Raw genomic sequence first — 46,753 nt, forward strand, 5'->3', positions numbered from 1 at the left:
GTTCGAGAACACCGGAAACTCCACCGGAAAGCCACCCGCCTCCGAGATGCCGCGCTTCACGTGCTCGGCAATCTTGCGGAAGTGGGCGTTGCACGGCGTGAGCTCCGACCAGGTGTTGCAGATGCCGACGATCGGGCGTCCATCGAACTCGTGGTCGGGGATGCCCTGGTTCTTCATCCAGCTGCGGTACATGAAGCCGTTCTTGTCGGCGGAGCCGAACCATTCGGTCGAGCGCAATTTCTTTGTTGTCATGAAAGTCTCAGTGGCGCGGGGCGCGCGAGGTGAAGAAGCGCTGCAGCAGGCAGAACACGAACAGGAGTGCGCCCACGACGATGCGCGTCCACCACGAGCTCAGGGTGCCGTCGAAGGAGATCAGCGTCTGGATGATCCCGAGCATCAGCACGCCGAACAGCGTGCCCGCGACATAGCCCACGCCGCCGGTCAGCAGCGTGCCGCCGATCACCACGGCGGCGATGGCGTCGAGCTCGAGCCCCATCGCATGCAGGCCGTAGCCCGACTGCATGTAGAAAGTGAAGATCACGCCCGCGAGCGCCGAGCACAGGCCCGACAGCGTGTACACGCCCACCAGCGTTCGGCGCACCGGCAGGCCCATCAGCATGGCCGAATGCGCGCTGCCGCCGATGGCGTACACCGCGCGGCCGAAGGGCGTGCAGTGCGCGATGAACACGGCGGCCAGCAGCACTGCGATGGCGATCACCGCGCTGATCGACAGCGAGGCCTCGCCCCAGACCGGAATGCGGATCTGCGACACCTCCGAATAGAACGCGTGCGTGATGCTGATCGAGTCGATGCTGATCAGGTAACACAGTCCCCGCGCGAGGAACATGCCCGCCAGCGTGACGATGAAGGGCTGCAGCCGATAGCGCTCGATCAGCAGGCCCATGAACGCGCCGAAGGCCGTTCCCATCGCGAGCACCAGCGGAATGACGACCGCGGGGCTCCAGCCGTGCTTCTCGACCAGCGCGGCCGACACCATGGTCGTGAGCGCGATCACCGAACCGACCGACAGGTCGATGCCGCCGGAGAGGATCACGAAGGTCATGCCGACCGCCACCACGATCAGGAAGGCGTTGTCGATCAGCAGGTTCAGGAACACCTGCGCCGAGAAGAAGCCGTCGTAGAACACCGAGCCCAGCGTGGCCATCAGCATGAAGAGCGAGATGGTCGCCGTCAACGGCAGGTACTTCGGATTGAGCCCGCGCTTGCCCCCTCTCCCGCGCGCGGGAGAGGGTTGGGGTGAGGGTGCAGCGCTCGTCTCGATCACCGCGCTCATGCCCTGCTCCCGTCATGCACCGGCCGCTGCACGAGCGTGCGGACCTCCGCCCTGAACTCCGGCGACTGCAGCAGCATCACCGCGAACACCACCGCCGCCTTGACTACGAGGTTGATCTCCGGCGGCACGCCCATCGAGTAGATCGCATAGGTCAGCGTCTGGATGATCAGCGCGCCGATCACGCTGCCCACGAGGCTGAAGCGCCCGCCCGTGAGCGCCGTGCCGCCGAGCGTCACCGCGAGGATCGCGTCGAGCTCGAGCAGCTGGCCCGCGTTGTTGCCGTCGGCGCTCTTGACGTTGGAGCTGATCAACAGGCCCGCGATGCCTGCGCAGACACCGCAGAACGCATAGGCGCCGATCACCAGCCGCTTCGCCTGCACCCCCGCCACGCGCGCAGCCGTGGGGTTGATGCCCACGGCCTGGATGAACAGGCCGAGCGCGGTGCGCGTGATCGCAAGGTAGAGCAGCGCGAACACCGCCGCCACGATGAACACCGCGAACGGCAGGCCCAGGAGATGGCCGCTGCCGAGAAAGAAGAAGGGCTTGTAGTAGATGGTGATGATCTGCCCGTCGGTGATGAGCTGCGCGATGCCGCGCCCCGCCACCATGAGGATCAGCGTCGCGATGATCGGCTGCATGCCGACCTTGGCGACCAGCAGCCCGTTCCACAGGCCGCACAGCAGCGCGACGGCGATCGCCGCCAGGATCGCGAGCCACATCGGGAACCGGCTCACGTCGCTCGCCACCGAGCCGCCGATCATCCAGGCGGCCACGGCCGCCGCGATCGCCACCGTCGCACCCACCGAGATGTCGATGCCGCGCGTGGCGATCACGAGCGTCATGCCGAGCGACACCAGCACCAGCGGCGCCGCGCGGTTCACGATGTCGATCAGGCTGCCGTAGAGATGGCCGTCGCGCCACTCGAGGTGCAGGAAGCTGGCGTTGAACGCGGTGTTGACGGCGAGCAGCAGCAACAGCGTGATGAGGGGCCAGGCGAGACGGTGATGCATGAGGGCGGAGAGGCGGTTCATGGGGTTGGCTGCCTTGCTCCTTCCCCCTTTGGGGGAAGGTTGGGATGGGGGCACGCGGCCTCGCGCGGGTTCATACCGAGGCAATCATTTCGTAGACCTCGTCCTCGGTCGATCCGCCCGGGAGCTCGCCCACCTTCTGCCGGTCGCGCAGCACCACGATGCGGTGCGCCACGCGCACCACCTCGCTCATCTCCGACGAGATGAAGACCACCGCCATGCCCGCGCGCGCGAGCCGCAGGATCTCCTCCATGATCTCCTGCTTGGCCGCCACGTCGATGCCGCGCGTGGGCTCGTCGAGGATCAGGAGGCGCGGCTCGGTGGCAAGCCAGCGCGCGATCATCGCCTTCTGCTGGTTGCCGCCCGACAGCAGACCGATCGGTGTCTCGACACTCGCGGTCTTGATGCCCAGCGACGCCACGAAGCGCTCGGCCAGCGCGGTCTGCTCGGCCTGCGAGAGGAAGCGCCGGGCGCCGAGCCGGGCCTGCAGCGCGAGCGCGATGTTCTCGCGCACCGACAGCTCGGCGACGATGCCGTCGGTCTTGCGCTCTTCGGGGCAGAGCGCAAAGCCCTGGCGGATCGCATCGGCCGGGCTCGAAAAGCGCATCGCGCGCCCGTCGACCTTGAGCACGCCGCGGTCCGGTGCCTCCAGGCCGAACAGCAGCCGCGCCAGCTCGGTGCGGCCCGCGCCCAGCAGGCCCGCGATGCCCACCACTTCGCCCGCGCGCACGCGCAGATCGACCGGCTGCAGCTGCCCCGCCTGCGCGAGCCCCTCGGCGTGCAGCAGCGCGGGCGCGGCTTCGTCCAGCGCCGGCAGCGCGGCCGGGTGCGCCGACTGCGCCGCCAGCTCGCGCCCGAGCATGGCCGCGATCAGCGCCTGCGGGCCGAGCTCGGCGGTGTGCCATTCGCCCACCCACGCGCCGTTGCGCAGCACCGTGATGCGGTCCGACACCGCATACACCTGGTTGAAGAAATGCGTCACGAAGACGATCGCGAGCCCTTCGCCGCGCAGTCGCCGCAGCACCGCGAACAGCTTCTCCACCTCGTCGTCGTCGAGGCTCGAGGTCGGTTCATCGAGGATCAGCACCTTCGACGACACGCCGAGCGCGCGCGCAATGGCCACCATCTGCTGCACCGCCACCGAGTAGCTCGACAACAGGCGCGTCACGTCGATCTCGAGCCCGATGCGCGCCAGCAGCTCGGCGGCGCGCCGGTTCACCGCCGCCCAGTCGATGCGAAAGCCCTGAGCCGCGCCGCGGCGCGGGTAGCGGCCCGCGAAGATGTTCTCGGCCACCGAGAGGTTCGGGCACAGGTTGACCTCCTGGTAGACGGTGCTGATGCCGAGCTTCTGCGCCTCGAGCGGCGAGCCCGGCCGGATCGGCCGGCCATCGAGCCGCATCTCGCCGCCCTCCGAGGCGAGCACGCCCGTGAGCACCTTGATCAGCGTCGACTTGCCCGCGCCGTTCTGTCCCATGAGCGCATGGATCTCGCCCGCGCGCAGGCTCAGCTGCACGTCGCGCAGCACGGCAATGCCGCCGAACTGCTTGCCGATGCCGCGCAGTTCGAGCACGGGTGGAAGGCTGCTGCCGCTCATGCCTGCCTGTTCTTGTTGTAGACGTCGATGAACACGGCCGCGAGCAGCACCAGCCCCTTGATCACCTGCTGGTAGTCGATGCCGATTCCCATGATCGACATGCCGTTGTTCATCACGCCCATGATGAAGGCGCCGATCACCGCGCCCATGACCTTGCCCACGCCGCCCGAGGCCGAAGCGCCGCCGATGAAGCAGGCCGCGATCACGTCGAGCTCGAAGCCGAGGCCCGCCTTCGGCGTGGCGGTGTTGAGCCGGGCCGCGAACACCAGGCCCGCGAGCGCCGCGAGCGCGCCCATGTTCACGAAGGTCAGGAAGGCGAGCCACTGCGTCTTCACGCCCGACAGCCGCGCGGCCTTCTCGTTGCCGCCGAGCGCATAGATGCGCCGGCCGACCGTGGTGCGGTTGGTGACGAAGTCGTAGGCCACGATCAGCACCGCCATCACGATCAGCACGTTGGGCAGGCCCTTGTAGGTCGAGAGCAGGTAGCTGAAGAACAGGATGATCGCCGCGAAGAACACGTTCTTCACGAGGAAGAAGGCGTAGGGCTCGGTCTCCATGCCGTGCGCGGCGAGCCGGGCGCGTCCGCGCAGCTTGAAGAACACCAGCGCCGCCGCGGCCACCGCGCCCACCACCAGCGAGGTGACGCGCAGCGTCCCGCCCTCACCGCCCAGCGGGTCGGGGATGAAGCCCGAGCTGAGCCGCTGGAAGGTCTCGGGAAACGGCCCCACAGACTGTCCCGCGAGCAGTGCGAGCGTGAGCCCCTTGAACACCAGCATGCCCGCGAGCGTGACGATGAACGACGGGATCCTGCGGAACGCGACGAACCAGCCCTGCGCGGCGCCGATCAGGGCACCCGCCACGATGCCGAGCACGGCCGCCGGCACGAAATGCCATTCGTACTCGACCATCAGCACCGCTGCGAGCGCGCCGATGAAGCCGCAGACCGAGCCTACCGACAGGTCGATGTGCCCGGCCACGATCACCAGCAGCATGCCGAGCGCCATGATGACGATGTAGCTGTTCTGCAGCAGCAGGTTCGTGAGGTTCAGCGGGCGCAGCAAGGTGCCGTCGGTCAGCACCTGGAACAGCACCATGATCGCGACCAGCGAGATCAGCATGCCGTATTCGCGCAGGTTGTTCTTGAGGAACCCGGCATGCACCCCGCGCGGCGCGGCGGCAGCAGGCATGGCGGCGTTCACCGCTTCGGCGTCAGGCGGCGTCATGGACGGAACTCCCCGCGCTCACGATGGCGTGCATGATGCGCTCCTGCGAGGCCTCGGCGGCCGGAAACTCGGCCACGAAGCGGCCCTCGTTCATCACGTAGATGCGGTCGCACATGCCGAGCAGCTCCGGCAGTTCGGAAGAAATCATGAGAATGCCTTTGCCCTCGCTCGCGAGCTGGTCGATGATGGTGTAGATCTCGTACTTGGCGCCCACGTCGATGCCGCGCGTGGGTTCGTCGAGGATCAGCAGCTCGGGCTGCGTGAAGAGCCACTTGCTCAGCACCACCTTCTGCTGGTTGCCGCCCGACAGGTTGACCACGGCCTGCGACACGCCGGGCGAGCGGATGCGCAGCGCCTTGCGGTAGTCGTTGGCCACCGCGAACTCGCGCGTGTCGTCGATCACCATGGCTTTAGCCACCGCCGGCAGGTTCGCGAGGCTCACGTTCTTCTGAATGCTCTCGTCGAGCACCAGGCCCAGGCCCTTGCGGTCTTCGGTCACGTAGGCGATGCCGTGGTCGATGGCCTTGCGCACCGTGCCCACGTCCACCGGCTGGCCGTGCATCAGCACCGTGCCGCTGATGCGCTGGCCGTACGAGCGGCCGAACACGCTCATCGCGAACTCGGTGCGGCCCGCGCCCATGAGCCCCGCGATGCCGATGATCTCGCCGCGGCGCACCTGCAGGTTCACGCCCTTGATCTGCTCGCGCTCTGCGTGCAGCGCATGGTGCACGCGCCAGTCGCGCACCTCGAACACGGTCTCGCCGATGCGCGGCGTGCGCTCGGGATAGCGGTGCGCCATGTCGCGCCCGACCATGCCGCGGATGATGCGGTCCTCGCTGACCGGTCCGGCGCGGCAGTCGATCGTCTCGACCGTGGCGCCGTCGCGCAGCACGGTGATCGAATCGGCCACCTTGGCGATCTCGTTGAGCTTGTGCGAGATCAGGATCGACGCGATGCCCTGGCGCTTGAGTTCGAGCAGCAGCGCCAGCAGCGCGTCGCTGTCGTTCTCGTTCAGGCTCGCGGTCGGCTCGTCGAGGATCAGCAGCTTGACCTCTTTGGCCAGCGCCTTCGCGATCTCCACCAGTTGCTGCTTGCCCACGCCGAGATCGGTCACCAGCGTGGTCGGCAACTCCGCGAGGCCGACCCTGGCGAGCAGCGCGCGCGTCTTGGCGTAGGCCGCGAACCAGTCGATCACGCCGCCGCGCGCGATCTCGTTGCCGAGGAAGATGTTCTCGGCGATCGAGAGCAGCGGTACCAGCGCGAGCTCCTGGTGGATGATGATGATCCCGAGCTTCTCGCTGTCGGCGATGCCGCGGAAGCGGCGCAGCGCGCCCTCGAAGTGGATCTCGCCGGTGTACGAATCGCACGGGTACACGCCGCTCAGCACCTTCATGAGCGTCGACTTGCCCGCGCCGTTCTCGCCCACCACCGCATGGATCTCTCCGGCGCGCACCGCCAGGTTCACGTCGGCGAGCGCCTTCACGCCCGGGAAGGTCTTGGTGATGCCGCGCATCTCGAGGATGCGCGGCGCGCCGGCTGCCATGGCGGTGCTCACTTGACCTGGGTTTCCTTGTAGTAGCCGCTATCGACCAGCACCTGCTTCCAGTTGCCGCCGTCCACGCTCACCGGTTTCAGCAGGTACGAGGGCACCACCTTGATGCCGTTGTTGTAGGTCTGGGTGTCGTTGACCTCGGGCGTCTTTCCCGAGAGCATCGCGTCGACCATGGCCACGGTCACCTTGGCAAGCTCGCGCGTGTCCTTGAACACGGTCGATGTCTGCTCCTTGCGCAGGATCGACTTGACCGATGGGATCTCGGCGTCCTGGCCCGAGACCACCGGCATCGGCTGCGAGGCCGAGCCGTAGCCCACGCCCTTGAGCGACGAGATGATGCCGATCGAGAGCCCGTCGTACGGCGAGAGCACCGCGTCGACGCGGTTGGTGGAATAGAAGGCCGACAGCAGGTTGTCCATGCGCGACTGCGCCACCGCACCGTCCCAGCGCAAGGTGCCGACCTTGTCCATGCCCATCTGCTTGCTGCGCACCACGAGCTTGCCGCTCTTGATGTAGGGCTCCAGCACCGACATCGCGCCGTTGTAGAAGAAGAAGGCGTTGTTGTCGTCGGGCGAGCCGCCGAAGAGCTCGATGTTGAACGGCCCCTTGCCGCTCTTCAGGCCCAGCGCCGCCTCGATCGACTGCGCCTGCAGCACGCCGACCTGGAAGTTGTCGAAGGTCGCGTAGTAGTCGACGTTCTTCGAGCCCTTGATGAGCCGGTCGTAGGCAATGACCTTCACGCCCCTGTCGGCCGCCTTCTGCAGTACGTCCGACAGCGTGGTGCCGTCGATCGCCGCGATCACCAGCACCTTCGCGCCCTTGGTCACCATGTTCTCGATCTGCGCGAGCTGGTTCGGGATGTCGTCATCGGCGTACTGCAGGTCGGTCTTGTAGCCCTTCTCCTTGAAGTACTTGACCATGTTGGCGCCGTCGGCGATCCAGCGCGCCGACGACTTGGTGGGCATCGAGATGGCGATCGGGCCCTTGTCCTGCGCGTGGGCGAGCGGCGCGAGACCGGCGGCGGCCAGCGCCACGACGGCCAGGGAGGCCTTGAGGAAGTTGCTGCGTTTCATTGGATGTCCGTCCTCAGTACTTTCGATTCGGGAATTCTTTTGCGGCGACTTCCATCGGGAAGATGCCTTCCTCGGTCACGATGCGCTTGGGCAGCGTCTTGCCGGCCTTGATGTCCTTCACCGCGCTCATGAGCTGCGGCCCGAGCAGCGGGCTGCACTCCACCGACACGTTGAGCTTGCCGGCGATCATGGCCTCGAAGGCGCCCTTGACCGCGTCGATCGAGATGATCGTGATGTCCTTCGCGGGCTTCAGGCCCGCTTCCTCGATCGCCTGGATCGCGCCGATGGCCATGTCGTCGTTGTGCGCGTACAGCACGTTGATCTTCTTGCCCTCGGCCTTGAGGAAGGCTTCCATCACCTCCTTGCCCTTGGCGCGCGTGAAGTCGCCGGTCTGCGAGCGCAGGATCTTGAACTTGGGATCGGCCTTGACGATCTCCTCGAAGCCCTTCTTGCGGTCGATGGCCGGGGCCGAGCCCACGGTGCCCTGCAGTTCGACGATGTTGACCTCGCCCTTCTGGTCCTTCATCTTCTCGACCAGCCAGCGGCCGGCCTTGCGGCCTTCCTCGACGAAGTCCGAGCCCATGAAGGTGACGTAGAGCGAATCGTCCTTGGCGTTGACCGCGCGGTCGGTCAGCACCACCGGGATCTTCGCGGCCTTGGCCTCGCGCAGCACCGTCTCCCAACCCGACTCCACCACCGGCGAGAAGGCGATCACGTCGACCCTCTGCGCGATGAACGAGCGGATGGCCTTGATCTGGTTCTCCTGCTTCTGCTGCGCATCGGAGAACTTGAGCTCGATGCCGGCTTCCTTGGCCGAGGACTTGATCGACTCGGTGTTGGCGGTGCGCCATTCGCTTTCGGCGCCGACCTGGCTGAAGCCCAGCACGATCTTCTTCTGCGCCAGCGCGCTGGCGGGCAGCAGTCCGCCGAGCGAAGCGGCGGCCAATGCGATGTTGAGGGTGCGGCGATTGAGTGTCATGGGATGTCTCCTTCTTTCTTGCTGTGAGCCTGCTGGAAAGCCTTGGTGGTGGTGGTCAGGCCCGCATGTAGCCGGTCTTGACCGTCGTGTAGAACTCCGCGGCGTGGCGCCCTTGTTCGCGCGGCCCGTAGCCCGACCCCTTGCGGCCGCCGAAGGGCACGTGGAAGTCCACCCCCGCGGTCGGCAGATTGACCATCGTCATGCCCACTTCGGCATGGCGCCTGAAATGCATCGCGTGCTTGAGCGAGTTGGTGCAGATGCCCGCGCTCAAACCCGAGGGCGTGTCGTTGCACAGCGCCAGCGCCTCGTCGTAGTCGGCTGCGCGCAGCACGCAAGCCAGCGGGCCGAAGACCTCCTCGCGTGCGATGCGGTGGCCGGGTTGCGCAAGGAACAGCGCGGGGCTCATGTAGTGGCCCGCCGTGGCGCGCACGAGCGGCTCGCCGCCCCAGACATGCTCGGCGCCTTCTTCGCGCGCGATCCCGACCCAGGCCAGGCTGCGCGCGAGCCGCACCTCGTCGACCAGCGGGCCGACGTCGATGCCGCGCTCCAGCGCATGGCCGATGCGCAGTGCCTTGAGGCGCTCGCGCAGCCGCGCCACGAACACGTCGTGCACAGCAGCCTCGACGATGAGCCGGCTCGACGCGGTGCAGCGCTGGCCGTTGGAGAAGTAGGCGCCCTGCACCGCGCAGTCGACCGCATGGTCGATGTCGGCATCGGCCAGCACCACGAGCGCGTTCTTGCCGCCCATCTCGAGCTGCACCTTGGCGCGCCGCGCGGCCGCCGCCTGCAGGATGCGTTCGCCGTTGCGTGCCGCGCCCGTGAAGCTCAGCGCATCGACCAGCGGGCTGTCGACCAGGGCCTGGCCGGCCTCGCGCCCGCTGCCCATCACGAGGTTGAACACGCCCGCGGGCAACCCGGCGCGGCTGATGATCTCGGCCAGCGCCCAGCCGCAGGCCGGCACCAGCTCGGCCGGCTTGAACACCACGCTGTTGCCGTGCGCCAGCGCCGGTGCGATCTTGCCCGCGGGCACCGCGAGCGGCGCGTTCCAGGGCGTGATGAGCCCCGTCACGCCCACGGGTTCGCGCGTCACGTCGACCTGCACGCCCGCACGCAGCGAGGCCATGTTCTCGCCGCCGCCGCGCAGCGCCTCACCCGCGAAGAACTTGAAGATCTGCCCCGCACGCGCGGCCTCGGCCACCGCCTCGGGCAGGGTCTTGCCGATCTCGCGCGCCAGCAGCAGGCCCAACTCGTCGCGGCGCGCCAGCAGTTCGGTGCCGATGCGATCGAGCACGTCGGCGCGGCGCTGCGGCGCGCTGTGGCTCCAGTGGCCGAAGGCATCGGCCGCGGCACGGACCGCGAACTCCACCTGCCGCCGGTCGGCGCGCGCGTACTCGGCCACCACTTCGCTGGTGTCCGAGGGATTGGCGCTCACACCCGTGGTCGCGCTGGTCTCCCAGCGGCCATTGATGTACTGCCGCACGTTCTGGTGAAGCTCGCCGTGGATCACGGTGCGTTGACCTTTGTCTCTCGTTTTTGAAGTGGCGAGAGTCTATGAACGATATTGATATCGATCCAATCATTTTTTCGACAAAATGGATATCAATCGACGGATTCTGGAAAACCCGTCAGCCCAAAGTTCCAAGCCGCTAGGCAAGCAACCAAAAGCCATGAACAACTACAACCACTGGTTCATCCGCGCGCGCCTCAAGACGCGGCAACTGCTGCTGCTCGTGGCGCTGGCGGAGGAAGGCAACATCCACCGCGCGGCGCAGGTGCTGAACATGACGCAGCCTGCGGCCTCCAAGCTGCTGAAGGACCTGGAGGACGTGCTCGAGGTGCCGCTGTTCGAGCGCCTGCCGCGCGGCATGCGCCCGACCTGGTACGGCGAAACCATGATCCGCCATGCGCGCGTGGCGCTCGCGAGCCTGAACCAGGCGCACGACGAGCTCACCGCGCTCAAGGCCGGCCGCTTCGGCCAGGTGAACGTGGGCGCGATCACCGCGCCGGGCATCACGCTGATGCCGCCCGCCGTGGCGATCGTCAAGCGCGAGCAGCCCGACCTGCGCGTGTCGCTCGAGATCGAGACCAGCGCGGTGCTGATGGAGCGGCTCGCGCAGGGCAAGCTCGACATCCTGGTGGCGCGGCTCTTCGCCGAGCACGACAAGTCGCAACTGCGCTACGAGGCGCTGGCCGAGGAGCCGGTGTGCGCGCTGGTGCGCCCCGGCCATCCGCTGCTGGGCGTGAGCGGACTCACGCTGCGCGACGTGGTGGGCGCCGGCTGGATCGTGCCGCCCGCGGGCAGCGTGCTGCGCCACCGCTTCGAGCTGATGTTCCAGGAGGAAGGCCTGGCGCCGCCCGCCAACATCATCGAGAGCCCTGCCCTGCTTTTCATCACGCGCATGCTGCAGCAGAGCGATATGGTGGCGGTGCTCGCGAGCGACGTGGCGCGCTACTACGCGGCGCACGGCATCGTGTCGCTGCTACCGCTCGACATGCCCTGCCACATGGACGCGTTCGGCATCATCACGCGCACCGACCGGCTGCTGTCGCCGGCGGCGAAGGTGATGATGAAGGCTTTGAAGACGGCGAGCCTCAGCGTCTACGGACGCAAGCTCGAGATGGACTGATCAGGTCCAGCCGGCGTCCACCGTGAACTCCTGCGCCGTGCACATCTTCGCGTCGTCCGATGCGAGGAACAGCACCATGCGTGCGATGTCGTCGGGCATCAGCTTGTCGGGCAGACACTGGTTGCGGTGCAGCGCCTTCTCGCCCTCGTCGTCGAGCCAGAGGTTCACCTGGCGCTCGGTCATCACCCAGCCCGGCGACACCGTGTTGATGCGGATACGGTCGCGGCCCAGCTCCACCGCCAGCCCGCGCGTGAGGCCGTTGACCGACGACTTGGCGATCGCGTAGCAGGGGTAGCCCGAGCCCTTGGTCTGCCAGCCCGTCGAGCCCAGGTTGATGACCGCGCCGAAGCCCAGGCGCCGCATGCCCGGCACCACCGACTGGATCGCGAACAGCGCCGGCCGCTCGTTGATGGCCATGCGGTTGTCGTAGTAGTCGGGCGTGACCGATTCGAGCGTGTGGCGGTCGTCGCTCGCGACGTTGTTGACCAGCACCGCGAAGTCGCCGAGCTCGGCCGCCGCGTCGGCCATGGCCTGCTGCAGCGCGCCGATGTCGCGCACGTCGCAGCTGCGCCACCACGGCGCCGCATGGCCCGCTGCGGCGATGCGCTCGGCAAGTGCCGCGCTTGCGGCCTCGGCGATGTCGATGAACGCCACGCGGGCGCCCTGAGCGGCGAACGCCGCCACGATGGCCGCGCCGATGCCGCTGCCGCCGCCGGTCACGAACACGGTGCGCCCCGCCAGACTGGGGTGGATCGATGGCTTTTCCGGTGAATCAGTCGTCAAGGGAGGCATCTCCAAGCGGTTGGCAGTGACATTGCAAATTCAATATCTATCGATGCCATAAATCGCAATTTCTATTATCAATATGCCTTGATACGATCCGCCGCGTCAAGGCCGCGTGACAGACAACAACGAAGAAGGAGACAAGCACATGAACCACGACAACAGCGGCAGCGCGCTCACCGCACCGACCATCCTCGGCCAGCCCGAATGCCTGTGGCCCGCGGGCGCGACGCTCGGCGAGGGCACGCTGTGGTCGGTGCGCGAGCAGGCGCTGTACTGGGTCGACATCCTCGAGCACCGGCTCTACCGCCACGACCCGCGCGACGGCGGGCGCCGCAGCTGGCAGTTCGACGAGGAGATCACCGCACTGGCCGAGCGCGCCGAGGCGCCGGGGCTGATCGTCACGCTGCGCCGCGGCCTCGCGCTGTTCGACCCGGCCGCCGACGCCGCGCCGCGCTACCTGCACCAGCCCGAGACCGAGCGCACGGGCAACCGCTTCAACGACGGCAAGTGCGACCGGCAGGGCCGCTTCTGGGGCGGCAGCATGGACTTCGACTGCCAGGCGCCGACCGGTGCGCTCTATCGCTTCGATGCCGACGGCCGCTGCTCGCGGCACGACGACGGCTTTGCGGTCACCAACGGGCCGACCTGGTCGCTCGACGAACGCACGATGTACTTCAACGCCACGGTCGAAGGCTACATCTATGCCTACGACTTCGATGCCGCGGCCGGCACGGTGCGCAACAAGCGCGTGTGGCTGCGCTTCGGCGCGGGCGAAGGCCTGCCCGACGGCATGACCACCGACGCGGCCGGCCGACTGTGGATCGCGCGCTGGGGCGGCCATTGCGTGAGCTGCCACGACCCGGTGAGCGGCGCCGAGCTCGGCCGCATCACGCTGCCCGCAAGCAACGTGACCAACTGCGCCTTTGGCGATGCGGACCTGTGCACGCTCTACATCAGCACCGCGCGCAGCGGCCTCACGCCCGAGCAGCTGGAGGCCGAGCCGCTCGCGGGCGGCCTGTTCAAGGTGCGCATCGCAAGCCCGGGGTTGCCGGCCGCGCTGTTCGCGGGTTGAAGCGGCGGGCGCTGCCGATCGGTCAGAGCGGCGGCAGGCTCTCCGCCGCGAAATCCGCGAACAATTTCGCGCGCGCGAAACTGCCGCGCGCGGCAGGCCACACGGCGTGCACCGGCAGCGCGGCGCCTCGAACGCGGTGAGCACCAGTTCGACCTGGCCGCTCGCGACCAGATGCCGGATCTGCCACAGCGGCGTGAAGAACAGGCCCATGCCGCTGGTCGCCGCCGCGTAGAGCGCGGCGGTGCTGTCGGCGCGAAACCGGCCGGACACCTTCACGCGCTCGCGCCGGCCGTCAATCGAGAACGGCCAGTGCCCGTCGTTGCCGTGCGTGGTGCGCACCAGGCATTCGTGCGCCGCGAGGTCCTCGGGCCGCGCGGGTCTTCCGTGCCGCTCGAAGTACGACGGCGCACCGAACACCACCCGCCGCAGTGCGCCGAGCCGCCGCGCCGCGAGCTCCGAATCGGGCAGCTCGCCGATGCGGATCGCGAGGTCGAGGTCGCCTTCGATCAGGTCGACGAACCGGTCGGACGCCGTGAGGTCCACCGCCATGCCGGGGTAGCGCTGCATGAACGCGCCCGCCAGCGGCACCACGTACGACGCGGAGAACTCCACCGGTGCAGCGACGCGCAGCAGTCCGCTGGGCGCTTCGCGCTGGCTGTTCGCCTCGGCGCCCGCTGCGTCGAGTTCGGCCAGCGCGGCCTGCACGCGGCGGTAGTAGCTGCGCCCCACTTCGGTCGTCGACGAGCGCCGCGTGGTGCAGCGGAGCAGCTGCACGCCGAGGCTGCGCTCGAGCATGCCAAGCGAACGGCTGATCGACTGCACCGAGCGCCCCAGCTGGCGCGCGGCTGCGCTCTGGCTGCCGTGGTCGACGATGGCGACGAAGGCGCGGATGTCCTGAAGCTGGTCCATGCATCTTTCCGGTCTGGATGAAGGTTCTTGGCGCGGCGCGCGGATTCTCCGGTGCGCATGCCTTCCCTATCTTTGCGGTTCCGCGGCGATGGCCGCTTCGCAGGCAATCAAGAGAAAAAAGGAATCATCCATGGAACGACAAAAACCCACCGTGCTGGTGGTCGGAGCGACCGGCCGCGTCGCCGGCCTCGTGGTGCCGGCACTCGCCGCGCGCGGTGCCACCGTGCGCGCGCTGGTGCGCAGGCCGGACGACACCGCGACAGCCTTGCAGCGTGGCGCACATCAGGTGGCGGTGGCAGACCTGCGCGACGGCGCGAGCCTCGCGCGCGCGGCGGCGGGCTGCCAGGGCGTGTTCCACATCGGCCCGGCCTTCCAGCCCGACGAGGCCGACATGGGCTGCCGCATGGTGGCGGCGGCGCAGGCCGCGGGCGTGCGCAAGTTCGTTTTCTCTTCGGTGATCCAGCCCACGCACGCCACGCTCGCGAACCATGCGAGCAAGCTGCCGGTGGAAACGGCGCTGTTCGAATCGACGCTCGACTACACGCTGCTGCACCCGGCCAACTTCTTCCAGAACCTGCAGTCCGCCTGGACCGCCATCGCACGCGACGGCATTCTCGCCGAGCCCTACCCGGTCGGCACGCGCATCGCGCGCGTGGACTACCGCGACGTGGCCGAAGCAGCCGCCATCGCGCTGACCGAAGACCGCCTGGCGTACGGCAGCTTCGAACTGTGCGCACCAGGACGCTTCAACCGCGTCGAGATCGCGGCCCTGGCCGCCGAGGCACTCGGGCGGCCGGTGCGCGCGGCGGAACTGCCCTTCGACAAGTGGGTGGCCGTGGCGCGCCCGCCCTATGACGCGCAGCAGCTCGTCATGCTCTCGAAGGTGCATGCCCACTACGCGGCCCACGGCCTCGGCGGCAATGCGCTCACGCTCGAGGCCATTCTTGGCCGCCCGGCGCGCACGCTCGCCGACTACATCCGCGAACTGGCCGCAAGCCAGCCTTCCCGATGAGCGCGCGCAAGCTGCCCGCGCGCTGGGCCGGCGTCCTCATGCCGCTCCTGTTGTCGGTCTTCATGTCGTGCATCGTCGCGGGCATCGCGACGCTCAAGAGTGTCGGCTTCAACGACGGGCTGCTGCCGCAGTGGATGGCCGCGTGGGGCGTGTCATGGCTGGTCGCCTTTCCTGCGCTGCTCGGCCTGCTGCCGATCGTGCGGCGCCTGGTGGCGGCGATGGTGCAGGCGCCGCCGCCGCGCTGAAGCGGCGGGCCCGCTCAGCCGAGCAGGCCGAAGCGGTGCTCGGTCGCGCTCTCGAAGCGCTCGCCGGGCCGCAGCACGGTCGACGGAAATTCCGGCCGGTTCGGCGCGTCGGGGTGGCGCTGCGTCTCGAGGCACAGCCCGGCACCGCGCAGCAGCGGCTCGCCGTGGCTGCCGCGCAGGCTGCCGTCGAGAAAATTGCCCGAATAGAACTGCACGCCGGGCTCGGTGGTGTGCACTTCCATCACGCGCCCGGAGGGCGCATGCGCGACGCGGGCAGCCAGCGCCAAGCCGTTCGCACCCGCGCGATCCAGCACCCAGTTGTGATCGTAGCCGCCGGCCGCAAGCAGCTGCGCGTGCGGCTCGCCGATGCGCTCGCCGATGGTCCGCGGCGCGCGAAAGTCGAATGGCGTGCCGCCCACTGGCGCCTCGCCGAGCGGGATCAGGCCGGCGTCCACGGGGCAGTAGCGGCTCGCGGCGATCGTGAGCGTGTGGTCCAGCACCGTGCCTCTGCCGCCGGCGAGATTGAAGTAGTCGTGGTGCGTCAGGTTCAGGACCGTGGGCCGGTCGGTGGTCTCGGCGCGGTAGTCGATGCGCCAGGTGTTCTCGCGCGTGCTCAGCGCATAGCGCACCGCCACCTGCAGCGTGCCCGGATAGCCTTCCTCGCCATCGGCGCTCGTATAGCGCAGGTCGATCGCGACGGCATCCGGTGCCTCGTCGGCAGGCACGGGCTCGATCTGCCAGAAGCGCGTGCCGAAGCCACGCTGGCCGCCATGCAGTGAATGGTCACCGTCGTTGACCGACAACTGGTGCGGCTGGCCATCGAGCGTGAAGCGGCCGTGTGCAATGCGGTTCGCATGGCGACCGACGATGGTGCCGAGGTGCGGATGCGGCCCCAGGTAGTCGGCCAGCGTCGGCAGGCCGAGCACGATGTTGCCGCTCGCGCCGTGGCGGTCGGGCACATGCAAAGCGGTGACGATGCCGCCGAGGTTGATGGCGCTGAGGCGCAGGCCGAGGCCGTTGTCGAGCGTGTGTTCGGTGACCGCGCGCCTGTCGGGCAGGCGGCCGAATTCGCGCGAGGTGATGCCGCGGGGGATCGTCGGAGCCATGTCTTTCCTTCTTGTCGCTGAGCCTGCCGCTATTGAAACATCGCCTCGCGCGCGCAGCGCGACGCGGTGCGCAGCGCGATGCGGTCGGTGAGGTCGTGGTACTGCGGCGGCTCGGCCGCATGGGTCTTGATCTCCACGCGGTGGCCCGCCTTGGCGACCGCCTCGGCAAAGCGCTCCTGCAGGTCGAACGGCGTGTTCCGGTCGTCGCGGTTGCCGATCAGCACGATGCGCCGCAGCGGATCGGGCGCGATGCCGTCGACGTGCGCGAGCGGATCGTAGAACCGGGTGCTGCCCGTGGTGTCGCTGAGGCCGCCACGTGATTTGCCGAGCCGGCGCGCGCGCTCGAGCAGGCCGTAGGCGCCCGAGGTCAGCACCGCGCAGGCGATGCGCTGGCGGCCCAGCGTGAGCAGCGCCGCACCCGCGGTGGCGCCGCCGCTGTGGCCGACGATCACGATGCGCTGCAGCCGATGTCGCTGCATCAACGCATCGAGCGCCGCGTCGAGCGCATGGAACTCGGCCGCTTCGCGCCGCTTGCCGTGGTCGCCCGACGAACCGTAGGTGCCCGGCCGCGCCATGAAGACCCAGGGCACACCGGCGCGGTCGCGGCTGCGCTCGGCGTCGAGCGTGCGCAGCGCCCCGGTGTTGCCGGGGATCTGCGCGGGCGGCCGGTTCATGAGGCTGTCGCGGTCGCCCGAGAGCTGAACGATCGCCAGCCGCGCGCCATCGACGTCGCTGCTCGCGAAGTAGCGGACGCAGGCGGGGCCATCGGCGGGCTGCACCCAGAGGTGGCCGAAACGGTCGGGGCAGGTAGCGCGCACCGGCGGCTGATTCCATGCGAGCGGGGCGTCTTCGGCGATGCCCGCGGCGGCTCGGGGCGCGCGGCCGTCGAACTGCGCCCAGGCGGTCTGCGCCAGCGTCAGCGCCACGAGTGCCAGCATGCGCCCCGCCACCGCGGAATGCGATGGCCGACGCGTCGGCCATGCCGGCATCAGACGCACGCCGAAGGCCCTGTCGCGGCAGGCCGTGCCTCCGCGCGCCGGATCACCACCGCTGGCTGTTGTTGCTGCAGCGCCGTCATTGCCCGCACGAGTTCCCACAGCTGCATGCCGTTGGAGCCTTTCAGCAGCAGGAGGTCGCCGTCGGCGATGGCAGCAAGCAACAGCCGCTGAAGCGCTGCGAGCGTAGCGGGTGCGTGCACGATCGTCGTCGGCGGAAGCGCCGCCGCGATCCGATCTCGCAGCGCGTGCATCTGCGGTCCGCGCAGGAAGACGAGTGCGGGCTGGCATCGGACGATCGGCGCGATGAGCGCCTCGTGGTAGCGCGCGCCATCGGCTCCCAGTTCCAGCATGTCACCCAGCACGAGCAGCCTGCGCCCCTCGCGCACAGGCTCCTCGGCGACCATCGCAAGCGCCATCGCCATCGACAGCGGATTGGCGTTGTAGGTCTCGTCGATCGCCCGGAAGCGCCGCCCGTCGAGTGCGAAATCCAGCGTCTGCCCTCGCCCGGCCACGGCCGCGAAGGACGCGAGCTGCGCCGGCACCCGGGCGTCGTCGAGCGCCAGTGCGTGCGCCACCGCAAAACACACGAGGCTGTTGACCGCCATGTGCCGCCCCTTCGCGCCGAGCAGGTACGAGAAGCTTCGCTCGCCGTGGGTGACCGTGGCGCGGCCCGTTGCCGGATCGTGCGCGTCGAGCCGGATGTCCGCCGCTTCGGACATGCCGTACGTAACGACCTGCAGATGCCGCGCCTGCGCACGTCCCAGCAGGTACTCGAAGTGATCGCTGTCGGCGCACAGCACGGCCCAGGCACCGGGGCGCATGCCCTCGAAGATGTTGGCCTTGCGCCGCGCGATGTCCTCGACGGTCCGGCCCTCGTCCAGGTGCGAAGGGCCGATGTTGGTGATGATGGCCAGGTCGGGACGGACCAGCTTGATGTTCTGGTAGTCCGGCGCATTGATGCCGCTGACGGCAGCCTCGAGCACCACGAGGTCGGTGCGCGCCGGAACATTCGCGAGCATGGCCAGCATGCCCACGCGCGAGTTGTAGTTGTCGACGGTCGAGAACACGCGCAGCGAGGCCGAGAACGCATGGTCGAGCATCCGGCAGACCGAGGTCTTGCCAGCGCTGCCGGTGATGGCCACGACCCGGCCCTGCAAGCGCTGCCGCGCCGCAGCGCCCAGCTCGATGAGCGCCTGGATCGGATCGTCTACGTGCAGCACGGGCAGCGCCGGATCGAGCCCGGCCACCGGCTTGCTCAGCATCGCGCCGGCCAGGCGCGGCTGCAGCCGCACCACATGTTCGGACCAGTCCACGGCTCGCGCGCTCTGCGGCGCGGCATAGCGTTCGTGCAGGGCCCGCGTCTGCGCGTCCGAAGCAACGAACAGCGCCGGCGCCGGCAGCAGGCCCAGGAATTTTTCGCCGCGCACCACGGAGCGCACGAACCAGCCCGGGGGCGGTTCGACGAGCCAGGTGCCGCCGGTCGCCACGGCCAGCTGGGCGGCGTTCCATGTCTGTGCCGGGCCATCGGGCAGGTCGGGCGGCAGCGCATCCGGCGGGGTGACGCGGTAGCGCGGCGCAGGCGCCCTGCGTTCGGTGGTGGCGTGCGCTGTGGTTGCACCCGGCCGTGCGGCGAAGGGCACCTGCCGGGGCAGGCGCACGCGTTCGACCCGTGCGCCATGGGGGCCCGCGAGGCCGACCTCGATCTGCAGCAGCGCATCGTGCAGCTGCGCCGAGGGCGGTGGCCGCAGCGAGTGGAAGTCGCGGTAGATGCGGCCAGGCTCCCAGCGGCTCGTGGGCCACATCCAGTCGCACGGGTCATGGTCCATGCCGACACCCCAGACCGGCATGGTGGCCGGCGCGGCGGGCACCGCGCGCACATCGAGCCGCCAGTCGGCATCGGTGGGCTGGTCGAGCTGCCAGAAGGTCTCCACGAAAAGTGGGCGGCGCCCTTCGATGGCCTGCGGCGCCACGCGCACGCCGAGCAGGCGCAGCGGCCCGAGGGAAACCGGCGATTCGAGCGCCGCGTCGGTCGGCACGGCTGCAACCTGCCATTGCGCATGAGGCTGTGCCACCGGCGCGATCGCCACCGGGCGATGGACCACGGCCGGAAGCAGCGGCAGCGCGCGCTCGGGCCGGGGCGGCGGCTGCAGGTCGATCACGCACTGGCCGTTGGCCCAGGGCGTGAACACCGAACCGAGCGATGCGCACTTCCGGACGAAGCGATCGGCCGCTGCGCGCGCGCGCTCCCCTTCGAGCTGCACCGTGGTGCCGAACCCCGTGGCGACGGGTGTGAACATCACGCGGCGCACGCCTTCCGCGCCGAGCTGCAGCGAGAACACCCCGCCCAGGTCATCGTCGCGGCGCATGGCGTCGAACAGCAGATCGCCGGCATCGTGGACGATCGGCCGGCCGTCGTGGATCTCGACGCCCTGCAGGACATGCGCCGAAGCGCCGAGCACCGCATCGGCACCGGCCTCGATGATCGCGTGGCCGACGGCGATCTCGTCGGCGTCGGGTGCGGCCTCCTGGTTCTTTCCCCAATGCACGGCAACCAGCACCACGTGCGCCTTTTCGCGCGCCGCGGCGATCCGCGGTGCCAGGCATGCGATCCATGCGGAAGGCGCGGACAACGGCAGGTAGGCATTGCCCGGCGTTGCCTCGCCGGCCGCGAAACGGTGCTGCGTGGTGTCGATCGCGAACAGCGCCACGTTGAGCGCGCCTGCGCGGCGCAGCACCGGGGCCAGTGCGTCTTCGAGCGTGGGGCCCGAGCCGGCATGCCCGATGCCGGCGGCGTCGAGCAGCGCCGCCTGCTCCGCGAGCGCTTCGGCGCCATAGTCGCCGCTGTGGTTGTTGGCCGTGACGACAAGATCGATGCGCGCGTCGGCCAGGATGCGCAGCATCTCGGGCCTCGCCCGGTAGTAGTGCGGCCCGCCTTCGCCCTTGGCCCTGCCCTGCTCGCCGCGGCTCGCCACCACGCATTCGAGGTTGACGATGCGCAGGTCCGCCTCGCCCAGCGCCGGAACCCCGCCGAGCACGGCAGGCAAGCCCAGCTCCGCGGTGCGATAGTGCTGCCGGCGGCCCAGGTTCACGTCGCCGCCCCAGGCCACGACGGGGCCCGCATCGCGCGACAACCGCGGCGCCGATTCGCGATTGCGCTCGCCACTCTGCAAGAAGCGCAGGTATGCCACATACCCCGACAGGTAATGCTCCACGTCGTCGATGCGCACGCGGAAGCTGTGGTGCTTGATGAAGAACGAGCCCGCGATGCGGTCGGGGTTGCGGAAGAACATCGCCAGCTCGGGCCAGAAGTGGCCGTTGGCGAGATAGCGCGCGCGGTGCTCGAGCGCGCGGTCGAATTTTGCGCGGTCGAAGCCGTCGAGCAGCGGCTGCAATGCGGGATCGGCCGCCATGCGCGCCACCATCTCGCGGGCAGCCATCATCAGCTCGAGCAGCGTCGGAAACGTGGTGATGCGCTCGAGCACGAAGTCGAGGTAGCCGGCCACGTTCTGCAGCCCGAACCGGTAGTAGCGCGTCTCGGGCCGGTAGCGCGTGAGTTCGTTGACGCAGTAGCTGAGCCAGTGGTCGTGCGCCTGCCAGTGCTCGGCCGCGATGAAGTGCACGAAGGCCTTCTCGACCACCGAGATCCAGCGCGCATCGCGCGTGAGGCCGTACAGGCGCATCAGGCCGAAGGCGGCCTCGCCGTCGTAGTAGATGACGCGGAAGGCGCTCTTCACGTCGAGCGCCGGATGGTTCAGCACATGCACGAAGCGCCCCGTCGCCGGGTCCTGCATGGCCTGGATGCCGAGCGCGAGCTGCTCGAGCAGCGGCAGGTACTGCGCATCGCCCGTCAACTCGGTGTACTTCACGAAAGCCAGCAGGCACACCGCGTTGCCGCCGAGCTTGATCTCGTTGCCGATGTCCAGCAGGTAGGCGGCGCGGGTGCCGTCGGGCAGGCTGACCTGGCGGATGAGCCGCTGCGCGAGGAAGGCCAGCGAGCGGTCGATCGCGGCCTTTTGCGTGTCGCTGCGGGTCAGCTCCCAGGCCTCGAGCAGCGCATAGGTCGAACTGGCGTGGCGCAGCGTGTTGTAGGTGGGAATCGCGCGGTCGAAGCACGGGAACCAGCCGTAGTGGAACTCGCCCGAGGGCTTGACCTGCGCCGCGAGGTAGTCGCTGGCGCTGTCGATGAGGCGGTGCACCTGCGGCGCGTCCCAGTCGGACAGCACGCGGTACCCGGCGGCCTGCCCCTCGGCCGTGATCGGCCACGCGCCCTCGGCATCGACGTAGGCACCGCGCGTGGTGAAGCACCAGACGGGCGCATCGTCGTCGGCGGGAAAGTCGAGCTCGCGCCCGAAGCGCCGCTTCGCATGCAGGCGCAGGTTGCCCGGGTTCGGCTCGGCATGTTCCACGCTGCCGTTGTAGAAGACAGCGCTGCCGTGGATCTCGGGCGCGAGCAGTGCCACATCGAAGTGCGCATCGAAGGACACGCCCTGGTGGAAGTAGTTGCGCTTGGTGCCGGCCAGCCGGGCCTTCAGCGCGCTCCATCGCATCGGCTCGACCTGGTCGACCAGTTCCGCGCGCAGGCGCAGGGGCTGCATGCCGATGCGCTTGGCAAGCGCGGTGGCCGCGTCGGTGGCACGTTCCCAGGCCTCGTCGGCCGTGGCGCCGCGGCCGGCGACCACGCGCGCGCGGCTCGTGCCGTCGCCCAACGCAATGAACGCCACGCAGCCAGCCTCGGGCGTGGCGGCTGCGGCCGTGAGCGTGCCATCGGAGCCGGCCAGCACCTGCCGCGCCCGGTCGAGCAGGCTTGCGTCAAATGTAAGTTTTTTGGTCATTCAGCCACGAATGATGACAGGCTGGACCGGGTCAGCAAATCCCTGCGGCGGACCTGCGCGGCCCGAGCGCGCCAGCGTGGCCGAATGACTACAGCAGCATGAACGCCGCGGCCGCCACGGCCGTGGGCCCGAGCGCGCCGAGCAGCAGCCCGCCCGCGCCGATGGTCTCGTCGGTGAAGCCGCGCTTGAGCAGCGCCACGCCCGCGGGATTGGGCGCGTTGGCGATCACCGTCAGGCCGCCGCCCGCCACCGCGCCGGCGACCAGCATGTACTTCGATTCGTCCGAGATGTTGGCGATCAGCGAACCCAGGTAGGTGAGCGCCGCGTTGTCGGTGATCGCGGTGAGGCCCAGCGCGCCGAAGAACAGCGCGACCGGCTCGAGCCCCGAGACGACCGGCTCCAGCCACCAGCGCTGCATGCCGCCGAGCACCACCAGGCCCGCGAGGAAGAAGCCGACGAGCAGGGCCTCCTTGATGATCAGCGGGCTCTGGTGGCGCTCGTACGCCTGCGTGAACCCGAGAAACATGAGGAACAGGCCGAGGAATGCGACCGGGTGGTGCGCGAATAGCACGATGCCCGCAAGCAGCACCAGGTGCGTGGCGGCCACGGTCGCCGGCACCGGCGCACCGGCCAGCTGGTTGCCCGCGGCACCAATCGGCAGGTGGCGGCGCAGCACGAACGTGGCGACGGTCGCATTGATGAGCACGGCCACGGCGGCCTTCCAGCCGAAGGTGGCGAGCATGAAGGCGCTGTCCCATTGCCAGGTGGTGGCGACCATCAGCACGGGCGGTGCGGCATACGAGGTGAGCGTGCCGCCGATCGAGATGTTGACGAACAGCACGCCGAGCGCAAAGTACTTGACGCCCTCGGGCACCTGGGGCCGGAAGATCTGCGGCGCGAGCATGAGCGCCGCGATGGTCATGGCCGCGGGTTCGGTGATGAGCGAGCCCAGCAGCGGCACCGCGGCCAGCCCGAGCCATGCGGTGGCGACAGGCGTGGGCACCGGCACCAGCCGCGCGATATTGTTGACGACCGACATGACGGTGGCCAGCACCGGCCGCGAAGCGGCAACCACCATGACCACGAAGACGAACAGCGGCTCGGTGTAGTTGCGCGATTCGGCATAGTCGAGCGCCGCGTCACCGCCGATCACCACGCCCATCGTGAGCACCAGCACGATGGCCCAGAAACCGAACACCACTTCGACCTCGCCGAGCAGGTGGAACAGCCCCGCATGGCGCGGGTAGCGATGCGACAGCCGCTCGAACTGCTTGGCTGCGAAGGTGTGGATGAGCGCGACGGCGAACAGTGCAGCAGCCATGTACTGCATGGTGGACTCTTGCATGGGTGGCGATGGCGTGATGGATTTGCGTGGCGGCCCGACCAGCGCATGAAACCTGCGTTGCCGCGCTCGCGGCTTCGCACCCGGCCGCGATTTTAGCGGACGCCGCCTTCAGGGCTGCTGCTGCAGACGCTGCAGCAGTTCGAGGCTCGGGTAGCCGTCCGCGGGCAGGCCCACGCTGCGCTGCCAGCGGCGCAGCGCATCGCGCGTCGCGGGCCCCATCACACCATCGGCCGCGCCGGCCGCGAAGCCGCGCTGGTTGAGCGCGGCCTGCAGTTCGACGGTCTGGCTGCGCGACAGCGCCGCAAGATCGCGCGGCCACGCGGCCTGCACGCCCGGCCCACCGGCCAACTGCTGCGCGAGCAGGCCGACCGCGAGCGCGTAGTTGGTCGAGTTGTTGTAGCGCAGGAATGTGCGGAAGTTCGGCCCGACCAGAAAGGCCGGCCCGCGCGCGCCCGCGGGCAGCAGGATCGCACCGTCGGCGAAGGCCGGCAGCGGCTGGCCGTCGATGGCTGCCACGCCCTCGGCCGTCCACTGCGCGGAAGACTGGCGCATCGCCATGTCGGCGCGGCCGGGCTCGAAGCCCGCAGGCAGCCGGACCTCGACACCCCACGGTTGCCCAGCCTGCCAGCCCGAGCGCGAAAGAAAGTTGGCGGTCGAGGCCACGACGTCGGCCATGCTGCCCCAGATGTCGCGCCGCCCATCGCCGTCGGCATCGACCGCGTACGCAAGAAAGTTCGATGGCAGGAACTGGGTCTGGCCCATCGCGCCGGCCCAGGAACCGATCATCCGCTCGCGCGCGATGTCGCCGCCCTCGAGGATCCTGAGCGCGGCGAGCAGTTCGCGGCGGGCCCAGTCGCCACGGCGCCCGTCGAAGCCGAGGGTGGCCAGCGCGTCGATCACCGGCGTGCTGCCGTAGTTGCCGCCGTAGTTGCTTTCCATACCCCAGATGGCGACGACGATGGCCGGCGGTACGCCGTAGCGCGCGGCGGCCGCCTCGGTTTCGGCGCGCACCTGATGCAGCCGCTCCTGGCCCGTGGCCACGCGCTGCGGCGTGACGGCGTTGTCGAGGTAGTCCCAAACCGTGCGCGTGAACTCCGGCTGGGCCCGGTCGAGCTCGACGACGCGCGGCAGGTACTGCACGCTGGCGAATGCAGACTGCAGCGTGGCTTCGCCGATGCCCGCGGCGCGCGCCGTGGCGCGGAAATCGGCCACCCACTGGGCGAACTGCTGCTCGACGGCAGCGCCGTCCTGTGGCACTGGCAATGGCGCTGGTGCTGCGACCCGGTTCGCAGGCGCTGGTGCCGATGCCTGTGGTTCCTTTGCCGCGGGGCTGGCAGCGCAGCCGGCAAGGCCCACCGCGGTGGCCGCGAGCAGTGACGAGAGCAGATGGGAGCGGGCGAAAGATGGGCGTGCGGAATGGTGCATGGCTCGATTCTCAGGCCTGTGCCTGGGCCTGCACCGGGACCTGCACCGCGGACCGCCGCGCCCGCCGTGCGGGCACCGGCCGCACGAACTCGGGCCGGAAGCAGCGCTCACTGCCGTCGGCGAATTCGATCGTGACCGAGATCGCGTCGGCGCTGGCGACCGAGCCGACGCCGTAGCGTGCGACCCGAACCGATTCGCCCGGCGCGAAGGCGGTGCGCGGCGATGCGGCCTGCTTCTGCGCCTTGGCCGCTGCCGCTTCGGCCTCGGCGTCCCGCTGCGCGCGCTCGTGCCTGGCAAGGCGCGCGCAGTTGTCGCAGGCGCCGCAGCGCTGCAGCAGTTCGTCTTCGCTGCCCAGGCCCGAGAGCAGCACCTGCCAGCGGCACATGCCGGTGGTTGCGTAGAAGGTCATGCGCTCGAGCGCCGCGCGCTCCTGCTCGCGCTTGTCGCGGTGGCCGCGCAGCAGCGCCTCGAGCCCGGCGTCGTCGAGCGCGGCCTTGCGGCCCCAGCGCAGCAGGCCTTCGTCGTCCTGCGCGAGCAGCTGCGCCTGCCGCAGCAGGTTCAGCAACACGCGCAGCTTGCCACGCGGCAGGCCCGCGCGCTGCGGCAGATCGGCGAAGGCATGCCGCGCATCGCGCGCCTCCGAGAAGACCTGCTGCACGCGGCGCAGCTCGGCCAGGTCGGGCAGCCATCCGGCCAGAAAGAACTGCTGCACGGCCTTGTCGCGTCGCAGGTACAGCAGCACGCAGTCGGCGCGCTCGCCGTCACGGCCGGCCCGGCCCGACTCCTGGTAGTAGGCATCGAGGCTCGCGGGCACCTGGTAGTGCAGCACGAAGCGGATGTCGGGCTTGTCGATGCCCATGCCGAACGCGTTGGTCGCCACCATCACGCGAAGGTCGCCGGCCATGAAGCGCTCCTGCGCTGCGCGGCGCTCGTTGGCGGGCTGCCGGCCGTGGTATAGGCCGACGGACGCGCCCAGGGCTTCGGACAGCGCGGCGAAGAGCGCCTCCGCCGCCTTCACGGTGGCGGTGTAGACGATGCCGCCGCCCTGCAGCCCGGTCGCGAGCGCCAGCGCACGCTGCAGCTTGTCTTCCTCGCGCTCGAAGGTTTCGACGGCATAGTGCAGGTTGGTGCGGTAGGCGCCGGTGTCAACATGGCCGGCGCGCGGGATGCGGAGCTTTTCCATGATCTCGGCGGCCACGTCGTCGTTGGCGGTGGCCGTGAGCGCCAGCACCACAGGGTTGCCCAGCACACGCACCGCCACGCCGATCTCGAGGAACGCGGGCCGGAAGTCGTGCCCCCACTGCGAGATGCAATGCGCCTCGTCGACCACCAGCAGCGACACCGGCCGCTGCCGCAGCAGCTTGACGAACGCCGCATCGGCCAGCCGCTCGGGCGTGCAGAAGACCACGCGCGCACGGCCATCGGCGATCGCCTGCTCGGCATCCGCGATGGCCTCGGCGCTGCACTGGCTGTTGAACTGCACCGCGGTGACGCCGAGCGCATCGAGCTTGTCGCACTGGTCCTTCATGAGCGCGATCAGCGGCGAGACAACGACGGTCTGCCCCGCCGCCAGCACCGCGGGCACCTGGTAGCAGAGCGACTTGCCGGCGCCCGTGGGCATGACCGCGAGCGTCGATTCGCCTGCCACCACGCGGTCGATCACGCGGCGCTGCCCCGGCCGCAACTGCCGCAGGCAGAACACCTCGCGCAGCACGCGGTCGACGCGGGATTGGGCCCGCGGCCTCATCCGCGCAGGCGCCGGGCCCGCTTGCGCGGCTTGAGCACCACGCAGAGCAGCACCACGGCCGCGATGCCGATCGCGGCCTTGCGTGCGGCGCCCCTCGGGTTGTGCCGGAGTTCGGCGCGTCCGCCCATCTCGGCATAGATGTTCGGCACGTGGCCGCGCGCGAGATCGCCGACCAGTGCCTCGCCCATCTGCAAGCGGTCGGCCATGAGCAGCATCATCCAGTGGCGCAGGTCGTTCTCGGAATGGCGAAAGGCCGCGCGGCGCAGCCAGCCGCTGAGACCCGAGGGCGGCAGCGTGGAGCCGAAGATCGGCGTGATGCCGGGGCGTTCGGTCGAGTGCAGCACCTCGACGTGGGCGTGCTGCTGCGGCGGCTCGATCGGGTGGTGCGGCAGGCGCGGCGGCGTGCGCTCCTTCGGCACGGCGGGGCGCATGGCGCGGTCGAGGTCCGCGCCCCAACCCACGATGTGTGCATGGCGCGGGGAGACTGGTGCCTCGCTCTCGGCGTTGTTCGTGTTGTCCGATGGGTTCGGGGTGTGGTTCATGGGCGGCTCCCTGGTGTCAAAGTGCTGCCGCGGTGGCCAACGTGGCGCCGCCGTCGCGTGCGGCGCCGGGCGGCACCAGCACGGTCTTGATGCAGTTGTCGAGCTTGCTCGAGAACAGGTGGTAGGCGTCGGCCACGTCCTCGAGGTCGATGTGGTGCGTGATCACGCGCCGCGGCTCGATGCGCCCGGCCTGGATGTGCTCGATGAGCCGCGGCAGGTGCCGCTTCACGCTGGCCTGGTTCATGCGCAGCGTGAGGCCCTTGTTGATGGCATTGCCGATCGGCACCGCGTTGAAGGTGGGGCCATAGACGCCCACGATCGAGACGGTTCCGCCCTTGCGTACCGAGTTGATGCACCAGTGAAGCACCGTGGCCGCGCCGCCCTGCAGCTTGAGCTTGACGCCCAGCAGCGTCTGCGCGAAGTTGCCGGCGGCCTCGCAGCCCACGCAGTCGATGCACACGTCGGCGCCGAGGCCGTCGGTCATCTTCTTGATGTGGATCGCCATGTCGCCGACCTGCTTGAAGTCGATGGTTTCGCATTGCGCGTAGTCGCGCACGAAGTCGAGCCGGTATTCGAGATGGTCGACCACGATCACGCGTCCCGCGCCCATCAGCCATGCCGACTTGGCTGCGAAGATGCCGATCGGTCCGGCGCCGAAGATCACCACCGTGTCGCCCTCGTCGATGCCGCCCATCTCCGCGGCCTGGTAGCCGGTGGGGAGCGCGTCGGTCAGCAGCACGGCGTCGTCGACGTGCATGTCGGGCGGAATGATCGTGGGGCCCACGTCGGCCATCGGCACGCGCACGTATTCGGCCTGGCCGCCGTCGTAGCCGCCGGCCGTGTGCGAATAGCCGAAGATGCCACCCACCGCGGTGGCTTCGGGATTGGTCGAATGGCAGTTGCTGTAGAGCTCCTTCTGGCAGAAGTAGCAGCTGCCGCAGAAGATGTTGAAGGGCACGAGCACGTGGTCGCCGGGCTTCAGGTGCTGCACCGCCGGCCCGACCGCTTCGACCACCCCCGTGAACTCGTGCCCGAAGGTCGAGCCGATGCGCGTGTCGGGCACCAGGCCGTGGTAAAGGTGCAGGTCCGATCCGCAGATGCACGAACGCGTGACCCGCACGATCGCATCGCCGGGATGCTCGATCTCGGGCTCCTGCTTGTGCACCGTGCGGATCCGGTAGGGACCGCGGTAGTTCATTGCCAGCATCGCTTGCTCCTTGCTTGTGTGCAGCCGAAAAAGGTCGACAGAGGAAGCCAAGCATCTGCAGCGCGCACAGGCGCCGCGCAAGCACAGGCCGACGCGGTCCGTCGGACAGCGCCCCTACTGCGCCTACTGATGAGCAGATGCGGTGCGCCTGCATGCCAAGCGCATCGCACGGACCAATACGCCACGCTCCTACACGGGTGCACCGCTGTCGCGCGAGCATGTTGGATTTGAAGGAGAACGCCATGCCGCATGACAGCACCTATGCCGCCTGCATCGAGGCGTGCAACGATTGCGCCACCGCGTGCAACCACTGCGCCGCCGCCTGCCTGAAGGAAGACGACGTGAAGATGATGGCGCGCTGCATCGCGCTCGACATCGACTGCACCGCCGCCTGCCACTTTGCCGCCGCTGCCATGGCGCGCGGCAGCGAACATGCCAAGGCCATCTGCGCGCTGTGCGCCAGCGTCTGCGATGCCTGCGCCGAGGAATGCGCGAAACACACGCACGACCATTGCCAGGCCTGCGCCAAGGCCTGCCGCGACTGCGCGGCCGCGTGCCGAAGCATGGCCGGCTGAGCGCGCTGCACTGCCGGTGAAGACCCCTCCTCGTGCCGCGCGCACGGATGCTACAAAGCGTGTGCGGCGCACCCGCGCCGCGCGAGGCATCGAGGAGGGTTTGAATGACGACGAGCGAAAACGAGAGCCGGAAGGTGGTGCTCATCACGGGCGCGAGCCGCGGCATCGGGGCCGCGACCGCGCTCGGGGCGGCCCGGGCCGGCTATGCGGTGGCGGTCAACTACGCCTCGGACACGGCAGCCGCCGAGTCGGTGGTCGATCGCATCCGCAACGCGGGCGGCCGCGCGGCCGCCCTGCGCGGCGATGTCGCGAGCGAGTCGGAGGTGCGCGCGCTGTTCGACCGGACCGAGGCCGAGCTCGGGCCGGTCGCCGCCCTGGTCAACAACGCGGGCATCACCGGTCCGATCGGCCGCTTCGAGGACGTGGCCACCGACAACCTGCGGCGCATCCTCGATATCAACGTGCTCGGCACCTTTCTCTGCGCGCGCGAGGCGCTGGTGCGGCACGGCCGGAATGGCGCGCTCGAGGTTATCGTGAACGTGTCCTCGGTGGCCTCCACCACCGGCAGCCCGGGCGAGTACGTGCACTACGCCGCAAGCAAGGCCGCGGTCGAGAGCTTCACCATCGGCCTCGGCCGCGAAGTGGCGGCGCGCGGCATCCGCGTGTGCGCTGTCGCGCCGGGATCGACGCTGACCGAGATCCATGCCAAGGCAGGCGAGCCCGGCCGGCCCGCACGCATCGCACCGAAGATCCCGCTCGGCCGGCTCGCCGAGCCCGAGGAGATCGCGGAAGCGATCGTGTGGGCCATGACGCCGGCCGCCTCGTACGTGACGGCGACGGTGATCCGCGCGACGGGCGGGCTCTGACGCGGGAAGCCCGGCTCAGAGCCTGAAGGCGCTCACCGCCTGCGAGAGGCTGCCGGCCTGCGCCTGCAGCGAGCCGGCCGCCGCGCCCGCCTGCTGCACCAGCGCGGCGTTCTGCTGCGTGACCTGGTCGATCTGCGCGATCGCCTGGTTCACCTGCTCGATGCCGTCGGTCTGCTCCCGGCTGGCGACGGTGATCTGGCCCATGATCTCGGTCACGCGCTGCACGCTGGCGACGATCTCCCGCATGGTGCGACCGGCCTGGTCGACCAGCGCGCTGCCCGCCTCGACGCGGCCGACCGAGTCGCCGATCAGGTCCTTGATCTCCTTGGCCGCCGCGGCCGAACGCTGCGCCAGGCTGCGCACCTCCGAGGCCACCACCGCGAAGCCGCGGCCTTGCTCGCCGGCGCGCGCCGCCTCGACCGCCGCGTTGAGCGCGAGAATGTTGGTCTGGAACGCGATGCCGTCGATCACGCCGATGATGTCGACGATCTTTCTCGACGAGCCGTTGATCGCCGCCATGGTGTCGATCACTTCGCCGACGATCGTTCCGCCCTGGGCCGCCACCGACGACGCGGAGACCGCGAGCTGGTTGGCCTGGCGCGCGTTCTCGGCGTTCTGCTTGACGGTGGAGGTGAGCTCTTCCATCGAGGCCGCCGTCTGCTCGAGCGAACTGGCCTGTTCCTCGGTGCGCGACGAGAGGTCGCGGTTGCCGGCCGTGATCTGGGCGGAGGCTTCGCCGATGCCCGCGGTGCCGCGGTGCACCTCGCCGACGAGGCGCGCGAGGCTGGTGTTCATCTCGTGCAGCGCCTGCATCAGCAGCCCGGTCTCGTCGCGCCCAGACGGCTGCACGACGGTGGCGAGGTTGCCGCCGGCCACCGCCTGCGCCACTCGCACCGCGTCGTTGAGCGGACGCGTGATCGAACGGGTGAGCCAGAGAGCGGCGGCGATGCCCAGCGCGAGCGAGAAGCCGCAAAGCAGCAGCATCCACCCGCGTGCGGCGCGGTAGGCCTCGGCCGCGTCGGCCGCGGTGCGGTCGGCGCCTTGCTTGAGTGCCTGCTCGAACGTGCCGACGTGGGCGATCACCTGGGTCAGCAGCGGCATGCATTCCTGCGTCAGCGCGCGCACGGCCTCGTCGGTGCGGCCGCCGGTCGCGAGCGACACCACCTTGCCCGCGATCACCAGATAGCGCGTCTCGAGCGCCTGCAGCTGATCGAGCAGGCGCCGCTCCTCCTCGGCGCCCGCACCGGCCTGCTTCAACAAAGTGGCCAGCGATGCCATGCCCTGGTCGATCTCGGCCTGCGAGGTGCGCACGAGGTCGAGGTCCTTCTTCTGCAGCGGCGCATCGGTCACCAGTGCGAGGTTGCGCGCTGCGATGGCGCGCGTGCCGATCGCAAAGCGCACCCGATTGAGAGCGTAGAGCTTGCCGCCCGCCACCTCGTTGACCACCCGGATCTGGTCCGAGAGCCTGGCCATCTGCTGCAGGCCGATGGCGCCGATGGCGAGCAGCAGAAGCAGCAGCAAGGTGAAGCCTGCCCCGAGACGGGTGCCGATCTTGAGGTGTCGCATGGAATCCTGGGAAAAAGCGAACGAATGTCCGATTTTCCCGGGGCGCCGGGCCGCTGCATTCGGCGAACAAGGGGCGCAAGGCCCCTCAGTTCCGGGCATCGGCGTCCGGGTCTTTCCCTATTCAAGCAAGCCCGGCAACCACAGCGAAATGGCGGGAAAGGCGCAAAGGATCACCAGGCGCACGATGTCGACCCCGATGAACGGCATGGTGCCCCGGTAGATGCGCCCCAGCGTGATGTCGCGCGCAATCGAGTTGATCACGAAGACATTGATCCCCACCGGCGGACAGATCATGCCGAAGGTGACCGCCATCACCACGATGACGCCGAACCACACCGGGTCGAAGCCGAGCTGCATCATGGCCGGGAAGACGATCGGCACGGTCAGCAGGATCATTGCCAGTTCGTCCATCACCGCGCCAAGAATGAGGTAGCCGACCATCACCAGCGCCAGCACGCCGTAGGCACCCACGGGCAGAGTCACCAGGAACTCCACGGCCTTCTGCGTGAACTGCGTGATGGTGAGGAAGTAGCCGAACAGGAACGCACCGATCACGATCGTGAGGATGGCCGACGAGACGCGCAGCGTGTCGATCAGCGCCGCCTTGATCTCGCCCGGGCCGAGCCGGCGGCGCAGCACGCCGATCACGAGCGTGCCGACCGCGCCGACGCCCGCGCCCTCTTCCACTGTGAACAGGCCGCCGTAGATGCCGCCCAGCACGAACACGAACAGCAGCACCACGGCCCAGAGGCTGCGCAGCGAACCGAAGCGCTCGCCCCATGTGTGCGCCTCGCCGCGCGGCATCGCGTCGGGCCGCACGCGCGCGATGATCTGAACCACCAGGAAGTAGAAGGCCACGGCCATCAGGCCCGGCAGGACGCCGGCCGCGAACAGCTTCTTGATGTCGGTCTCGGTCATGATCCCGTAGAGCACGAAGATCACCGACGGCGGGATCATGATGCCCAGCGTGCCGCCGGCCGCGATGAGCCCTGCGGACAGTCCCGGGTGGTAGCCGGCGCGGCGCATCTCGGGCAGCGCCACCTGCGACATCGTGGCCGCGGTGGCCACCGACGATCCGTTGATGGCCGCGAACCCCGCGCACGCGGCGACCGAGGCCATCGCGACACCGCCGCGCAGGTGGCCGAGCCACGCGCGGCCGGCCTGGAACAGCTCGCGGCTCATGCCCGAGCGCGATGCGAACGCGCCCATCAGGATGAACATCGGGATGACGCTGAGGTTGTAGTCGGTCACCACCGACAGCGGCACGTTGGCCAGCAGGTTCAGGCCCGCATTCCAGCTGGTCAGCGCCGCGAAGCCGCACACGCCCGCAATGCCCATCGCGATGCCGATCGGCACGCGCACCGCCATCAGCACGAACATGCCGATGAAGCCCAGCAGGGCGACGAGGTCACGGTCCACGGTCGGCGGCCTCTTCCATGTCTTGCACGCCCGCGATGGGCGCCGGCTGGAGTTCGGCCTCGCGCCCGCGCCACAGGTAGACGACGCGCACCACGCCCAGCAGCGCCGCGACCGTGGCCCCGAGCGAAGCGACCGCGTAGAACATCCACAGCGGCATGCGCAGGTCCATCGTGCCTTGCGTACCGGTTCCCGCGACCTTGACCCACGCCATCCACGCGAGCGGCACCAGGAACGCCAGCACGACGAGCGTGGCGACGATGTCGAGCCAGCGGCGCCCAGGCACCTTCAGGTGCTCCCAGAGCAGGTCGACGCAGATGTGGCTGCCATAGAAGGTGGCCAGGGCAATGCCCCAGAACAGCGCAATGCCCTGCAGCATGCGCGAGCCGTCGTACCAGTCGGGAATCTGGACTGCGAACAGGTCGCGCAGCAGCACGTTGCTGGCCGTGAGCAAAGCGATGGCGAGCAGGAAGAAAGCGGCCACCGCTTCGGTGGCCGACAGGATGCGCTTCATCGCGTCAGTTGGCGTTGCGCGCTGCGATTTCCTTGCGGAGTTCTTCCAGCGCCTGCTTGCCGTTCACGCCCGACTTGTCGACCGCGGCCTGCCACTGCGTGTAGACCGGCTCGGCGGCCTTGCGCCACATGTCGAGCTGCGCGGGCGAGACTGCGACGATCGTGTGGCCGGCGGCCTTCTCGAGCTTGGCCTTGCCCGAATCCTCGAAGTCGCCCCAGGCGGCCCCCACCTTGGCGGCCCATTCGTTGCTGCAGTGGTCGTCCATCACCTTCTTCTGCGTGGCCGAGAGCCTGTCGTACCAGCCCTTGTTCATGACCCAGGCGAAGTCGGACGCGTACAGCCGCATGTCGGAGTGGTACTTCACGGCCTTGTCGATGCCGAAGCTGATGACCGAATCCCACGGGAAGGCCAGCGCGTCGGCCACGCCCTTCTCGAGCGCGTCGCGCGCCTCTGGGGCCGACACCTGCACGTTGGTGGCGCCCAGCGCCGACATGAAGGTGGCGTTGGTGCCATTCGACGAGCGGATCTTCATGCCGCTGAGCTGGCTCGGCTCGCTAATCGGCTTCTTGGCATGCATGGTGCCCACGTGCAGGTGCGCAAAGCAGAACTTCACGTCCTTCATCTCGGCGGCCGCGTACTTGCGGTACCACGCGTCGAGCGCTGCCGACCCCGGGCCGGGCTTGCCCACCAGGAACGGCAGTTCGCCAGCGGCGAACACCGGGAAACGGCCGGCCTGGTAGCCCGGGTTGGCCCAGGTCACGTCGGCGATACCGTCGCGCGCCATGTCGTAGTGGTCGGCGGCCTTGCCCAGCTGCTGGGCCGGGAACATCGCCACCTTGATGCTGCCCTTGGAGGCCGCCTCCACCGACTTGGCCCACGGCTCGAAGCCGGTCTTCGCGAGCGAGTGCGACGGCGGCAGCCAGTGCGCGAACTTGAGTTCGACCGGCTTGTCCTGTGCGCTGGCGCCTGACGCTGCGACGATCACCACGATGGCGGCGACGCCGCGGAGGTGGCGGGATGGGTGGCGGGACATCGGAACTCCTTTGTTATGCGGGATAACCAATAGTGTCAACAAATCTACTCAATGCGCACGGTATTTTCCCGGGCGCGGCGGCCGGGAGGACCGAAAGCGACCATCGCCCGACTGCCGGATGCGCGCAATAGGGTTAGTACCTTCTGATTCACTTTCCTGACACACGGCCCCGATAGCGTCGCGCTTCTTTCACTTGGAGCAACGGTATGCGTGGATCGAAGAAGAGTGCGGGCGCGTTGTCGCTGGCGGCGTTGTTGGCCCTGGCCGCCTGCGGCGGGGGCAGCGGCGGTGGCGGGATCGCGTTTCCCATCGTGCCGCCGGGCACCGCCCCCACGGCGCCGCCCACCACCTCCCCCGACACGCCAGCGCCGCCGGCCACGCCGGTTGCCACCACCTTGCGCATCGGCATCCTTCCCGACACCCAGGGTAGCGATTCGGGCGTCGCGTTGCATCCGATGAAGGCCATCCTCGACCTGTACGAGAAGTCCGGCGTCAACGTCGTGCTGGCCGTGGGCGACCTGGTCGAGAACGGCACGGCGAGCGAATACAAGCTCTGGCGCGACATGGCCGAGAAGTACCGCAGCAAGATGACGATCCTGCCGATCATGGGCAACCATGAGCCCAAGGGCATCGACCAGGACTGGTACGACACCGTGGAGTCGTTCATTCCCGCCGATGCCGAGCACATGCCGGGCTCGCGCAACAAGAACTACGTGGTGGCGCGCGAGAACGTGCTGCTGATCAACATATCGTACGGCTGGCTCGAGCGCTCCTACGACTTCGTGGAGGCCATGGTGGGCAAGCACGGGCCGAAGGTCGACCACATCATCCTGCAGACCCACAACTCGTTCGCGGGCAACCGCTACGGGCTCGTGCGCGAGAACATCGTCGACGGCAGCATCTCGATCGTGAACGACGTGAAGTTCCGCGATGTCTACGACAAGTACCGCCAACTCTTCGCCGCGCACGACGTGATCTACGTCTCGGGCCACGAGCACCACTACTCGCGCAGCGTGGTGCGCGACGACAACGACCTGGCCTTCACGCAGATCGTTTCGGGCAATGCGGCCTACAAGGGCTACGAAAGCCGCTTCGGCGAGCACGAGCGCATCCAGAGCATGCTGATGCTGAAGGTGCGCAACGAGGCCACCGGCAGCATCGACGCCAACGCTTCGATCTTCGAGATCACCGGCCCTGCGATCGACTACCGCTCATACTTCGTGACGCACTCGGTGTTCCGCAACACCGACGAACCCCAGCAGCTGGCGGCGCCCGACTGGCAGATGATGGACCGGTTCGTGCGCACCAAGGACCGCTGCGAAAAGGTGGTGTACCCCTCGAGCGTGCCGGCGCACGTGCAGCGCTACAGCGTCTACGACCCCTCGTACCGCACCAGCGCCTGCGTCTCCGCCGGCGGCAGCCGCGCCCGCCTGCTCGATGGCCGCAACGACACCTTCAACCGGCACGACACGCGCACGCGCACCATGAGCGCCACGCCGGGCTACTCGTTCGCCGCCAGCAACCGCGAGATGGAGTCGATGATGTATCGCTACATGTTCGTGCGCGACGCGAGCTTCAGCCCCAACCTGAACAACAGCCAGCGCGCACGCGTCGTCAACGAAGGCACGCCCGACGAGGAAGTCGAGGTGCGCGGCACCACCATCGACCTGAAGAAGCTGGTGGCGCTGAACTGGAAGGCGGCCGTTGCCGGCACCCTGTCCGACGAGCTCGTCGTCAGCGGGATCGCCGGCCAGGACGGCACCTACATCGACGCCTACGGCCGTGTGAAGAACATCCAGACCGACACCGGCCTTGCCGGCAGCATGGGCGACAGCACCGAGGCCGGCAAGGCCCCGGTGGTGCTGCCCGCGCTTGCCAAGGGCGGATGGGCGCTGACCGACGACAAGGCCGGCGACAGCTACGTGCTCGAGTTCTCCGTGCCCGAGGGCCGCTCGGCCGCCGACACGGTGCTGGCCCGGTACGACAACGCATCGGGCAAGTGGGTACCGCTGGCCACCCCGGCGTGCGTGAGCAGGACGGCCTATCGCAGCGCCTACCTCGGCGCGGCGCCGGGCGATGTGGATGCGTCGTGCGCCGCAGGCACGGTCGTCGGCTACGACGTGCAGGCCTCGGCGTATTGGGCGCGACTGAACCAGGACGGACGTTTCGCGCTGATCCCTGCCAATTGAGTGCGGCGGACGCCCCCGCCGACGCGCAAGCGGATTGGGCCGGCCTACGCCGCCGGTCCCGCGCCGCCCGCCGACGCATCGGCGCCTGCCAGCACCCACGCATCGACAAGCGCCAGCAGCGCCTCGAAATCCATCGGCTTCACCACGTGGTGGTCGAACCCGACCTCGTGCGCGCGGGCACGATGGTCGGGCCCGTCGTAGCCGGTCAGCGCGACCATCAGCACGGGCCTGCCATTGCGCAGGCCATGGATGCGCTCGGCCACGTCGTACCCGTTCATGCCCGGCAGGCCGATGTCGCACAGCACGATGTTCGGCTGCAGCCGAGCGAACAGCGCCAGCGCGCCCGTCCCCTCGAGGGCGACCTCGACCTCGTGCCCGGACATGCGCAGCAGCATGGCGAGCAGCAGCCCGGCATCGACGTTGTCGTCGACGAGCAGGATGCGCGCACCCGCGGGCGCGAGCGCAGGCGCCACCGTCGGCACGTGCACCGGCTCGACGGGCCGGAGCAAACGCGGAAGCGTGATGACGAACTCGCAGCCTTGGCCAGGCCCGTCGCTGTGCACCTCGATGCGGCCGCCATGCAGTTCGACCATGCCGCGCGCCACCGTCAGACCGATGCCGAGTCCTCCCTGGCTGCGGCTCAGCGACCGGTCCTCCTGCCTGAACAGGTCGAAGATATGGGGCAACACATCGTCCGGGATGCCTGCACCGTCGTCGCTCACCGTGATGGCCACCGTATCGCCGACCGGCCGGACGCTGAGCGCGATCCGGCCGCCTTCGGGGGTGTACTTCGCCGCGTTGTGCAGCAGGTTGCCGACGGCCTGCGCGAGGCGCTGCGAATCGCCATCGACATAGACCGGCTCCGGCGGCAGGTCGACCGTGAGCTGCTGGCGCTGCAGGTCGATCAAGCCCCGGCAGGTTTCGACCGCCTGGTCGACGAAGTCGCCGACCGCCGTCGGCTGGCGCTGCAGGTTGACCTTGCCGCTCGTGACGCGCGACGCATCGAGCAGATCGTCGAGCAACCGTGCCATGTGCGCCACCTGCCGCTGGAGGACATCCTGGATGAGTTTCAGCCGGGGGTCGTCGATGTCCAGCCGTGCCAGGAGCGCCCCAGCGCTGCGGATCGGCGCCAGTGGGTTGCGCAGTTCATGGGCCAGCATCGCAAGGAACTCGTCCTGCCGCCGTTTCGTCTGCTGCGCGACCTCGTTCAGTTCCTCGGCCGCGAGTGTGGCGATGACCAGATGGGTGTTGGCCTCCCGAACGTCCGACATGCGCACTTCGGCCAGCGACTGTTCGTCGGCGACGTCACGCTGTGTCTGCTCGCGAACCGCGGCGGCGTCCTCGCGAATACCGACCGCGGATTCGCGCGCGGTGACAACCCGGTCGCGCTTGCCACGGTGGTCGGGGTCCATGTCCGTCACCTGCCGGTGGCGGAATGCGGCGCGTCCGACGCCACCCGCGGATGGCCGGTCAGCAATGCGTCCATCTCGGGCCGGCGTTCGCCAATCACGATACCGCTGTCGTCGATCTCGAACAGGCGCAGCTCGTGGCTGTGGGCGCTGTTTCGCAGCTTCACGACGGCCATGACACGCTTGAGTTCACCCCGCAGTTCGACATAGCGCTGCACGATGATGGCGTCGGTCAGGAACGCAGCGCCGTAGGGGCTGAAGCGCAGGTCGTTGTAGCGGTCTTCGAGCTCGGAGATCATCAGCACCGCCACGCCCATGCCGGTGAGCACCGCCACCATCCGATGCAGCGATTCGCGAAAGTCCTCGCGAAAGGTCGGCGCCAGCGCCAGCTCGAGGCCCGAGAGCGAATCGATGACCACCCGCGTGGCACCGGTGCGCCGGATCGTTTCGGTCAGCGCGTACAGCGTCTCGTCGATGGACAGGTCGAGCGCACGCGTGTCGATAACCGCGACGCTTCCGCTGGCAACCAGTTGACCCAACCGGAGCCTGAGCGACTGGCTGGGGCTTTTCTCGAAAGCCGCGATCACGCCCTTCTCGCCGGCGCGCGCGCCCGCCGCGAGGAAGGCCGTCGCGAGCAGCGACTTTCCCGAACCGGAGGGACCGGCGACAAGCAGCGAATAGCCCGCAGGCAGGCCGCCGCACAGCATCTCGTCCAGGGCCGGCACGCCGATCGACAGACGCCGTGGCGCCTGCGCCTCGCCACCGTCGTCCCTGGAGGCCGGCTGCGCCTGCCCGAGGGTTCGCGGGAAAATCTGGATGCCATCGCCATCGATGCGAAAGGTGTGCAGGCCTGCGATGGTCGCTTGCCCGCGCATCTTCATCACCTGGATCTTGCGAACCATCGAATTGCGCTGCACGCTCTGCGCCATCCACAGGATGCCGTCGGCCACCGTGAAGACCGGGTTGGCCTCACCTTCGAGATTCATGTACTCGCCGATCAGGAAGGTGGTGGCCTGCCATGTCGTGAGGTGCATGCCGAGCCGCTGCACGAACTGCTGCAGATCGGTCTCGCCGGGGCGCACGCCATGCACCGCCTGCACCACCGAGCGAAACGAATCGACGAGCACCAGCCCGGGTTCGAAGGCTTCGACTTCCTCGATCATGCGTGCCAGCACGCGATCGTAGTTACCGGTCATCACGTCGTCGGCCAGGTTGACGAAGCGGATCGAGTCGTTGACCTTGTCGGTGTCGAAGAAGCTGTATTGCTGCTGGTAGCGCAGCATCTTCAACGCCGGTTCGCCGAGCACGGTGAAGAACAGGGCCTTGCGCTGCGGATTGGCGAGCGCGAACATGATCTGGTGGGCAAGCGTCGTCTTGCCCGACCCAGGTGCCCCCGCGATCAGGTTGAACGAGAACTCCGCGAGCCCGCCGCCGAGCAGCGCATCGAGGCCCGGCACGCCGGTCGGCAATCGCCGGATGACGACCTTGTCATTCATTGCGCTTTCTCCTGATGGGGCTCGTCGGCACCGGGATGGCCCCAGGCTGAATGCAACAAGCGGTAGGTCAATGGCTCGCCGATCAGCGAAATCAGCAGATCGACAAAGGTGAGGAGCAAGGATTCGCCGGCCAGGCCCGCGTCGGGCGCCGTGCGCGCCGAAAGATCGCGGTGCAACAAGGCCGGCAGTTCGCCGAGCGGCCCCGCTGCCATTTCCGCTGGCCATCCGCACGAGGCGTGCGTCAGGTGGAGGCTGCGCGCGTACAAGGCGCGCGCGCCCGGCACGCCGACCAGCGGCTGCAGTTCGGCCAGCAGTGTGCGCAAGGCGCGCGCGATCGCATCGGGGAGGGTGCGTTGATGGGCGCCCACCGCGGTTTCCTCGGCGAGAAAGCGCTGGATGATCTCGTGGCGCATGGCCCTTTGGGTTGAGATCTCGTCGGAGGGGTCCGGCGGCGAGATGGGGATCGGTCCGCGCGAGTATCCCTCACATTGGTCAACAAGGCGCCAGATGCCCTGATTGCAGCAAGAGAATCACGGCCACGCCGAGCGCGAGCCGGTAGCAGACGAAGACGCCAACGCTGCGGCGCACGATGAACCGCATCTAGCCGATGGTCACCACATACCCGGCGCCGATCAATGCGCTGCGGCGCCGTGCGCGGCCTGGCGGCCCGCCATCGCCTGCTCTTCGCTCTCGCTCAGTTGCGGACCGTCCAGGGTCACGCGCGTGTGGTCGTGGCGGAACTTCTGGATGATCGGCCGGAGCTCTTCCTTGACGTGCCGTTCGCTGTAGCCATTGAAGAGGTGGCCCAGCAGCCCACGCCGCAGGTCCGAGGTGCCCATGACCCAGTCAGCAATGGGGAACGTGAGGTTCATGTTGTATTTCATCATGATGCCCATGTTGTGGTGGGCCGTGTGATGGCGGCGGATGGTGTTGATGAACGGCATGTTGCGCACGAACCAGTTGTCGTGCACATGGCAGCAGTAGTGGAAGGTCTCGTACACCAGGTACTGCGCCACCATCGTGAGAAAGACGATGTAGCCGACGTTCGGATTGAATACGAGCGATGCGAGGTAGCCCAGCGTCAGCCCGCCGACGCCCAGCGTCGCGAGCACGCGCCACGGAAAGAACACGATGCGGAACTCGCGCGTCGTGTCGATGGTCGGCTCCAGGTCGGTGAAGTACTGATGGTGTTGGCGGGTGTGGCGCTCGTAGATGGCCCTTAGCGCGAACACGTCGATGCGCTTGTGCATCACGTAGCGGTGCATGAACCATTCGACGAAGTTGCCCGCCAGGAACACCGGAATGACCATGAGCCACTCCCACTGCGCGCCCTGGATCCTGCTCAGGCAGTACCAGATGGCGGCAATGCCGACGGCGTACATCACGCCAATGTGGAGCAGGCCGTTGTACAGCGGGCTGATCTCGGCCTTGTACTGCTCGCGAAATTTCCGTTGGCGCTCGGTCATCATGGCAAAGTCTCCTGTCTATATCTGATGTATGACTAGTATATCAGTTGAGTACAGACGGTCAATGGTGCTGCGTGCCGCCGGGTCAGAAGTCGCGCCCGCCGGCACCTTCGGCACGGAGATAGCCGGCAAAGGCATTGCGCACGATGGCGCGATAGCGCGCCGCGACGTCGGGCACCGGAAACGCCTTGGCAAGCCGCGCGACGCCCAGCGCGTCGTCGACCAGCCCGCTCAGATCGCCGTCCCCGATGCCCATCGCGGCCAGATCGGTAGGAATGCCGAGGCGACCGATCAGATCGCGCACTGCCACCGGGACGGCCAGGCTCGCTTCACGCGCGGTCGACACCTGCAGCGACATGAGCCCGGCGACCTCGAGCATCTCGTCGCCTCGCACGTCGCCCAGCGCATCCAGCACGTACGGCAGCATCACGGCATTGGTGGTGCCATGGCTCCTGTGCGTCTTGCCCGCGACGGCATAGGCGATGCCGTGCACGGCGTTGAGGCCGGCGCTGCCATAGGAGAGCGCCGCATAGACACTGGCATGGGCCATGCCGATGCGCGCCTGCCGGTCGGCACCATCGTTGAACGCGCGCTCCAGGCAGTCGATGCAAAGGCGCATCGACTCCCGCGCGAACATCATCGTCAGCGCCGACCGGCCGCTGTAGCCCGGATCCGGATCGCCGCTGCGGTCGTAGGCGCTCGAGTCCATGGTGAGGAACGATTCGATCGCGTGCGTGAACGCGTCGATGCCGGCATCGGCCGTGACACGCGGCGGGCAGGTGTAGGTGAACTCCGGATCGATCAGAGCCACCTGGGGACGCAGCGCGTTGTCCATGACCGCGACCTTCGTTGCGTTCTCCGGGTCGAGAAGAATCGCCCCCGGCGTGGCCTCGGAACCTGTGCCGGCCGTGGTCGGCATCGCGATCATCGGCAATGGGCGGCAGGCTCCGATGTCGCCCACGAACGCCCGGACCGGAAGGCCCATCGGCAGCGTGAGGCACAGCGCTTTGGCCAGGTCGATGTTGCTCCCTCCTCCGAGCGCGATGACGTGGTCGAAGGTGCCGCCAGGGCACTGTTGCCGCAGCACGCGGGTGGCCGTGTCGCACAGGTCGGTGGTCGGGTCGGGTGCACCGCCGTCGTACACCACGGTCTCGACGCCCAGAGCCTGCGCCGCGTCGACGTATTCGCGCACCCAGGGCGTCGATCCGGAAAAGTACCGGTCGGTGACCAGCACGCCATGCTTCCAGCCGAGCTTCTGCACCAGGCGGGGCAACTGCGCGCGCGCTCCGCAGCCGAGGATCAGGCGCGCCGGGGCGCAGAAGTGGATCAGGTCGTCAGGTCTCATCGGGGTTGTCCAAAGGATCGAGGAATCGGAGCAGTTCGTCGGCGACGCGCGCCGTGTGCGAAGACAGCAGGCCGTGGCCGGCACCTTCGATCGGCACCAGCGTCGCGTCGGGCAGAGCCGACGAAAGCGCGCCGGCGTGGTCCCAGGGAGAGTCTTCGTCCTGCACGCCGTGCAACACCAGCGTCGGCTGCCTGACCCGCCCCAGCAATGGCCGCTGGTCCGACGCGCGAATGGCTTGCCAGGTCCACGCGACCGCGTCATGGTCCGCCGCATGCCGCAACCCGAGCCGGGCCTCGCGCGCCGCGATCTCGCGCAGCAGCACTTCGCCTTCGCCGCGGAACCAATCGGCCGCGCAGAGTTGGGGCGTACCTGAAAGAAGCGCCAGCTTCCCGGGCTGAGGCCCTTTCGCTTCCGCGACATATTCGAGCGCGACTGAAACGCCCATGCTCCAGCCGGCCAACGCGAAGGGCGCGTCGGCCAGGTGCGCTTGCGCCACCTCCCGCACGTCGGACGCAAACGCCTGCAAGGCATGCGCCCCTGCACCGCTGCAGCGTCGCGCGACACCCCGCCCGCGCAGGTTGGGCAGCACGAAGCGGAAGCGGGCGGAGAGCCGCTCGGCGACGGGAAGCCATGCGTCGCGGGTTCCCTGTATGCCGTGCAATGCGAGCACAGTGGTCGGGCCGTCGCCCACGAAGACAACATCCATTGTGAACACCTGATATGTCAGACGGATTCCATGCGCCACCGGAGGCAGTACGATGGATGCCTGTTTCGAAAGTCAAGAAGATGGTTACCAAGACGACGAGCCGCACGCGCAAGGCCCCTCCCCGTGCGGCACCCAAGCCGATGGACTTCGCCGAGCCGAAGACGCGCCTGACCGACCTCGCCTACGAACGCATCGAAGAGGCCATCGTCACGCTCGTCATTCCCCCGGGCGCCGCCGTTTCGGAGCAGGGCCTCGCAGACATGACCGGCATCGGACGCACGCCCATCCGGGAGGCCATCCAGCGGCTCGCCCGCGAGCACCTGGTGATCGTGCTGCCGCAACGCGGGCTGTTGGTGGCCGAAGTCGATGTGGGCAAGCAATTGAAGCTCCTTGAAACGCGACGCGAGATCGAGCGGCTGGTTTGCCGCAGTGCCGCGAAGCGGGCATCGAAGGAAGAACGGCAGCGCTTCGAGCAGTTGGCCGAAGAGTTCAGGCGTTCGTCTACGAAGAACGATTCGGTGGCGTTCATTCGCGCCGACCGCGACTTCAACGAGCTGTGCCTTGCGGCGGCGCGCAACGAGTTCGCCGAAGGCGCGATGCGCATGCTTCACGGCCTTTCGCGCAGGTTCTGGTATCTCCACTACAAGCAGTCGCCCGACATGCCCCAGATGGCCAAGCTGCATGGCGACGTGGCCGTGGCCATCTCCAAGGCCGACGTGCAGGGCGCCGGAGAAGCGCTGGACCGCCTCATCGACTTCATCGAGAACTACACGCGCGCGACCGTCATGTCGGATCGCTAAGGCCTGGGTCAATGCGACAGCGCTTCGAGCGATTGGCCCTTGGTCTCGATCCCGAAGAGCATCACGATGAGGGCCGCCACCACGAAGCAGGCCGCGCCCAGCGTGAACACGCCGGCTTGCCCGGTGAACGGCAGCACGATGCCCACGACGTACGGGCCCACGAGCGAGCCGATCCGCCCCACCGACGACGCAAAGCCCGCACCGGTGGCACGCGAACGCGTGGGGTACAGCTCGGGGGTGTACGCATAGAGCACCGACCACATGCCGAACATGAAGAACTGCATGAACAGCCCGGCGGTGATCAACTGCGCCACCGGCGCCTGGGTCGCGGCGGCCTGCCCGTACATGAAGGCCGCGGCCGCACTGCCGACGAGCATCAGCATGCAGGTCGGCTTGCGGCCCCATTTCTCGAGCAGCCACGCGGCGAAGATGAAGCCCGGGATGCCCGCGAGCGAGATATAAACCGTGTAGAGGACCGACTTCGTGACGGCGTAGCCGGCCTGCTGGAGCAGCGCCCCGAGCCACGTCGTCAGCCCGTAGTAGCCGAGGAGCGCGAAGAACCACAACGCCCAGATCATCAGGGTTCGTTTCGCGTAGACGCCCTTCCAGAGTTCCTTGAAGGCCGCACTGCGAGCCATCGGCGGCCTGGCGGTCTCGCCCGGCTTCACTTCCACGGCAGGCAGCTTGCTCATGCCCGAGGCCCGCAGCACATGCCCTTCGAAGCCGGTCATGACCTTGTCGGCCTCGTCGAGCCGGCCGGCGTCTTCGAGCCAGCGCGGCGACTCCGGAATGTTGCGCCGAACGACGAACACGAACACCGCCGGAACCGCCAGCGCGATGAAGATGCCGCGCCATCCGATGACGGGAAGCAGGAAGTAGGCGGTGATGCCCGCGGCAATGAAGCCCAATGGCCAGAAGCCCTCGAGGATGGCGACGTACCGGCCCCGGCTCTTGGCGGGAACGATCTCCGACACCATCGCGAGGCCGATCGGGAACTCCATGCCCATGCCGAACCCCAGCAGCACGCGGTAGGCCATCAGCTCATTGGCGCTGTCCGACAGGCCGCACATGAGGCTGCCGACCCCCCAGAAGATCATGCTGAGCTGGAAGACCGGCTTGCGCCCGAAGCGGTCGGCGAGCATGCCCGCAGTGGCTGCGCCCAGGAACATGCCCAGGAAGCTCGAGCTCGCCAGCAGGCCGGTCTGCATCGCTGAGAGGCCGAACTCTGCTTTGATCGAGCCGAGCACGAAGGTCATGATCCCCAGGTCCATCGAGTCGAAGAACCAGGCGGTGGCAATGATGGCGAACAGGCGGCGCTGGTAGCCCGTCATGGGCAGGCGTTCGAGGCGATGGCCGATGGTGGCGCGCCGTCCCGAGACGGGCGCGGTCGTGGGCAGGTCCACGAGGGGAATCTCGCCGGATACGGTGCTCATGGTGTCTCCTTAATACATCTAGTAGTCAACTGACATATTACTGGTATTCTTTCTAGCCCAGGACTAGGGCGCACCCTAATCCTTACTGGGGAACGGCGTGCGACTTGTCGCAACTTTGGCGCGAGCAGCGCTTCTGTGTCGTGAGCTTCGTGTGGGGCCCCCGCCAACAGACACCGATTCACGACCACATGGTCTGGGGCGTGATCGGCGTGCTGCGGGGATCGGCGCTGTCACAGCGCTACCGACGCCTGCCCAAGGGCTTGGTGCCCGAGGGCACGCCCGAGCGACTAGCGCCTGGAGATGTGACTGCCGTGTCACCCGCGATCGGGGACATCCCCGATCCGTTGATCGGTGCGCAGAAGGCGTTTGTATCCGGCTATTCCAACGCGCGAAGCCGCGCCGCATGAACTGTCCCCGTTCTCAGCGCGAGCTCCGTAGATTGACTAGTGTTGTGGATATTTCGGACTAAGGTGTTGCGAAATACGGATACTTCCCAGTTTCGGCACCACAGACTTCGCTTCACATTCAGGGCGGTGGTTGATCAGAAATTCGCTTGCGAATCGATAGCGCGAACAGTGTCAGCGCCGACCCGTGTTCTTCTGCAAACCTCCGGCGGCGCACCCTCAGCAGCCCGAACTGAGATGCACATGCCGCACGCGGCGGGACCTTCCTGACGCGTACCGGGCGTAGAGAGCGAGCCGATCTGCAAGGTCTTGCAGATCGCCCCGTCGGGCTACCGGCGGCACGCGGCGCTGCTGCGTGAGCCGCACAAGCGCTGCGCCAGAGCACACCGCGACGATGTCCTCATGCCGGCGATACAGCGCGTCTGGCAGGCCAACATGCAGGTCTATGGGGCCGGCAAGGTCTGGAGGCAACTGGCACGCGAGGGCACTGCGGTGGCGCGCTGCACAGTCGAACGGCTGATGCGGCGCCTGGGCTGCGAGGCGTGATGCGCGGCAAGGTGGTGAAGACCACGATCAACGATGCCAGGGCGCCATGCCCTGTGGATCGGGTCAACCGGCAGTTCCGAGCGCAGCGCCCGAACCAGCTATGGGTTTCGGATTTCACGTACGTGTCGACATGGCAGGGCTGGCCGTACGTCGCCTTCGTGATCGATGTGTTCGCCCGACGCATCGTGGGTTGGTGAGTCAGCAGTTAATGCGCACGGACTTCGTGCTCGATGCTTTGGAGCAAGCGCTGTACGACCGTCAACCCGAACGCGACGGCAGCTTGACTTGTCACTCCGATCGCGGCTCGCAATACGTCGTAAGCGGTCAATAAACCACGCCCTTGCCCGCGGCGCCGGAATCGATGCGCGCGCAGAGGTCTACGGCTCGACGAGT

At 68.4% G+C, this 46,753-nt stretch carries 38 protein-coding genes and 2 pseudogenes (1 of these 40 cut by a window edge); 10 read left to right on the top strand and 30 right to left on the bottom strand.

The window, feature by feature from the left end; genetic code table 11:
• From AC3A6J_RS22745 to AC3A6J_RS22785, 9 genes are all read right to left on the bottom strand, one after another.
• On the bottom strand, positions 1-252 hold the beginning of the coding sequence (locus AC3A6J_RS22745; protein WP_487862267.1) for an IlvD/Edd family dehydratase. It extends 1,488 nt beyond the left edge of the window; the window shows 252 of its 1,740 coding nt (coding positions 1-252); its start codon is at positions 250-252; its stop codon lies beyond the left edge, outside the window.
• Positions 253-259: 7 nt separating this feature from the next.
• Positions 260-1,294, bottom strand: a complete 1,035-nt coding sequence (gene yjfF / locus AC3A6J_RS22750) for a galactofuranose ABC transporter, permease protein YjfF (protein WP_487862268.1) — start codon at positions 1,292-1,294, stop codon at positions 260-262.
• Entirely contained in the window at positions 1,291-2,325 is a 1,035-nt protein-coding gene (locus tag AC3A6J_RS22755) for an ABC transporter permease (protein WP_487862269.1), read from the bottom strand. Before AC3A6J_RS22755 ends, yjfF begins: the two co-directional genes overlap by 4 nt.
• Before the next feature lie 70 nt (positions 2,326-2,395).
• Positions 2,396-3,916, bottom strand: coding sequence for a sugar ABC transporter ATP-binding protein (locus tag AC3A6J_RS22760; RefSeq protein WP_487862270.1), 1,521 nt, complete (start codon positions 3,914-3,916; stop codon positions 2,396-2,398).
• A complete protein-coding gene (gene mmsB, locus AC3A6J_RS22765) occupies positions 3,913-5,139 on the bottom strand; it encodes a multiple monosaccharide ABC transporter permease (protein ID WP_487862271.1) in 1,227 nt (408 codons plus the stop codon). Before mmsB ends, AC3A6J_RS22760 begins: the two co-directional genes overlap by 4 nt.
• Complete coding sequence (gene mmsA, locus AC3A6J_RS22770; RefSeq protein ID WP_487862308.1) at positions 5,126-6,682, bottom strand: multiple monosaccharide ABC transporter ATP-binding protein; 1,557 nt, start codon at positions 6,680-6,682, stop codon at positions 5,126-5,128. Before mmsA ends, mmsB begins: the two co-directional genes overlap by 14 nt.
• 8 nt (positions 6,683-6,690) lie before the next feature.
• The gene (gene chvE / locus AC3A6J_RS22775; protein ID WP_487862272.1) at positions 6,691-7,764 is read right to left on the bottom strand and encodes a multiple monosaccharide ABC transporter substrate-binding protein; all 1,074 of its coding nucleotides are present in this window, start codon (positions 7,762-7,764) and stop codon (positions 6,691-6,693) included.
• A 13-nt stretch (positions 7,765-7,777) separates the two neighbouring features.
• Positions 7,778-8,743 carry an ABC transporter substrate-binding protein gene (locus AC3A6J_RS22780; RefSeq protein ID WP_487862273.1) on the bottom strand — a complete coding sequence of 322 codons (966 nt, stop codon included), beginning with the start codon at positions 8,741-8,743 and terminating at the stop codon, positions 7,778-7,780.
• A gap of 55 nt (positions 8,744-8,798) precedes the next feature.
• Positions 8,799-10,250, bottom strand: a complete 1,452-nt coding sequence (locus tag AC3A6J_RS22785; protein WP_487862274.1) for an aldehyde dehydrogenase family protein — start codon at positions 10,248-10,250, stop codon at positions 8,799-8,801.
• Between the two features lie 160 nt (positions 10,251-10,410).
• On the opposite strand from AC3A6J_RS22785, the gene AC3A6J_RS22790 reads away from it, so the two are divergent.
• A complete protein-coding gene (locus AC3A6J_RS22790; RefSeq protein ID WP_487862275.1) occupies positions 10,411-11,370 on the top strand; it encodes a LysR family transcriptional regulator in 960 nt (319 codons plus the stop codon).
• On the opposite strand, the gene AC3A6J_RS22795 is transcribed toward AC3A6J_RS22790, so the two are convergent.
• Positions 11,371-12,153 (bottom strand): SDR family NAD(P)-dependent oxidoreductase, encoded by a 783-nt coding sequence (locus tag AC3A6J_RS22795; RefSeq protein WP_487862276.1) that lies wholly within the window; start codon positions 12,151-12,153, stop codon positions 11,371-11,373.
• A gap of 148 nt (positions 12,154-12,301) precedes the next feature.
• Here AC3A6J_RS22795 and AC3A6J_RS22800 point away from each other — a divergent pair, with 148 nt between their 5' ends.
• Entirely contained in the window at positions 12,302-13,228 is a 927-nt protein-coding gene (locus tag AC3A6J_RS22800) for an SMP-30/gluconolactonase/LRE family protein (RefSeq protein WP_487862277.1), read from the top strand.
• A 177-nt stretch (positions 13,229-13,405) separates the two neighbouring features.
• Here the strand turns inward: AC3A6J_RS22800 and AC3A6J_RS22805 are convergent.
• A pseudogene (locus AC3A6J_RS22805) lies at positions 13,406-14,137 on the bottom strand (LysR family transcriptional regulator); the annotation flags it as partial.
• 130 nt (positions 14,138-14,267) lie between these two features.
• Here AC3A6J_RS22805 and AC3A6J_RS22810 point away from each other — a divergent pair.
• Positions 14,268-15,149 carry an NmrA family NAD(P)-binding protein gene (locus AC3A6J_RS22810; protein WP_487862278.1) on the top strand — a complete coding sequence of 294 codons (882 nt, stop codon included), beginning with the start codon at positions 14,268-14,270 and terminating at the stop codon, positions 15,147-15,149.
• Positions 15,146-15,394 (top strand): DUF2798 domain-containing protein, encoded by a 249-nt coding sequence (locus AC3A6J_RS22815; RefSeq protein WP_487862279.1) that lies wholly within the window; start codon positions 15,146-15,148, stop codon positions 15,392-15,394. Before AC3A6J_RS22810 ends, AC3A6J_RS22815 begins: the two co-directional genes overlap by 4 nt.
• Before the next feature lie 14 nt (positions 15,395-15,408).
• Here AC3A6J_RS22815 and AC3A6J_RS22820 read toward each other — a convergent pair whose 3' ends face one another.
• The 8 genes from AC3A6J_RS22820 to AC3A6J_RS22855 all read right to left on the bottom strand — a co-directional run bounded on the left by AC3A6J_RS22820 (position 15,409) and on the right by AC3A6J_RS22855 (position 28,596).
• A complete protein-coding gene (locus tag AC3A6J_RS22820; RefSeq protein ID WP_487862280.1) occupies positions 15,409-16,500 on the bottom strand; it encodes an aldose epimerase family protein in 1,092 nt (363 codons plus the stop codon).
• 29 nt (positions 16,501-16,529) lie between these two features.
• Positions 16,530-17,438 (bottom strand): alpha/beta hydrolase family protein, encoded by a 909-nt coding sequence (locus tag AC3A6J_RS22825; RefSeq protein ID WP_487862281.1) that lies wholly within the window; start codon positions 17,436-17,438, stop codon positions 16,530-16,532.
• A 50-nt stretch (positions 17,439-17,488) separates the two neighbouring features.
• The gene (locus tag AC3A6J_RS22830; RefSeq protein ID WP_487862282.1) at positions 17,489-22,330 is read right to left on the bottom strand and encodes a CapA family protein; all 4,842 of its coding nucleotides are present in this window, start codon (positions 22,328-22,330) and stop codon (positions 17,489-17,491) included.
• Between the two features lie 88 nt (positions 22,331-22,418).
• Entirely contained in the window at positions 22,419-23,675 is a 1,257-nt protein-coding gene (locus tag AC3A6J_RS22835) for a putative Na+/H+ antiporter (RefSeq protein WP_487862283.1), read from the bottom strand.
• 108 nt (positions 23,676-23,783) lie between these two features.
• Positions 23,784-25,100: a lytic murein transglycosylase gene (locus tag AC3A6J_RS22840; RefSeq protein WP_487862284.1), complete on the bottom strand. Its 1,317-nt coding sequence runs from the start codon at positions 25,098-25,100 to the stop codon at positions 23,784-23,786.
• 10 nt (positions 25,101-25,110) lie between these two features.
• On the bottom strand, positions 25,111-26,847 hold the full coding sequence (locus tag AC3A6J_RS22845; RefSeq protein ID WP_487862285.1) for a RecQ family ATP-dependent DNA helicase: 1,737 nt from the start codon (positions 26,845-26,847) through the stop codon (positions 25,111-25,113).
• Positions 26,844-27,389: a hypothetical protein gene (locus AC3A6J_RS22850; RefSeq protein ID WP_487862286.1), complete on the bottom strand. Its 546-nt coding sequence runs from the start codon at positions 27,387-27,389 to the stop codon at positions 26,844-26,846. Before AC3A6J_RS22850 ends, AC3A6J_RS22845 begins: the two co-directional genes overlap by 4 nt.
• Positions 27,390-27,405: 16 nt before the next feature.
• Entirely contained in the window at positions 27,406-28,596 is a 1,191-nt protein-coding gene (locus AC3A6J_RS22855) for a zinc-dependent alcohol dehydrogenase (RefSeq protein WP_487862287.1), read from the bottom strand.
• Between the two features lie 242 nt (positions 28,597-28,838).
• On the opposite strand from AC3A6J_RS22855, the gene AC3A6J_RS22860 reads away from it, so the two are divergent.
• Entirely contained in the window at positions 28,839-29,171 is a 333-nt protein-coding gene (locus AC3A6J_RS22860; protein ID WP_487862288.1) for a four-helix bundle copper-binding protein, read from the top strand.
• A 104-nt stretch (positions 29,172-29,275) separates the two neighbouring features.
• Positions 29,276-30,037 (top strand): SDR family oxidoreductase, encoded by a 762-nt coding sequence (locus AC3A6J_RS22865; protein ID WP_487862289.1) that lies wholly within the window; start codon positions 29,276-29,278, stop codon positions 30,035-30,037.
• A 15-nt stretch (positions 30,038-30,052) separates the two neighbouring features.
• Here AC3A6J_RS22865 and AC3A6J_RS22870 read toward each other — a convergent pair whose 3' ends face one another.
• From AC3A6J_RS22870 to AC3A6J_RS22885, 4 genes are all read right to left on the bottom strand, one after another.
• Entirely contained in the window at positions 30,053-31,603 is a 1,551-nt protein-coding gene (locus tag AC3A6J_RS22870; protein ID WP_487862290.1) for a methyl-accepting chemotaxis protein, read from the bottom strand.
• Between the two features lie 117 nt (positions 31,604-31,720).
• Complete coding sequence (locus AC3A6J_RS22875; RefSeq protein ID WP_487862291.1) at positions 31,721-33,022, bottom strand: TRAP transporter large permease; 1,302 nt, start codon at positions 33,020-33,022, stop codon at positions 31,721-31,723.
• Positions 33,012-33,533 carry a TRAP transporter small permease gene (locus AC3A6J_RS22880; protein WP_487862292.1) on the bottom strand — a complete coding sequence of 174 codons (522 nt, stop codon included), beginning with the start codon at positions 33,531-33,533 and terminating at the stop codon, positions 33,012-33,014. The genes AC3A6J_RS22875 and AC3A6J_RS22880 overlap by 11 nt, the downstream gene beginning before the upstream one ends.
• 4 nt (positions 33,534-33,537) lie before the next feature.
• Entirely contained in the window at positions 33,538-34,566 is a 1,029-nt protein-coding gene (locus AC3A6J_RS22885; protein ID WP_487862293.1) for a TRAP transporter substrate-binding protein, read from the bottom strand.
• A 206-nt stretch (positions 34,567-34,772) separates the two neighbouring features.
• Between AC3A6J_RS22885 and AC3A6J_RS22890 the strand changes: the two genes are divergently transcribed.
• Complete coding sequence (locus AC3A6J_RS22890; RefSeq protein WP_487862294.1) at positions 34,773-36,755, top strand: metallophosphoesterase family protein; 1,983 nt, start codon at positions 34,773-34,775, stop codon at positions 36,753-36,755.
• Positions 36,756-36,799: 44 nt separating this feature from the next.
• Here the strand turns inward: AC3A6J_RS22890 and AC3A6J_RS22895 are convergent, their stop codons facing one another.
• From AC3A6J_RS22895 to AC3A6J_RS22920, 6 genes are all read right to left on the bottom strand, one after another.
• Entirely contained in the window at positions 36,800-38,167 is a 1,368-nt protein-coding gene (locus tag AC3A6J_RS22895) for a hybrid sensor histidine kinase/response regulator (RefSeq protein ID WP_487862295.1), read from the bottom strand.
• Positions 38,168-38,172: 5 nt separating this feature from the next.
• Positions 38,173-39,660, bottom strand: a complete 1,488-nt coding sequence (locus AC3A6J_RS22900) for an ATPase domain-containing protein (RefSeq protein WP_487862296.1) — start codon at positions 39,658-39,660, stop codon at positions 38,173-38,175.
• Positions 39,657-40,073 carry a hypothetical protein gene (locus AC3A6J_RS22905; RefSeq protein WP_487862297.1) on the bottom strand — a complete coding sequence of 139 codons (417 nt, stop codon included), beginning with the start codon at positions 40,071-40,073 and terminating at the stop codon, positions 39,657-39,659. The genes AC3A6J_RS22900 and AC3A6J_RS22905 overlap by 4 nt, the downstream gene beginning before the upstream one ends.
• Positions 40,074-40,292: 219 nt before the next feature.
• On the bottom strand, positions 40,293-41,129 hold the full coding sequence (locus tag AC3A6J_RS22910; protein WP_487862298.1) for a sterol desaturase family protein: 837 nt from the start codon (positions 41,127-41,129) through the stop codon (positions 40,293-40,295).
• An 82-nt stretch (positions 41,130-41,211) separates the two neighbouring features.
• Positions 41,212-42,471, bottom strand: coding sequence for an iron-containing alcohol dehydrogenase (locus tag AC3A6J_RS22915; RefSeq protein ID WP_487862299.1), 1,260 nt, complete (start codon positions 42,469-42,471; stop codon positions 41,212-41,214).
• Positions 42,461-43,177 carry an alpha/beta fold hydrolase gene (locus AC3A6J_RS22920; protein ID WP_487862300.1) on the bottom strand — a complete coding sequence of 239 codons (717 nt, stop codon included), beginning with the start codon at positions 43,175-43,177 and terminating at the stop codon, positions 42,461-42,463. Before AC3A6J_RS22920 ends, AC3A6J_RS22915 begins: the two co-directional genes overlap by 11 nt.
• Positions 43,178-43,257: 80 nt before the next feature.
• Here AC3A6J_RS22920 and AC3A6J_RS22925 point away from each other — a divergent pair, with 80 nt between their 5' ends.
• On the top strand, positions 43,258-43,977 hold the full coding sequence (locus AC3A6J_RS22925; RefSeq protein ID WP_487862301.1) for a GntR family transcriptional regulator: 720 nt from the start codon (positions 43,258-43,260) through the stop codon (positions 43,975-43,977).
• 8 nt (positions 43,978-43,985) lie between these two features.
• Here AC3A6J_RS22925 and AC3A6J_RS22930 read toward each other — a convergent pair whose 3' ends face one another.
• Positions 43,986-45,308 (bottom strand): MFS transporter, encoded by a 1,323-nt coding sequence (locus AC3A6J_RS22930; RefSeq protein WP_487862309.1) that lies wholly within the window; start codon positions 45,306-45,308, stop codon positions 43,986-43,988.
• Between the two features lie 290 nt (positions 45,309-45,598).
• Here AC3A6J_RS22930 and AC3A6J_RS22935 point away from each other — a divergent pair, with 290 nt between their 5' ends.
• Together AC3A6J_RS22935 and AC3A6J_RS22940 are read left to right on the top strand one after the other, a co-directional pair.
• Positions 45,599-45,817 carry a hypothetical protein gene (locus AC3A6J_RS22935; protein ID WP_487862302.1) on the top strand — a complete coding sequence of 73 codons (219 nt, stop codon included), beginning with the start codon at positions 45,599-45,601 and terminating at the stop codon, positions 45,815-45,817.
• A 288-nt stretch (positions 45,818-46,105) separates the two neighbouring features.
• A pseudogene (locus tag AC3A6J_RS22940) lies at positions 46,106-46,676 on the top strand (IS3 family transposase); the annotation flags it as partial.
• Positions 46,677-46,753 lie beyond the last annotated feature (77 nt).

This window comes from Variovorax sp. Soil_C_39, assembly GCF_057656815.1.

Bases quoted from the DNA above. Each gene is read 5' to 3' on its own strand.
- yjfF (WP_487862268.1), bottom strand. From the start codon at position 1,294: ATGAGCGCGGTGATCGAGACGAGCGCTGCACCCTCACCCCAACCCTCT.
- AC3A6J_RS22755 (WP_487862269.1), bottom strand. From the start codon at position 2,325: ATGAACCGCCTCTCCGCCCTCATGCATCACCGTCTCGCCTGGCCCCTC.
- AC3A6J_RS22760 (WP_487862270.1), bottom strand. From the start codon at position 3,916: ATGAGCGGCAGCAGCCTTCCACCCGTGCTCGAACTGCGCGGCATCGGC.
- mmsB (WP_487862271.1), bottom strand. From the start codon at position 5,139: ATGACGCCGCCTGACGCCGAAGCGGTGAACGCCGCCATGCCTGCTGCC.
- mmsA (WP_487862308.1), bottom strand. From the start codon at position 6,682: ATGGCAGCCGGCGCGCCGCGCATCCTCGAGATGCGCGGCATCACCAAG.
- chvE (WP_487862272.1), bottom strand. From the start codon at position 7,764: ATGAAACGCAGCAACTTCCTCAAGGCCTCCCTGGCCGTCGTGGCGCTG.
- AC3A6J_RS22780 (WP_487862273.1), bottom strand. From the start codon at position 8,743: ATGACACTCAATCGCCGCACCCTCAACATCGCATTGGCCGCCGCTTCG.
- AC3A6J_RS22790 (WP_487862275.1), top strand. From the start codon at position 10,411: ATGAACAACTACAACCACTGGTTCATCCGCGCGCGCCTCAAGACGCGG.
- AC3A6J_RS22800 (WP_487862277.1), top strand. From the start codon at position 12,302: ATGAACCACGACAACAGCGGCAGCGCGCTCACCGCACCGACCATCCTC.
- AC3A6J_RS22810 (WP_487862278.1), top strand. From the start codon at position 14,268: ATGGAACGACAAAAACCCACCGTGCTGGTGGTCGGAGCGACCGGCCGC.
- AC3A6J_RS22815 (WP_487862279.1), top strand. From the start codon at position 15,146: ATGAGCGCGCGCAAGCTGCCCGCGCGCTGGGCCGGCGTCCTCATGCCG.
- AC3A6J_RS22820 (WP_487862280.1), bottom strand. From the start codon at position 16,500: ATGGCTCCGACGATCCCCCGCGGCATCACCTCGCGCGAATTCGGCCGC.
- AC3A6J_RS22825 (WP_487862281.1), bottom strand. From the start codon at position 17,438: ATGCTGGCACTCGTGGCGCTGACGCTGGCGCAGACCGCCTGGGCGCAG.
- AC3A6J_RS22830 (WP_487862282.1), bottom strand. From the start codon at position 22,330: ATGACCAAAAAACTTACATTTGACGCAAGCCTGCTCGACCGGGCGCGG.
- AC3A6J_RS22835 (WP_487862283.1), bottom strand. From the start codon at position 23,675: ATGCAAGAGTCCACCATGCAGTACATGGCTGCTGCACTGTTCGCCGTC.
- AC3A6J_RS22840 (WP_487862284.1), bottom strand. From the start codon at position 25,100: ATGCACCATTCCGCACGCCCATCTTTCGCCCGCTCCCATCTGCTCTCG.
- AC3A6J_RS22845 (WP_487862285.1), bottom strand. From the start codon at position 26,847: ATGAGGCCGCGGGCCCAATCCCGCGTCGACCGCGTGCTGCGCGAGGTG.
- AC3A6J_RS22850 (WP_487862286.1), bottom strand. From the start codon at position 27,389: ATGAACCACACCCCGAACCCATCGGACAACACGAACAACGCCGAGAGC.
- AC3A6J_RS22855 (WP_487862287.1), bottom strand. From the start codon at position 28,596: ATGCTGGCAATGAACTACCGCGGTCCCTACCGGATCCGCACGGTGCAC.
- AC3A6J_RS22860 (WP_487862288.1), top strand. From the start codon at position 28,839: ATGCCGCATGACAGCACCTATGCCGCCTGCATCGAGGCGTGCAACGAT.
- AC3A6J_RS22865 (WP_487862289.1), top strand. From the start codon at position 29,276: ATGACGACGAGCGAAAACGAGAGCCGGAAGGTGGTGCTCATCACGGGC.
- AC3A6J_RS22870 (WP_487862290.1), bottom strand. From the start codon at position 31,603: ATGCGACACCTCAAGATCGGCACCCGTCTCGGGGCAGGCTTCACCTTG.
- AC3A6J_RS22880 (WP_487862292.1), bottom strand. From the start codon at position 33,533: ATGAAGCGCATCCTGTCGGCCACCGAAGCGGTGGCCGCTTTCTTCCTG.
- AC3A6J_RS22885 (WP_487862293.1), bottom strand. From the start codon at position 34,566: ATGTCCCGCCACCCATCCCGCCACCTCCGCGGCGTCGCCGCCATCGTG.
- AC3A6J_RS22890 (WP_487862294.1), top strand. From the start codon at position 34,773: ATGCGTGGATCGAAGAAGAGTGCGGGCGCGTTGTCGCTGGCGGCGTTG.
- AC3A6J_RS22895 (WP_487862295.1), bottom strand. From the start codon at position 38,167: ATGGACCCCGACCACCGTGGCAAGCGCGACCGGGTTGTCACCGCGCGC.
- AC3A6J_RS22900 (WP_487862296.1), bottom strand. From the start codon at position 39,660: ATGAATGACAAGGTCGTCATCCGGCGATTGCCGACCGGCGTGCCGGGC.
- AC3A6J_RS22905 (WP_487862297.1), bottom strand. From the start codon at position 40,073: ATGCGCCACGAGATCATCCAGCGCTTTCTCGCCGAGGAAACCGCGGTG.
- AC3A6J_RS22910 (WP_487862298.1), bottom strand. From the start codon at position 41,129: ATGATGACCGAGCGCCAACGGAAATTTCGCGAGCAGTACAAGGCCGAG.
- AC3A6J_RS22915 (WP_487862299.1), bottom strand. From the start codon at position 42,471: ATGAGACCTGACGACCTGATCCACTTCTGCGCCCCGGCGCGCCTGATC.
- AC3A6J_RS22920 (WP_487862300.1), bottom strand. From the start codon at position 43,177: ATGGATGTTGTCTTCGTGGGCGACGGCCCGACCACTGTGCTCGCATTG.
- AC3A6J_RS22925 (WP_487862301.1), top strand. From the start codon at position 43,258: ATGGTTACCAAGACGACGAGCCGCACGCGCAAGGCCCCTCCCCGTGCG.
- AC3A6J_RS22930 (WP_487862309.1), bottom strand. From the start codon at position 45,308: ATGACGGGCTACCAGCGCCGCCTGTTCGCCATCATTGCCACCGCCTGG.
- AC3A6J_RS22935 (WP_487862302.1), top strand. From the start codon at position 45,599: ATGGTCTGGGGCGTGATCGGCGTGCTGCGGGGATCGGCGCTGTCACAG.